General features: G+C 77.0%; 60 protein-coding genes and 1 pseudogene (2 of these 61 running past the window's edge). 25 read left to right on the plus strand and 36 right to left on the minus strand.

What is annotated here, in order from left to right:
• The 3 genes from ABTX81_RS22850 to ABTX81_RS22860 form a co-directional block, all read left to right on the plus strand.
• A protein-coding gene (locus ABTX81_RS22850; RefSeq protein WP_350548580.1) for a baeRF2 domain-containing protein crosses the window boundary here: on the plus strand, nt 1–672 show its 3' portion. The gene continues 486 nt to the left of window position 1, outside the view; only the last 672 of its 1,158 coding nucleotides appear in the window; its start codon lies off the left edge, out of view; its stop codon occupies nt 670–672.
• Between the two features lie 2 nt (nt 673–674).
• A complete protein-coding gene (locus tag ABTX81_RS22855; RefSeq protein WP_350548582.1) occupies nt 675–3,212 on the plus strand; it encodes a SpoIIE family protein phosphatase in 2,538 nt (845 codons plus the stop codon).
• Between the two features lie 134 nt (nt 3,213–3,346).
• On the plus strand, nt 3,347–4,414 hold the full coding sequence (locus ABTX81_RS22860) for an iron-containing redox enzyme family protein (RefSeq protein WP_350548584.1): 1,068 nt from the start codon (nt 3,347–3,349) through the stop codon (nt 4,412–4,414).
• A gap of 30 nt (nt 4,415–4,444) precedes the next feature.
• Here the strand turns inward: ABTX81_RS22860 and ABTX81_RS22865 are convergent, their stop codons facing one another.
• The gene (locus ABTX81_RS22865; RefSeq protein WP_350548586.1) at nt 4,445–4,633 is read right to left on the minus strand and encodes a CDGSH iron-sulfur domain-containing protein; all 189 of its coding nucleotides are present in this window, start codon (nt 4,631–4,633) and stop codon (nt 4,445–4,447) included.
• 79 nt (nt 4,634–4,712) lie between these two features.
• Nucleotides 4,713–5,357, minus strand: a complete 645-nt coding sequence (locus tag ABTX81_RS22870) for a HemK2/MTQ2 family protein methyltransferase (protein WP_350548588.1) — start codon at nt 5,355–5,357, stop codon at nt 4,713–4,715.
• Nucleotides 5,358–5,421: 64 nt separating this feature from the next.
• On the opposite strand from ABTX81_RS22870, the gene ABTX81_RS22875 reads away from it, so the two are divergent.
• Complete coding sequence (locus ABTX81_RS22875) at nt 5,422–6,138, plus strand: GNAT family N-acetyltransferase (protein WP_350548590.1); 717 nt, start codon at nt 5,422–5,424, stop codon at nt 6,136–6,138.
• Between the two features lie 690 nt (nt 6,139–6,828).
• On the opposite strand, the gene ABTX81_RS22880 is transcribed toward ABTX81_RS22875, so the two are convergent.
• Nucleotides 6,829–7,764, minus strand: coding sequence for a Rieske (2Fe-2S) protein (locus tag ABTX81_RS22880; protein ID WP_350548592.1), 936 nt, complete (start codon nt 7,762–7,764; stop codon nt 6,829–6,831).
• A 256-nt stretch (nt 7,765–8,020) separates the two neighbouring features.
• Here ABTX81_RS22880 and ABTX81_RS22885 point away from each other — a divergent pair, with 256 nt between their 5' ends.
• From ABTX81_RS22885 to ABTX81_RS22895, 3 genes are read left to right on the plus strand one after another with little or no spacing between them, the layout of a single operon-like run.
• Nucleotides 8,021–8,749: a GAF and ANTAR domain-containing protein gene (locus ABTX81_RS22885; RefSeq protein WP_350548594.1), complete on the plus strand. Its 729-nt coding sequence runs from the start codon at nt 8,021–8,023 to the stop codon at nt 8,747–8,749.
• A gap of 59 nt (nt 8,750–8,808) precedes the next feature.
• On the plus strand, nt 8,809–9,534 hold the full coding sequence (locus ABTX81_RS22890; protein WP_350548596.1) for a GAF and ANTAR domain-containing protein: 726 nt from the start codon (nt 8,809–8,811) through the stop codon (nt 9,532–9,534).
• A gap of 53 nt (nt 9,535–9,587) precedes the next feature.
• Nucleotides 9,588–10,058 carry an ANTAR domain-containing protein gene (locus tag ABTX81_RS22895; protein WP_350548598.1) on the plus strand — a complete coding sequence of 157 codons (471 nt, stop codon included), beginning with the start codon at nt 9,588–9,590 and terminating at the stop codon, nt 10,056–10,058.
• 46 nt (nt 10,059–10,104) lie between these two features.
• Here the strand turns inward: ABTX81_RS22895 and ABTX81_RS22900 are convergent, their stop codons facing one another.
• Nucleotides 10,105–10,329: a hypothetical protein gene (locus ABTX81_RS22900; protein WP_350548600.1), complete on the minus strand. Its 225-nt coding sequence runs from the start codon at nt 10,327–10,329 to the stop codon at nt 10,105–10,107.
• 184 nt (nt 10,330–10,513) lie between these two features.
• Between ABTX81_RS22900 and ABTX81_RS22905 the strand changes: the two genes are divergently transcribed.
• A complete protein-coding gene (locus tag ABTX81_RS22905; protein ID WP_350548602.1) occupies nt 10,514–10,972 on the plus strand; it encodes an SRPBCC family protein in 459 nt (152 codons plus the stop codon).
• Nucleotides 10,973–11,040: 68 nt separating this feature from the next.
• On the opposite strand, the gene ABTX81_RS22910 is transcribed toward ABTX81_RS22905, so the two are convergent.
• Nucleotides 11,041–11,862 carry a hypothetical protein gene (locus ABTX81_RS22910; protein WP_350548604.1) on the minus strand — a complete coding sequence of 274 codons (822 nt, stop codon included), beginning with the start codon at nt 11,860–11,862 and terminating at the stop codon, nt 11,041–11,043.
• 131 nt (nt 11,863–11,993) lie between these two features.
• On the opposite strand from ABTX81_RS22910, the gene ABTX81_RS22915 reads away from it, so the two are divergent.
• Nucleotides 11,994–12,428, plus strand: coding sequence for a hypothetical protein (locus tag ABTX81_RS22915; RefSeq protein WP_350548606.1), 435 nt, complete (start codon nt 11,994–11,996; stop codon nt 12,426–12,428).
• Nucleotides 12,429–12,444: 16 nt separating this feature from the next.
• Here ABTX81_RS22915 and ABTX81_RS22920 read toward each other — a convergent pair whose 3' ends face one another.
• A complete protein-coding gene (locus ABTX81_RS22920; protein ID WP_350548608.1) occupies nt 12,445–12,624 on the minus strand; it encodes a hypothetical protein in 180 nt (59 codons plus the stop codon).
• A 222-nt stretch (nt 12,625–12,846) separates the two neighbouring features.
• Here ABTX81_RS22920 and ABTX81_RS22925 point away from each other — a divergent pair, with 222 nt between their 5' ends.
• A complete protein-coding gene (locus ABTX81_RS22925; RefSeq protein WP_350548610.1) occupies nt 12,847–13,407 on the plus strand; it encodes a type 1 glutamine amidotransferase domain-containing protein in 561 nt (186 codons plus the stop codon).
• 521 nt (nt 13,408–13,928) lie between these two features.
• On the opposite strand, the gene ABTX81_RS22930 is transcribed toward ABTX81_RS22925, so the two are convergent.
• The 3 genes from ABTX81_RS22930 to ABTX81_RS22940 form a co-directional block, all read right to left on the minus strand.
• Nucleotides 13,929–14,579 (minus strand): HAD-IIIA family hydrolase, encoded by a 651-nt coding sequence (locus tag ABTX81_RS22930; protein WP_350548612.1) that lies wholly within the window; start codon nt 14,577–14,579, stop codon nt 13,929–13,931.
• A 71-nt stretch (nt 14,580–14,650) separates the two neighbouring features.
• Nucleotides 14,651–15,211, minus strand: a complete 561-nt coding sequence (locus tag ABTX81_RS22935) for a hemerythrin domain-containing protein (RefSeq protein ID WP_350548614.1) — start codon at nt 15,209–15,211, stop codon at nt 14,651–14,653.
• Nucleotides 15,212–15,322: 111 nt separating this feature from the next.
• Complete coding sequence (locus tag ABTX81_RS22940) at nt 15,323–15,742, minus strand: DUF6098 family protein (protein WP_350548616.1); 420 nt, start codon at nt 15,740–15,742, stop codon at nt 15,323–15,325.
• A gap of 193 nt (nt 15,743–15,935) precedes the next feature.
• Between ABTX81_RS22940 and ABTX81_RS22945 the strand changes: the two genes are divergently transcribed.
• The 3 genes from ABTX81_RS22945 to ABTX81_RS22955 are packed head-to-tail and all read left to right on the plus strand — an operon-like array spanning nt 15,936 to nt 18,284.
• Entirely contained in the window at nt 15,936–16,475 is a 540-nt protein-coding gene (locus ABTX81_RS22945; RefSeq protein ID WP_350548618.1) for a hemerythrin domain-containing protein, read from the plus strand.
• Between the two features lie 33 nt (nt 16,476–16,508).
• Nucleotides 16,509–17,288: a VOC family protein gene (locus ABTX81_RS22950; protein WP_350548620.1), complete on the plus strand. Its 780-nt coding sequence runs from the start codon at nt 16,509–16,511 to the stop codon at nt 17,286–17,288.
• A gap of 9 nt (nt 17,289–17,297) precedes the next feature.
• The gene (locus ABTX81_RS22955; protein ID WP_350548622.1) at nt 17,298–18,284 is read left to right on the plus strand and encodes an RNA-binding protein; all 987 of its coding nucleotides are present in this window, start codon (nt 17,298–17,300) and stop codon (nt 18,282–18,284) included.
• Nucleotides 18,285–18,492: 208 nt separating this feature from the next.
• Here ABTX81_RS22955 and ABTX81_RS22960 read toward each other — a convergent pair whose 3' ends face one another.
• Entirely contained in the window at nt 18,493–19,863 is a 1,371-nt protein-coding gene (locus tag ABTX81_RS22960) for a cytochrome P450 (protein WP_350548624.1), read from the minus strand.
• A gap of 193 nt (nt 19,864–20,056) precedes the next feature.
• Between ABTX81_RS22960 and thpR the strand changes: the two genes are divergently transcribed.
• Nucleotides 20,057–20,674 carry an RNA 2',3'-cyclic phosphodiesterase gene (thpR, locus tag ABTX81_RS22965; RefSeq protein ID WP_350548626.1) on the plus strand — a complete coding sequence of 206 codons (618 nt, stop codon included), beginning with the start codon at nt 20,057–20,059 and terminating at the stop codon, nt 20,672–20,674.
• Here thpR and ABTX81_RS22970 read toward each other — a convergent pair.
• Both ABTX81_RS22970 and ABTX81_RS22975 read right to left on the minus strand, forming a co-directional pair.
• Nucleotides 20,599–20,961 carry a hypothetical protein gene (locus ABTX81_RS22970; protein ID WP_350548628.1) on the minus strand — a complete coding sequence of 121 codons (363 nt, stop codon included), beginning with the start codon at nt 20,959–20,961 and terminating at the stop codon, nt 20,599–20,601. The genes thpR and ABTX81_RS22970 overlap by 76 nt on opposite strands.
• Nucleotides 20,955–21,122: a hydrophobic protein gene (locus ABTX81_RS22975; protein ID WP_350548630.1), complete on the minus strand. Its 168-nt coding sequence runs from the start codon at nt 21,120–21,122 to the stop codon at nt 20,955–20,957. Before ABTX81_RS22975 ends, ABTX81_RS22970 begins: the two co-directional genes overlap by 7 nt.
• 159 nt (nt 21,123–21,281) lie before the next feature.
• Here ABTX81_RS22975 and ABTX81_RS22980 point away from each other — a divergent pair, with 159 nt between their 5' ends.
• On the plus strand, nt 21,282–21,842 hold the full coding sequence (locus ABTX81_RS22980; RefSeq protein ID WP_350548632.1) for a hemerythrin domain-containing protein: 561 nt from the start codon (nt 21,282–21,284) through the stop codon (nt 21,840–21,842).
• A 21-nt stretch (nt 21,843–21,863) separates the two neighbouring features.
• On the opposite strand, the gene ABTX81_RS22985 is transcribed toward ABTX81_RS22980, so the two are convergent.
• The 12 genes from ABTX81_RS22985 to ABTX81_RS23040 form a co-directional block, all read right to left on the minus strand.
• Nucleotides 21,864–23,720: a complex I subunit 5 family protein gene (locus ABTX81_RS22985; RefSeq protein ID WP_350548634.1), complete on the minus strand. Its 1,857-nt coding sequence runs from the start codon at nt 23,718–23,720 to the stop codon at nt 21,864–21,866.
• A gap of 3 nt (nt 23,721–23,723) precedes the next feature.
• Nucleotides 23,724–24,068: a sodium:proton antiporter gene (locus tag ABTX81_RS22990; protein WP_350548636.1), complete on the minus strand. Its 345-nt coding sequence runs from the start codon at nt 24,066–24,068 to the stop codon at nt 23,724–23,726.
• Nucleotides 24,068–24,814, minus strand: a complete 747-nt coding sequence (locus ABTX81_RS22995) for an MnhB domain-containing protein (RefSeq protein ID WP_350548638.1) — start codon at nt 24,812–24,814, stop codon at nt 24,068–24,070. Before ABTX81_RS22995 ends, ABTX81_RS22990 begins: the two co-directional genes overlap by 1 nt.
• Entirely contained in the window at nt 24,811–25,080 is a 270-nt protein-coding gene (locus ABTX81_RS23000; RefSeq protein WP_350548640.1) for a Na(+)/H(+) antiporter subunit B, read from the minus strand. The genes ABTX81_RS22995 and ABTX81_RS23000 overlap by 4 nt, the downstream gene beginning before the upstream one ends.
• On the minus strand, nt 25,077–25,370 hold the full coding sequence (locus ABTX81_RS23005; RefSeq protein ID WP_350548642.1) for a monovalent cation/H(+) antiporter subunit G: 294 nt from the start codon (nt 25,368–25,370) through the stop codon (nt 25,077–25,079). The genes ABTX81_RS23000 and ABTX81_RS23005 overlap by 4 nt, the downstream gene beginning before the upstream one ends.
• Nucleotides 25,367–25,627, minus strand: a complete 261-nt coding sequence (locus tag ABTX81_RS23010; RefSeq protein ID WP_350548644.1) for a monovalent cation/H+ antiporter complex subunit F — start codon at nt 25,625–25,627, stop codon at nt 25,367–25,369. Before ABTX81_RS23010 ends, ABTX81_RS23005 begins: the two co-directional genes overlap by 4 nt.
• Nucleotides 25,624–26,088 (minus strand): hypothetical protein, encoded by a 465-nt coding sequence (locus ABTX81_RS23015; RefSeq protein ID WP_350548646.1) that lies wholly within the window; start codon nt 26,086–26,088, stop codon nt 25,624–25,626. Before ABTX81_RS23015 ends, ABTX81_RS23010 begins: the two co-directional genes overlap by 4 nt.
• Nucleotides 26,089–26,290: 202 nt before the next feature.
• Complete coding sequence (locus ABTX81_RS23020; RefSeq protein WP_350548648.1) at nt 26,291–26,563, minus strand: hypothetical protein; 273 nt, start codon at nt 26,561–26,563, stop codon at nt 26,291–26,293.
• Between the two features lie 46 nt (nt 26,564–26,609).
• Complete coding sequence (locus ABTX81_RS23025) at nt 26,610–26,783, minus strand: CsbD family protein (RefSeq protein WP_350548650.1); 174 nt, start codon at nt 26,781–26,783, stop codon at nt 26,610–26,612.
• A 77-nt stretch (nt 26,784–26,860) separates the two neighbouring features.
• Nucleotides 26,861–27,994, minus strand: coding sequence for a carboxylate-amine ligase (locus ABTX81_RS23030; RefSeq protein ID WP_350548652.1), 1,134 nt, complete (start codon nt 27,992–27,994; stop codon nt 26,861–26,863).
• On the minus strand, nt 27,991–29,025 hold the full coding sequence (locus ABTX81_RS23035; protein WP_350548654.1) for an SDR family oxidoreductase: 1,035 nt from the start codon (nt 29,023–29,025) through the stop codon (nt 27,991–27,993). The genes ABTX81_RS23030 and ABTX81_RS23035 overlap by 4 nt, the downstream gene beginning before the upstream one ends.
• Before the next feature lie 52 nt (nt 29,026–29,077).
• Nucleotides 29,078–29,605 (minus strand): DUF6328 family protein, encoded by a 528-nt coding sequence (locus tag ABTX81_RS23040; protein ID WP_350548656.1) that lies wholly within the window; start codon nt 29,603–29,605, stop codon nt 29,078–29,080.
• 258 nt (nt 29,606–29,863) lie between these two features.
• On the opposite strand from ABTX81_RS23040, the gene ABTX81_RS23045 reads away from it, so the two are divergent.
• Entirely contained in the window at nt 29,864–30,304 is a 441-nt protein-coding gene (locus ABTX81_RS23045) for an STAS domain-containing protein (RefSeq protein ID WP_350548658.1), read from the plus strand.
• A gap of 10 nt (nt 30,305–30,314) precedes the next feature.
• Complete coding sequence (locus ABTX81_RS23050; RefSeq protein WP_350548660.1) at nt 30,315–30,800, plus strand: ATP-binding protein; 486 nt, start codon at nt 30,315–30,317, stop codon at nt 30,798–30,800.
• Nucleotides 30,801–30,824: 24 nt separating this feature from the next.
• Here the strand turns inward: ABTX81_RS23050 and ABTX81_RS23055 are convergent, their stop codons facing one another.
• On the minus strand, nt 30,825–31,025 hold the full coding sequence (locus tag ABTX81_RS23055; RefSeq protein WP_350548662.1) for a hypothetical protein: 201 nt from the start codon (nt 31,023–31,025) through the stop codon (nt 30,825–30,827).
• A gap of 16 nt (nt 31,026–31,041) precedes the next feature.
• Nucleotides 31,042–31,365, minus strand: a complete 324-nt coding sequence (locus tag ABTX81_RS23060; protein ID WP_350548664.1) for a plasmid stabilization protein — start codon at nt 31,363–31,365, stop codon at nt 31,042–31,044.
• A gap of 214 nt (nt 31,366–31,579) precedes the next feature.
• Between ABTX81_RS23060 and ABTX81_RS23065 the strand changes: the two genes are divergently transcribed.
• From ABTX81_RS23065 to ABTX81_RS23080, 4 genes are all read left to right on the plus strand, one after another.
• Nucleotides 31,580–35,431 (plus strand): HAMP domain-containing protein, encoded by a 3,852-nt coding sequence (locus tag ABTX81_RS23065; protein WP_350548666.1) that lies wholly within the window; start codon nt 31,580–31,582, stop codon nt 35,429–35,431.
• Nucleotides 35,428–37,920 carry a SpoIIE family protein phosphatase gene (locus ABTX81_RS23070; protein ID WP_350548668.1) on the plus strand — a complete coding sequence of 831 codons (2,493 nt, stop codon included), beginning with the start codon at nt 35,428–35,430 and terminating at the stop codon, nt 37,918–37,920. The genes ABTX81_RS23065 and ABTX81_RS23070 overlap by 4 nt, the downstream gene beginning before the upstream one ends.
• 80 nt (nt 37,921–38,000) lie before the next feature.
• On the plus strand, nt 38,001–38,384 hold the full coding sequence (locus tag ABTX81_RS23075) for a hypothetical protein (RefSeq protein ID WP_350548670.1): 384 nt from the start codon (nt 38,001–38,003) through the stop codon (nt 38,382–38,384).
• Between the two features lie 44 nt (nt 38,385–38,428).
• Nucleotides 38,429–38,869, plus strand: coding sequence for an ATP-binding protein (locus ABTX81_RS23080; RefSeq protein ID WP_350548672.1), 441 nt, complete (start codon nt 38,429–38,431; stop codon nt 38,867–38,869).
• A gap of 85 nt (nt 38,870–38,954) precedes the next feature.
• Here the strand turns inward: ABTX81_RS23080 and ABTX81_RS23085 are convergent, their stop codons facing one another.
• The 4 genes from ABTX81_RS23085 to ABTX81_RS23100 all read right to left on the minus strand — a co-directional run bounded on the left by ABTX81_RS23085 (nt 38,955) and on the right by ABTX81_RS23100 (nt 42,778).
• A complete protein-coding gene (locus ABTX81_RS23085; RefSeq protein WP_350548674.1) occupies nt 38,955–39,506 on the minus strand; it encodes a YceI family protein in 552 nt (183 codons plus the stop codon).
• A gap of 28 nt (nt 39,507–39,534) precedes the next feature.
• Nucleotides 39,535–41,313, minus strand: a complete 1,779-nt coding sequence (locus tag ABTX81_RS23090) for a glycoside hydrolase family 15 protein (RefSeq protein WP_350548676.1) — start codon at nt 41,311–41,313, stop codon at nt 39,535–39,537.
• 17 nt (nt 41,314–41,330) lie between these two features.
• Nucleotides 41,331–42,284 (minus strand): TIGR03557 family F420-dependent LLM class oxidoreductase, encoded by a 954-nt coding sequence (locus ABTX81_RS23095; protein WP_350548678.1) that lies wholly within the window; start codon nt 42,282–42,284, stop codon nt 41,331–41,333.
• Between the two features lie 86 nt (nt 42,285–42,370).
• Nucleotides 42,371–42,778, minus strand: coding sequence for a YybH family protein (locus ABTX81_RS23100; protein WP_350548680.1), 408 nt, complete (start codon nt 42,776–42,778; stop codon nt 42,371–42,373).
• A 194-nt stretch (nt 42,779–42,972) separates the two neighbouring features.
• Here ABTX81_RS23100 and ABTX81_RS23105 point away from each other — a divergent pair, with 194 nt between their 5' ends.
• Nucleotides 42,973–43,662 carry a GNAT family N-acetyltransferase gene (locus ABTX81_RS23105; protein ID WP_350548682.1) on the plus strand — a complete coding sequence of 230 codons (690 nt, stop codon included), beginning with the start codon at nt 42,973–42,975 and terminating at the stop codon, nt 43,660–43,662.
• Nucleotides 43,663–43,728: 66 nt separating this feature from the next.
• On the opposite strand, the gene ABTX81_RS39695 is transcribed toward ABTX81_RS23105, so the two are convergent.
• From ABTX81_RS39695 to ABTX81_RS23115, 3 genes are all read right to left on the minus strand, one after another.
• The gene (locus ABTX81_RS39695) at nt 43,729–43,803 is read right to left on the minus strand and encodes a hypothetical protein (RefSeq protein ID WP_502884254.1); all 75 of its coding nucleotides are present in this window, start codon (nt 43,801–43,803) and stop codon (nt 43,729–43,731) included.
• A 95-nt stretch (nt 43,804–43,898) separates the two neighbouring features.
• Nucleotides 43,899–45,299 carry a carbohydrate-binding protein gene (locus ABTX81_RS23110; RefSeq protein WP_350548684.1) on the minus strand — a complete coding sequence of 467 codons (1,401 nt, stop codon included), beginning with the start codon at nt 45,297–45,299 and terminating at the stop codon, nt 43,899–43,901.
• 172 nt (nt 45,300–45,471) lie between these two features.
• Nucleotides 45,472–48,321 (minus strand): AfsR/SARP family transcriptional regulator, encoded by a 2,850-nt coding sequence (locus ABTX81_RS23115; protein ID WP_350548686.1) that lies wholly within the window; start codon nt 48,319–48,321, stop codon nt 45,472–45,474.
• 172 nt (nt 48,322–48,493) lie between these two features.
• Here ABTX81_RS23115 and ABTX81_RS23120 point away from each other — a divergent pair, with 172 nt between their 5' ends.
• The gene (locus ABTX81_RS23120; RefSeq protein ID WP_350548688.1) at nt 48,494–49,039 is read left to right on the plus strand and encodes a hypothetical protein; all 546 of its coding nucleotides are present in this window, start codon (nt 48,494–48,496) and stop codon (nt 49,037–49,039) included.
• A gap of 53 nt (nt 49,040–49,092) precedes the next feature.
• On the opposite strand, the gene ABTX81_RS23125 is transcribed toward ABTX81_RS23120, so the two are convergent.
• Nucleotides 49,093–49,530, minus strand: a complete 438-nt coding sequence (locus ABTX81_RS23125; RefSeq protein ID WP_350548690.1) for a hypothetical protein — start codon at nt 49,528–49,530, stop codon at nt 49,093–49,095.
• A gap of 169 nt (nt 49,531–49,699) precedes the next feature.
• On the opposite strand from ABTX81_RS23125, the gene ABTX81_RS23130 reads away from it, so the two are divergent.
• Together ABTX81_RS23130 and ABTX81_RS39700 are read left to right on the plus strand one after the other, a co-directional pair.
• Nucleotides 49,700–50,521 carry an alpha/beta fold hydrolase gene (locus tag ABTX81_RS23130; RefSeq protein ID WP_350548692.1) on the plus strand — a complete coding sequence of 274 codons (822 nt, stop codon included), beginning with the start codon at nt 49,700–49,702 and terminating at the stop codon, nt 50,519–50,521.
• Between the two features lie 120 nt (nt 50,522–50,641).
• Nucleotides 50,642–50,749, plus strand: a pseudogene (locus tag ABTX81_RS39700) (aminoglycoside phosphotransferase family protein); the annotation flags it as partial.
• On the opposite strand, the gene ABTX81_RS23135 reads toward ABTX81_RS39700, so the two are convergent.
• Both ABTX81_RS23135 and ABTX81_RS23140 read right to left on the minus strand, forming a co-directional pair.
• Nucleotides 50,746–51,423, minus strand: a complete 678-nt coding sequence (locus tag ABTX81_RS23135; protein ID WP_350548694.1) for a dihydrofolate reductase family protein — start codon at nt 51,421–51,423, stop codon at nt 50,746–50,748. The pseudogene ABTX81_RS39700 and the gene ABTX81_RS23135 sit on opposite strands and share 4 nt — an antisense overlap.
• Before the next feature lie 69 nt (nt 51,424–51,492).
• A protein-coding gene (locus tag ABTX81_RS23140) for a cytochrome P450 (RefSeq protein WP_350548696.1) crosses the window boundary here: on the minus strand, nt 51,493–52,875 show its 3' portion. Its footprint extends 129 nt past the window's final position; only the last 1,383 of its 1,512 coding nucleotides appear in the window; its start codon lies off the right edge, out of view; it ends in the stop codon at nt 51,493–51,495.

Below are 52,875 nucleotides of genomic sequence, written 5' to 3' on the forward strand. Positions count from 1 at the left end.
CGCTACGAATGGCACTACCGGCACCGCCGCGAGGACGCCTGGGAGCGCACCGCCGGCATCATCGCCGACCACCTCGCCCGGATCTGGCCGGAGAGCGGCGCGCGGCTGCTCGTCCTCACCGGCGACGCCCGCGAGCGCCGCGCCGTCCACCGGCGGCTGCCGCAGCAGCTGCGGGGCGACACCGTGGAGGTCGACGGCGGCGGACGGGCCGGCGGCACCTCCCGGGCGGCCTTCGACCGCCGGCTCGCCGAAGCCTGGGACGCCCACCGGGAACGCCTCCTGGACAGCGCGCTGGACGCCTTCCGCACCGGCGTCGGCCGGCCGGGCGAGCACGCCGGGACGGCCGGGGGCGTCGAGACCGCGCCCGGCGCCGCCGCCCAGGGCGTGCCCGCCGTCGTCGACGCCGCCCGGCGCCACCGGCTCGCCACCCTGCTCGTCCAGGAGGGCGGCCACGACCAGGACCGGCCGGTGTGGGCCGGCCCCGAACCCGACCAGGTCGGCGTCCGCCGCAGCGACGTGCGCGCCATGGGCGTCCCCCGTCCGTGGCAGGCCCCCGCCGGCGACGCGCTGCTGCGCTGCGCCGTCGCCGCCGGGGCCGAGGCCCTGGCCGTGCCCGCGGCCGTGCCCGGCCCGGCCGGCGGCCTCGGCGCCGTGCTGCGCTGGCAGGAGTGACCATGCCCGGTCCGCCCTCCGCCGCGGGGCACGACCCGCCGCGCCCGGACCCGCCCGGCCCCGGGGCGCCGTCGGGCGCCGAGGAGGCCGCCGTGCTGCGCGAGGCCGTGGACCGGCTGCGCGGCGAGGCCGAGGGGCTGCGCCGGGCGATGCGCAGCCGGGGCGTCATCGAGCAGGCCAAGGGGATGCTCACCGAACGGCTCGGCTGCACCCCTGACGAGGCCTTCGAGTACCTGGCGCGCCTCTCCCAGGACACCAACCGCAAGGTGGCGGACCTCGCCGCGGGCCTGGTGGGCGTCGCCGCACCGCCGCCCGGGGACGCCGGAGAAGCCGGGGAAGCCGGGGAAGCAGGGGAGACCGAGCACGCCCGGGACGCTCCGGCCGGCCCGCCGCTGCCGGAGGGCGAGGAGCCGACCAGTGCCTTCCACGACGAGCCGCAGCCTCCCCGGCCCCGGCCGCATCCGCCGGGAACGCCCGGCCCGGCCCCGGCTCCCGACCTCGCGGCGCTCTTCCACCTCGCCTCCTCGGCACTGGCGAGCACCGACACCCCGGAGGACCTCGCCCGCTCGCTGCACGAGGTGGCCCTCGCCCCCGTCGGCGTGATCGCCGTCGTGCTCGGCCTGCTGGAGCCCGACGGCGCCCTCGCCCTGGTGGCCGGCCACGGCGTGCCCGCCCAGCGGCTCAGCCAGTGGCGCCGCATCCCGCCGGAGACCGGCGTGCCGCTGGTCTCCGCCGCGCACGGCGGCGGCATGGTCTGGGAGTTCGACCCGCCGGAGACGGACGCCGGGCAGCCGGTCACCGGCCGGATCGTCCCCGGCCGCAGCGCCTGCGCCGTCCCGCTGCACCACGGCGGGCGGATCATCGGCGCGATGAGCCTCGGCTGGGCCGGCCCGGCCGAACGGGCCCGCGCCGCCACCCGGTACGTCAACGCGCTGGCCGGCCCCGTCGGCCGGCACCTGCTGCGGGTGGCCGCCGACGACGGCGGCGAGCCGGCGCTCGCCGTGGCCGGCGGCGAGGAGTGGCTGCGCGGCGTCCTGGACGCCACCTTCTCCCCGGTGCTGGCGCTCGCCGCGGTGCGGCCCGGCGGGCGCGGCGGTCCGGTCACCGACCTGCGCGTCGCCTACGCCAACCGGGCCGCGGGCGGCGCCGGCCCGGCCGCCCAGGGCCGGCGCCTCAGCGAACTGCACCCGGGACTGGTGGCCACCGGGGCGTTCGCCCGGATCCTGCGGGCCGCCCTGGACGCCGTCCCCTACGAGGGCCCGGCCGAGGGCTTCAACCCCGGCACCGGCGGCCCGGAGCGCGTCGTGACGATCCGGGCGACGCCCTTCCTGGACGGCCTGCTGCTCACCTGGCGCCCCCGCAGCGGCCCGGTCGAACGGGCCGCCCACCTGGCCGAGGCCCAGCGGCTCGCCGGCGTCGGCAGCTTCCGCTGGTCGACCGGCGACCCCGGGCCGGACTGCTCACGGGAGGCGCTGCGGCTGCTCGGCCTGGGCGGCGGACAGCCGGCCGTGGTCCCGCTCGCCGGCCTGCTGCACCGGGTGTGCCCCGAGGACCGGCCCGCCGCCGGCATGCTCGTCCGCCGGCTGCTGGCCGGCCAGCACCTGACCACCCTGGAGTTCGGCGTGGCCGGCGCGCACGGCGGCGCCCCGCGGATCCTGCGGGTCGTCGCCGAGTCGCTCGCCGACCCGGCGAGCGGCACGGCCCGCACCGTGCACGGGATCGTCGAGGACGTCACCGGGCGCCACCACGCCGAGGAGCAGCTGACGGCGGTCCGCTCCCGGCTCGCCGAGCAGCGCCGCCGGGCCGCCGCCGAGCACCGGGCCGCCCGGGCCCTGCGGACCGCGCTGACGGCGGCCTCGGCCGCCGCCGAGCCCGCGGCCGGTGGGCCGGAGAGCGCCGTGCGCCCCCTGCGGGGCGCCGAGAACCCCCGGTCGGCCGGCGACCTCTGCGACCTCCTGCGGCTGCCCGGCGGCCGGTACCTGCTCACGGTCGGCGGCGTCGGCCGGCGCGGTCCGGCCGCCGCCGTCCGGGCGGGCGAGGTCCGCAACGGCCTGCGCGCCCTCGCCCACACCGGGGCCGGCCCGGCCGAGCTGCTCGACGTGCTCAACGCCATGCTCTGCGAGCACAACGGCCACCGGACGGTCGGCGCCGTCTGCGCCCTCTACGACCCGCGCGTCCCCGGCCTGCTGTGGAGCGCCGCCGACGAACTGCCCCCGCTCCTGCTGCGGGCCGGCACGGCCGACTTCGTCCCCGGTCCGGTCGGCCCTGCCCTCGGCGCCCGCCCCGGCGCCCGCTACGACGAGTCCGATCTGGGCCTCCGGCCCGGTGACGTCCTCCTGCTCGCCACCCTCGGCCCTCCGGAACGCACCCCCACGGCCAGCCGCGCGAGCCGCCTGCTGGCCGCCACTCCCGCGCTCGCCCCGCACACGGCCCTCCCCGCCCACCTCGACCGCCTCGCCGCCCACCTGACCGCCGGCGCCTCCCCGGTCGACCACGGCCTCCTGCTCGCCCTCCGCGTCCCGGAGCCGCCCGCGCAGTGAGGCCCGCGCAGTGAGGCCCGCGCCGCGATGACCCTGCGGTGGCCGCCGAACCCGCCGCCCGCGGGTTCGGCGGGCCCGTTCCGGGGAAGCCGCCCGGCCGGAGCCCGACCCCGGACGCGGAGGAGGCGGACGGTATGGACCCACGGACAGAAGAGGCCCGCCCCATCGACGGCGCCCCCGGGCCGGCGGCGGCCCGGCGGGCACCGGCACCCCGGGGGCCGCTCTCCGCGGCCGTCCTCGCCCTGGTGACCGCAGGACCGCCCGGCGATGCGACGGCCGGGCCGGACGACGGCGGGTGGGCGGACGCGGTCCGGCGCGGTGACCCCTGGGGTGAGGACCACCAGCTCGCGCTGCACCTCTGCTACGAACTGCACGACCGCGGCCTGCCCGGCGTCCACCCCGGCTGGGAGTGGGACCCCGGGCTGCTCGCGCTCCGGCGCACCCTGGAACGCCCGTTCCTCGCCGCCGTCCGGGAGGCGGCCCGGCCCGTGCGGCCGCTCGCCGAGGCCGTCGAGCGCCTGCTGACCGCCGCCGGCGACGGTGGCCCGTCCGCGTACCTGGAGGCGGAGGGCGAGCGCTGGCAGGCCCGCGAGTACCTGGTGCACCGCTCGGTCTACCACCTCAAGGAGGCCGACCCGCAGCTGTGGCTGCTGCCCAGGATCCACGGCCCGGCCCAGGCGGTGCTGATGACCGTCACCTTCGACGAGTACGGCGCCGGGCGGCCGGAGAACGCCCACGCGCTGCTGTTCGCCCGGATGATGGCCGATCTCGGCCTGGAGCCGGCCTACGGCCACTACCTCGACGCGGTGCCCGCGCCGGCGCTGGCGGTGGTCAACCTGATGACGCTGTTCGGGCTGCACCGGGAGCTGCGCGGCGCGGCCGTCGGCCAGTTCGCCGCCATCGAGATCACCTCCTCGCCGGGCGCGGCTCGGCTGGCCGCCGCCCTGGAGCGTCTGGGGGCAGGGCCGGACGGCACCCTGTTCTACCGCGAGCACGTCGAGGCCGACGCGGTGCACGAGCAACTGGTCCGACGCGGGGTGATCGACGAACTGACGGCTACCGATCCCGAGTCGGCCGAGGACATCGCCTTCGGCCTGGCGGCGGCGGAGGCCGTCGACGACCGGTTCGCCGCCCACCTGCTGGACCACTGGCGGGCCGGCCGCAGCTCGCTGCGCTCACCCCTGCCCGACGGCCCCGGCTGAGGCGAAGCCGCGCCTGCGTCATCGGCGCCATCACCCGGGTCGAGGCACCGCCCGGTGCCGGCGGTGACTGGTGTCGCAGAACGGGCGGTGCCGGCTGCGCCGGCAGGCGCAGAGCGCGACCACCGGGCGCTCGCAGAGCCGGACCACGCCGTCCGGGCCGATCACCTCGACCGGGCCCTCCACCAGGATCGGCCCCTCGGCCAGGACCGTCACCCGCACCGGCGGACGACCGCCGCTCCTCGGCTCGCCTCCGGGCGCGCCGAGCCCGACGGGTCGGGTCCTCGGCTCACCGCCACCGTCACCGGACACCGCGCACCACCACCAACTCCTCCTCGCGCACCCCCACCGCGATCAGGCCCAGCCGTTCGAACAGCCCGGCCCGCTCCGTCATCACCGGTCCGAACGCCTGCCGGCGCCGGGCCGCCACGGTCGCCCGCAGCCCCGCGCCGCGCAGCGCGGCCAGCGTCCGCGGCACGTCCGCCAGCGAGGACTGCACCAGCAGCAGCACGCCGCCGGTGGTGAGCAGTCGTGGCACCTCGCGGCAGATCCGGTCGAGGACCAGGCGCCCGTCCGGCCCGGCGTCCCAGGCGAGTGCCGGGCCCGTCGGGCGGCCGGGCTCCTCGACCGGCACGTAGGGCGGGTTGGCGGCGACCAGGTCGAAGCGCCGCCCGTGGACGGGGTCGGTCAGATCGCCGCGGCACAGCTCGACGCGGCTGCGGCGCAGCCGGGTGTTCACCCAGGCCGCGAGCACGGCGCGGGCCGAGAGGTCCACCGCCGTCACCCGCGCCCCGGTCCGCGCGGCCGCGAGCGCGACCACCCCCGTCCCGGTCCCGAGGTCCAGCACCCGGCTGGCCCCGTCGAGGCGCTCGCGGCGCAGGCAGGAGACCAGGAGTTCGGTGTCGCCCTGGGGCCGGTAGACCCCGGGCGGTCTGATCAGCAGCATGCCGAGCGGCTGCCCCACCGCGCCCGCCCCACACCCCGGACGGGCCGCCTGGCAGGATCGGGCCGTGGAGAAGGATCCGTTACTGGTGAGGGCCCGGGGGCTGTGGCGGGAACTGGCGTCGGCGCCGGTCGTGTTCGGCGCGGAGGACGAGGTCGACGTGGTGGCCGCGCCCGGGTCGAGGTTCGGCCCGCCCGGCTGGGTGGGCGTCGTGGTCCTCGGCGGGGCGGCGGTCGTGACCGCGCCGACCGGGGACGCCGCCGACCGGGTTCGCGAGGCCCTGGCCGGGGTGCCGGCCAGCGCGCTGACCGACCCCGGGGCGCTCGCGAAGGCGTTACCGACCGGCCGGCTGCTCGGGCCGGCCGCGCTCGCCTACGTCGCGGACGCCGGCTTCCGTCCGCTCGCCGCCGCAGGCGTGGAGCAACTGCCGGCCGGGCATCCGGAGCTGGCCGGTCTCGAACGGGCCGCCGGCGCGGCGGACGCCGACGAGGCGGGCCTCGACGAGATCACCTCGCCCGCGTTCGCCGTCCGGGTGGACGGCCGGGTCGCCGCCGCGGCCGGCTACCGCCGCTGGCCGGCCCGCACGGCGCACCTGGCCGTACTGACCGCGCCCGGCCTGCGGGGCCGGGGCCTCGCGCGGGCGGCCGGCTCCGCCGCCGTGCGGCACGCGCTCGCGCAGGGCCTGCTGCCGCAATGGCGGGCCAGGGTCCCGGCGTCGCGGAGGGTGGCGGCCGCGCTCGGATTCGCCGAACTCGGCTTCCAGCTCAGCGTCGAGCCGGCCTGAGCGCGCCGGCCGGCGAAGTGCGGCGGCGTCCGGCTCGCAGTGCGTCTGCACCCGCCCGGGGCGGCCGCCGGAGCTGTGCGGGAGCGCGGCGAACTCCGGGCCCGGGAGGTGGCGGGCTACGGCGGGCAAGGGGTCGGGTATCTACCCGGGAGCGGCCTGCGATCTCGGCGGCCGCGCGTTGTCGGCGGGTCGGGGGCCACCGCTGAAGGAGCGGCCCGTGCGGCCGGCATCAGGGCGGCGCGGGGAGCGGTTCGGCGTCCGGCTCGTAGTGCGTCTGCACCCGCCCGGGGTAGGCGCCGGAGCTGTTCGGTAGCCCGGTGAGGTCGGGGCCCGGGAGGTGGTGGGACCACCGGTCGGTGTGGGGCTACGGCGGGCGCCAGGCCTCTACCCCGGCGCGGCCGGTCGGGGGGCGGCGCCGGATCGCGGGCCGACCCGGCCGGACCGCACCGGGCGGGTCCGCGCCGGGGTGAGCGCTCTCCGCCGGTCGGCGGCCGGGGCGAGGGCGGCGAGGCAGGCCGTCCGGGCCAGGGATGGCGGGCGGCCACCGGCCCCGTCGGCCGCACAGGTCGCCGTGTGGGCGGTCGGTACGGCCGGGCGGCGGACGTGACCGTGGACGTGGTCGGATGGAACCGCCCGAGGACGGGAGGGCGGGCACGGTTCCCCGGTCCGCCCGGGTCCGGTCCGGCCGGGTCAGCCCGCGCCCGGGAGGCGGATCTCCAGGTGCCCGGAGAGCGCCCGCGCCTGGAGGACCGGCTGCGGGGCGGTGGCCGGGCCGCGGACGACCTCGCCGTCGCGCAGGCGGAACTCGCTCCCGTGCCACGGGCAGCGCAGGCACCCGTCCACCACGGTGCCCTCGGCCAGCGGGCCGGACAGGTGGGCGCAGCGCTCGGCGAGGACGTGCCAGCGGTCCTCCGTGTCGTGCACCACGACCACCGCCAGCCCGTCGACCGTGCGCCGGACCGGTTCGCCCGGCGGGAAGTCCTCGACCGGCCCCACCCCGATCCAGTCCGGGGGCGCCAGCCGGTGCACGGCCGCCGCCCGGTTGGGGCCGGCCGCCTGCCGGTAGGAGAGCTGGCCGCCGAGCACGCCGCCGACCGACACGGCGGTCAGACCGGCCAGGCCGAGCAGCCGGCCCCGCAGCGGCCGGTGGCGGCAGCGGGCCAGCAGCGAGGCGGCGAACAGCAGGACACCGGTGGTGTTGGCGGCGGCGTGCACCAGGCCGGTGCGCCGCCGCGGCGGGTCCAGAGAGGCCCAGTCCGCCCAGCCCGCCACGGCGGCGGGCCCGGCCGTCGCCAGCCCGGCGGCGACCAGGACGCCCGCCGCCCGGCGGTTGCCGGGCAGGCTGTCCAGGAGTTCCGCCGAGATCCAGCAGCCGATCGGCAGCTGGACCAGCGCCGGGTGCAGCGGGTGGCCGAGCCAGACGCCGTGCAGCAGATCGCGCGAGCGGCCGAGCGGCAGCCCGTTCAGCGCGTCGGCGAGCGGTGCGGCGAGGCGGTCCAGGAAACGCCAGTCGGCCGGTGCGTCCAGGGCGTCGCGCAGCCGCCGGGAGCACGGCCCGCCCTGGGGGGAGTCATGGAAGGCCCGGGAGGCAAGGGAGCCATCGGAGTCATGGGAGGAAGTGTCCATACCCGGCGGCTAGCCGACCGGCGCACGGCCAAACCCGTCGGACCGTGATCCGCCGCCCGCCCCGGACCGGTGTGCCCCGGCCGATCCGGGGTAGGCGCTGTGCCGTCGCGGAGGACCGGTCGCCCGGGGGCGGCCGTCCTATACTGCGGTGATCACGGTGGCCCCCGTGATCACCGGACGCGGCCGGCCGCCGCGCCCCGCCGGTCCGGCGGCGGAGACCCGCCCCGGCGGGAGACGACGAAGAACGAGGCAGGAGATGGCCGATCTGACGCGCATCGCTCAGATCATGGCCGAGGCCGTCAACGGTCCGGGCCGGCCCGCGCTGCCCGAACGGCTCTGCGGCGCCTGCGTCGAGGCGCTGGCCATGGACGCCGCCGCGATCACCCTGATGGCCGACACCGGCCACCGCGCCGGCGTCTGGGCGAGCGACGAGAACGCCCGGCGGCTGGAGGAGCGCCAGTTCGCGCTCGGCGAGGGCCCGGGCGTGGACGCCTTCCGGCTGCGCCGCCCGGTGCTCGTCCCCGACCTGTTCGCCCCCGAGGAGGAACGCTGGCCGGTGCTGGCCACGACGCTCGGCGCCCAGGGCGCCGAGGCCCGCGGGCTGCGCCGGGTGCACGCCTTCCCGCTGCACCTGGGCGCCTCCTGCATCGGCGTGCTCAGCCTCCACCGGGCCGCTCCCGGGATGCCGGAGCTGTCGGAGATCGCCGACATCCAGGTCGCCGCCACCACCGTCACCCTCGCCCTCGTCGGCTCCTTCGTCGCGGCGCCGGACAGTGCGACGGCGCGGCCGTGGCTGGACGACACCCCGCTCAACGGCGTGGAGGTGGACCAGGCGGTCGGCATGATCATGGTGCAGCTGGGCGTACGGGCCGGCGAGGCCCTCGACCGGCTGCGTGCCCACGCCTTCGCGCGCGACGAGGAGATCGACGAGATCGCGCGCCAGGTGGTGCGGCGCGAGCTGCGCTTCACGGAGGAGGACCGATGACTGATGACCTCGGACACCACGCGGGCGTAGCCTGGCCCATGGGGGAAAGGAAGGCGGTCATGACGCGCGAGGCCCGGGCGGCCGAGGCGTTCGCGGGCCTCACCGGCACGCTGGTCGGGCCCGACTACGACACGGTCGAGTTCCTGCACCGGCTCACCGAGGTGTGCATGACCCTCAGCGGTGTGGCGGGCGCCGGGCTGGTCGTCGCCGACCGTGCCGGCGAACTGCGCGACATCGCCTACTCCAGCGAGCGGGTCCGCCGGCTGGAGACCCTGCAGATCGCCATCGGCGAAGGCCCCTGCCTGGACTGCCACCGCATCGGCGACGAGGTCGTCGTCCCGGACCTGCGCGAGGCCGGCGGGCGCTGGCCGAGGTTCGCCCCGGCGGCGCTGGAGGCCGGCTTCCGCGCGGTGCGGGCGGTGCCGCTGCGCCTGGACGGCCGGACCGTCGGCGCGCTCAACCTCTTCGACGGCCGGGCGACCGCCGAGCCGGGCGGGGACGTCCCGGAACTCGTCCAGGCGCTCGCCGACCTCGCGGTGATCGCTCTGCTGCACCGCCGGCACGGCCGTCGGATGACCGCCGCCGAGGAGATCACCGCCGCGCTGGCCGACCGGACCACGATCGAACAGGCGAAGGGCATCCTCGCCGAGGCGGGCGGCCTCGACATGGACGTCGCCTTCCAGGTGCTCCGCAGCCACGCCCGGCGCAGCGGCACCGGCGTCGCGGACGCCGCCCGGTCGCTGGTCGAGGGCCGGGTGACGCCGGCCGTCCTGCTCGTGGGCTGAACCGGCTCCCCGCACCCGGCGGCGCCCGGGCTCCCGCGTACAACCTGATCCCCGTGTACAGCCCGGTTCCCGCTATCCGCGTCCAGGGGGAGGGCCAGGTCGTGGTGCGGATCGAAGCCGGACGCCCGGGGCGGTTCACCGGCCGCGCCCGCCGCTGCGGTATCCGCACCGTGGTCGCGGCGCACCTGCGGACCCACGGGTGCACGGGCTTCAGTGCCTGTCTGCTCTCCCCGGAGGAGCCCGGGGCGCCGGTGCTGCGGCTGGTCGCGGCGCTCGCGCTCCGGTCGTCGATCGCCCTGGACCGCTCCGCGCCGGCCCGGACGGTGGCCGACCTGCTGGACCGGCGGCACGCCACGGGCCGGGCGATGGGCGTGGGGATGGAGCGCTACGGGGTGGCCCCGCACACCGCGCTGATGCTGCTCGCCCGGGCGGCCCAGCGGCTGGACACCGACCTCGGCACGGTCGCCCGCCACCTGACCGACCGTGACCGCCCGCCCGTCCGTACGGCCCCGGACCAGCGCTGACCCGCGGCAGGGGGCGCGCGCCGAGCGGCGCACGCCCCGTCGTGCGTCAGCGGGCGGCCGCCGCCATCGTCTCGCGCACCGAGACCAGGCACGGATCGCAGTAGCGGTCCGGCACCCCGGCCGGCCCCTCAATGCCGTTCGGGACGACGCGGCGGGACAGCTCCAGCAGCTGCCCGCAGAGCGCCGTCGACGCGTCGTCCTTCGACACCACGTGCCACACCAGGCCCGACGGCTCCACCGCCGGATCGGACTCGGCCCACATCTCGTACACGACTGCCTCCCGGAGCAGGGGATCGGGGATTCCCATGCAATCCCGGGCGGCGCCGGTCGGCCACCGGGTGGCACCCACTGGGACGGTTCTTCGCCGACCGGGGTGGTTACCGGCGCGGGACCGGGGCAGGCGCGCGGTCGAGGCCGGGAAGGGCCCGGCCGCACCCAGCAGCGGGAGGCACCGGATGAGCATGGTCAAGGAGTCGGTCGACGTCGACGTGCCGCTGCACGCCGCGTACGACCAGTGGACGCTGTTCGAGGAGTTCCCCCGGTTCATGGAGGGCGTCGACGCGGTGACCCAGCTGGACGACCGCCACAACCACTGGCGGACCAGCATCGGCGGGGTCACCCGCGAGTTCGACACCGAGATCGTCGACCAGCTGCCGGACGAGCGGATCGCCTGGCGGACCGTCGACGGCGACGTGGACCAGAAGGGCGTCGTCAGCTTCCAGCGGATCGACGCCGCGCACACCCGGGTCAGCCTGGCCATCGACTTCCGGCCCGAGGGGATGGCCGAGAAGGCCGGTGCCGCCCTGGGCATGGTCGACCGGCGGGTCAAGGGCGACCTGCGGCGGTTCAAGGACTTCATCGAGGAACGGGGCCGGGCGGAAGGAGGCTGGCGGGGCCGGATCAGCCCGGGCTGATCCCCTCGCGCGGCCAGCGGCCCCGGACCCCGTCGAACGACGGGGTCCGGGGCCGTTCCGTGCCGGGCTCAGCCGATTCCGGGGACGTCGCCCTCGGCGTCCTCCGGTCCCTCGGCACCCTCGACCTCCTCCGGGGTCTCGATGCCCGGCCATTCGGTGCGGTCCTCGGCGCCGCGCCCCGCCGTTTCGTCACCCTCCGTGCCGATGCGCCGAATCCGCACCGACTCCTCCTCGGCCGACAGCCCGGCCGTGTCGCCCGGCGCGGCGGCGCGCAGGTCGCTGCGCGGGTCCAGCGGGTCGAGCCGCCCGGCGGCGGGTTCCGGGGAACCGGCCAGCTGGTCCGCCTCGGGCTCCTCCTGCGCCAGCCGGGCGTCCAGCGACTCGCCGGCCGCCTGCTCGGCCCCGGTGGTGCCGAAGGACTCGGCGGCCACCGGCGCGTCCACCGGAACGGCCTGCACCTGAGGGTCGTTCGACCACTGCTGCGACGGCGAGCCGTCCTGGAGGTCCGGGACGCCCTCGTCCTCCGGCTCGGCGGCGGGGTCGTGGCTGCGCGGCCCGGTCTCCGGCTCCCACACCGGGGCCTCTCCGGGCGTCTCGTAGCCCGGCCCGTCCCGGGGCGGCGGGTCGACGGCCGACGGGGCCCGGTGCTCGGCGCGGGCGTGGTCCTCGCCGGGCACGACGCCCGGTGCGGGGCCCTCGGCGATCTCCGGCTGCTGCTCGTCGCTGCCGGCCACGTTCGGCGTGCCGCCCTTGCCGATCGGCGCCGGCCGCCGTTCCGTCTCCCTGCCGGCCTCCGTTCCGGGGCGGGGCCGGCGCGTGCCGGCGGTGTCGGCCGGCCCGGTCGCGCCGCCCATGTCGTGCAGCGGCCGTTCCCGCGCTGACTCGGTCATGGTGTCCTCCCGGTCTCGGACTTCGGCGGTCGTGGGCCGGCGCCGACGCCGGCCCACCGCGCGCCTACCCCGGCCCCGCCCGTCGATACCGGGAGACGGTTGCCCCGGCGTCCGCCGGGTAGGCGCCGGACGTGGAGCACTACGAACCCCCGGCGGACAGCGGGCCCGGCGCGCACGACGCGGCCGAGTACGACCTGTGCGACCACTGCGGCCAGGCGGTCCTCGACGTGGACCTGCTCGGCGCGCTCGTCCCGGACTCCTCCGCCGTCCACGTCTCCGACCCCGGACTCGACGGCAGGCGGGTCGTCACCGCCTGCTCGCCCGAGCACCTCGCCGCGCTGATCGACGTCTACCGCAACCGCCCGTTCGTCCACGAGGAGCAGTGGGCCGCCAAGGTCTGCCGCACCCTCGCCGAGTACGACGAGCCGGTACCGCTCACAATGGTCGCCGCGCTCAGCGGACTCTCCGAGCACCAGGCGCAGCGCGGGGTGGACTGGCACAACGCCCGCGCCCGCGAATGGCGCGCCCGCTACGGGAACACCGGCGCCGACGGCGCGGGGGACTGAGCGGACGGCTGCGCCGTCACGGCGCCGCCCGGTCGGCGGCGGGCGGTTCGGCACCGTCGTCCGTCTCGTCCCCCGCCGGGACCGGCTCCGGTTCCTCCTCCGGGTCCGCGCCCTCGCGTCGCGGATCGGGCTCCCCGTCCGGCCGCCCGGCCGCCTGGTTCACACTGACGGCCCACGAGCGTCGTCTGGCACTCACCACTGCCTCCCTCGACTCCGGACGGGCCCCGTGCCCGCCGGTGGCCTGCGGCTCCCCGGCGCCGCGGCCGGCCACACCCGTAGTCCACCGCGATCCGCCGTCCCGAGCCACTCGGCCGGCTGTGCATACCGGGCGCCGTCCCGGGTACCCGCCCGCGTCCGGGGGCCATCGAGCCCTGCCCACCGCCTCCCGCCCCGGGAGCCCGCCGACCAGGAGGAGAGCATGACCCGCGAGAGCAAGGCCCTGGTGATCGTCACCAACTACGGCGTCGAGCAGGACGAACTCCTCGTCCCGCTGCGCCACCTGCGCGACGACGGCGTCCGGGTCGACATCGCCGCCGTCTCGGAGGACGACATCCAGACCCTCGTCGGGGACAAGGACCCCGGTGAGACGGTCCGCCCCACCCACACCCTCGGCCAGGTCGACGCCGCCGACTACGACCTGCTGCTGATCCCCGGCGGCACCGTCAACGCCGACACCCTCCGGCTCCAGGAGGAGGCCGTCGGCCTGGTGCGCGCCTTCGCCGGCACCGGCCGGGCCGTCGCCGCCATCTGCCACGGCCCCTGGCTGCTCGCCGAGGCCGGTGTCGCCGACGGCAAGCGGCTGACCTCGTACGCGTCGCTGCGCACCGACCTCACCAACGCGGGCGCCGAGTGGACGGACGAGCCGCTGGTGGAGGACGACACCGGCGGCTGGCCCCTGGTCACCTCCCGCAACCCGGGCGACCTCGGCCCGTTCACCCAGGGCATCGACGCCGCCCTCCGCCGCCCCGTTCCCAGCTGACGGCCCACCACCCGTCCCCGGCCGACGGCACCGAAGAGGCCGTCGGCCGGGGGCGGACGCCGTCCGGACCACGAGCGGCGCGGGCGGCGGCGGTGGGCGGTCACCCGCGTGGTGCGAGCGCGCGGCCAACGAGCCGGACGGCGAACAGCCTGACCGTGATGGCCACCGGCCTGGGCAATGTCGGTGCCCTCGCCGCCCTCGCCCACCGGAGGGGCGGGCGCTGCCCCGGTCCGGCGCCGTGCATCGGCTCTCCCGGCTGGTCGCAAAGGACCCGGGTGCCGGCCCGCTACGGCTGCCGTTCACCCGATGCGGCCTCGGATCGGCTGCTCGACACGGGCCCCGGCGGCGGGCCGGTGGCCCCGTCGACGGTGCCCCCTCCGCCCGACGGCCTGCACGGGTCGGCCGGAGGCCGGATGCTGTCGCTGTCCGGGGCACGAGCGGTGCGGGCGGCGGTAGCCGGGGGTGCCTCGGTCGGCGGGTTGCTGCGGGTCCCCGGGCCGGCCGGCGGTGCTGTCGGGGTGTCAGCCGTGCAGCAGGAGGTCGGCGGCGTGTTCGGGGCCGGTGGCGGTGCGGCAGACGGCGGGGACGCACGGTGGGCACGGGTCGGCCGGGGGGCGGGCGCTGTCCGGGACGCGGACGGCGCGGGCGCCGGCGGTCAGGGCGGCCTCGATCAGCGGGTCGCCATGGGCCACCACCGTGACGAGGGACGGCGGCAGGGCGAGCGCGCGCCAGGCGGCGGTCACCAGGCCGGTCGTCGGCGGGCGGCAGTCGCAGCCGTCGTGCGGTCCGTGCGGGCAGACCGCCCACACGTCGACCGGCCCGAGCAGCAGCTCGGTACGGGCCTGCACCGCCTCGACCTGCTCGCGCCGCAGCACGCAGCGGGCGACGCCGGGCTGCGTGCTCAGCACGCCGACCGCGAAGCCGGCCGCCCGCAGGGCGGCGAGCGCGGCCCGGACGCCGGCCAGTGGATGGACCGCGCCGGGGTCGCCGTTGCAGGAGACGTCCTGGATCAGCGTGCCGTCCCGGCCGAACAGGACGGCGCCGGTCCGCGCGCCCTCCGCCGCCGCGCGGTGCGGCTCGCGGAGGAACAGCCAGGCACCGGGCCGTGTCGCGGATCCACCCGCCGGGCGGGGGCCCGGGACGGTCGTCACGGTGCTGTCGAAGTACGCCATACCCCTGCGGGTTGCCGCCGGGCGCCGGTCGAAACGGATCTGACGTGCCGTCCACCGGGTGTCGCCGCCGGTCACGGCGAGTGCGGCCGGTCGGCGCTGTCGTGCCCGGTGAACCGGTCGCGCACGGAGGCGATCGCCCCAGTGCCGGGCGGCAGCCCCCACACGGGGGAGCCCGGACCGCTCCGCCGGGCCTCGGCCAGGCGGTCGGCGCAGCGCCGCAGCTCCGCCGCCGGGACGGCCGCGCGGACCAGCGGGAAGAGGCGCTCGTTCTCGCCGTCCAGGTGGGCGCGCAGGACGACCAGCAGGGAGCCGGTGCAGTGGGTGCGGTCGGCGGCCGGCAGCCGTTCGTCCATCGCCCGCGCCAGCAGCCGCCGCACCGTGGTGTGGGTGTGGGCGGCGGCGTCCGCGAGCGCCTGCCCGGCCGGCAGGTGGTGGCGGACCAGGGGGTAGAAGTAGGTCTCCTCGGCGGTCAGGTGCTCGTCGAGGAGACGGCTGAGCTCGGCCAGCAGCCGGCGCCCGTCCGTGACGGCGTGCTCACCCCGCGCGTGCACGGCGTCGAGCCGGCGCAGCAGGGCCTCCGTCGCGCGGTGGGCGGTGGACAGTTCACACAGGAGGCCTTCCGGGCCGTTCATGGTGCCTCCGTGCGGGCGGGTGCGGGAGGTCGGGCGACTCCCGCCGGATGTCGGGCGACCCCGGCGTCTGCCCGCTGCGGCCCGCTTCAACCGCGCCGTGGCGGCCGAGCTCTACGAGGAGCGGTCCGCGGAGTCGCGGCCGGGCGCGAAGCGCTCCCGGTAGCGCTCGGCGGCCTGGGCGAGCAGCCTCGGGCCCAGCCAGGCGAGCGGCAGCGGGTCCGCGATCAGCGGCTCGTGGTCCGGGCCGGTGCCGGCCACCCGGCCGGTGAGGATCCACGGCCGCCGGTCGGAGCGCTTCTCCGCGAGGTGCGCGTAGCTGAACACCCGGCGGGCCACCCAGTCGGCGGCCGGCCGCGGCCACCAGGGCTCCGGCCGCAGCGGGGTGACGGACAGACCGGGCAGCGGCACGTCGGCCTCGTGGTCCAGGCTGCCCGCGGCGTCCGCCCCGGGGCCCCGCGAGTAGCGCAGGTAGACGTCGAGGTCGCCGGTGGCGACGGCGGTCAGCAGCTCCAGGTCGTCGATCAGCTCCATGGGGACCCCGCAGGCGTTTCCCCCCGTCCGACTGGCCGTCCCGGCGCTCGTTCCGGAGCCGGGACGTGCCGGGCGCCTGCCCGCGGTGCGCCGCCCCAACCGCCCGTGCGGCCGCCGTGCGGCGTTTGCCGCCGGGCGGCCCGGGGACACGCCGTGCTGCCGGGAGGGCCGGTCGAGACGGAGGAGCGCGGCCATGTCGAACGATGCGATCGTCCTGCTGCGGGAGGACCACAAGGAAGTGCGGCGGCTCTTCCGGGCGTACCGGGGCCTGCCGGACCGGTCGGACGGGTCGGACGGGTCGGGCGGGGACGGTTCCGGCGGGGAGACGGCCCGGCGCGAGGCGGTCGAGCGGATCGTCGAGGCGCTGACCGTGCACACCTACCTGGAGGACGAACTCCTCTACCCGAGGGTGCGGGAGGCCGTCCCCGAACTCGCCGGCGAGATGCGGCGCGCCCACGAGGAGCACCACGTCGCCGGCCTGCTCTGCGAGGAGCTCAGCCGGATGGGGCCGACGGACGAGGAGTTCGACGCCAAGACGGAGGTGCTGATGGACGCCGTCGAGCGGCACATCCAGGAGGAGGAGGGCACCTGGTTCCCCCGGGTGCGGGCCGCCCTCGGCCGCAAGGAACTGCAGCTCATGGGCGAGCGGATGCGGGCGGTGCGCGAGACGGCGCCGCGCCGCCCGTCCGGTGCCGGTGTCCTCCACCGCGTGGCGGACGCCCTGGAGGGCTGAGCCGTGCTCCGGAACGGCACCGAGCGTGCCGCCGTGGCCGAGCCGCCGTGCTGCGTGCCGGCCGTGCCCTGCTGGGTGAGCCTGCTCAGCCGGGACCTGGCGGCCGCCACCGCCTTCTACGGGCCCCTGCTCGGCTGGACCTTCCGCCCGGTGCCCAGCTCCTGGGGGCCGTACCTGCACGGCACCGCCGACGGCACGGTGGTGGCGGGTCTCGCCGGGACGGCCGCCGGCCGGCAGCTGCCGGCGGGGTGGACCACCTACTTCGGCACCGAGGACGCGGACGCCGCCGCCGAGCGGATCCGCTCCGGCGGTGGCACCGTGGCGGTCGGCCCGCTCGCCGTCGACGGCGGCCGGATGCTGCTGGGCGCCGACTCCCAGAACGCCGCCTTCGGCCTCTGGCAGGGCCGGGCCCGCCCGCCGGGGCGGCCGTGCGGACCGGGCGCACCGGTCTGGACCGAGCTGCGCACCCGCGACGCGTTCGCCGCCGCCCTCTTCTACGCCCGGGTCTTCGACTGGGCCGACCGCGACCGGGACCGGTACGAGGTGCGCTACGAGCACGACCGGGTGGTGCTGCGGGTCGACGGCCGTGCCGCCGCCGCCCTGCGCGACGGCGGCGCGGAGGGCCCCGCCGAGCCGCTTCCGCCGCCCGGCTGGCACGTCCACTTCGAGGTCCCGGACGTCGACGGAGCGACGGCCCGCGCCGTGCGGCTGGGCGGCGCCGTCGTCCGGCCGCCCGCCGCCACCCCCTACGGCCGGGTGGCCGCCCTCCACGACACGGAGGGCGGCCTGTTCCACCTGGTCGAGCCACCGTAGGGTGTTCCGGTGCCCGAGATCGGAGTCCACCGCGTCACCAAGTACGACCCCGCCGACCGCGACGGGGACGGCTGCTACGTGGGGCCACTGGACTCCGACTGCGACGAGGGGCCGGTCGAGGCCGCGTACTTGGCGACCGTTGCCGCCTTCGCGCGGGCGGCCGGGGTGGAGCGGCTGACCGTCCGTGACCCGGAGCTCTCCGGCAGCGGTCACTTCGACGCCGGCCCGGATCCGGCCGCCCACGACCTCGTCGGCCTGTTCGCCGAACCGGCCGACTTCCACGACGGCGCCGAGGTGGACCTCGCCACCGCGGTCGAACTGGTCCGGGCGATGCTGCGGGGCGACGGCGCGTGGTGCCTGCTGGAGGCGGCGGACCGCTTCTTCGTGCACGTCGGCTGGGACCAGTACATGTACATCGGCACCGCCGGGCCGACCGGCCCCGGAGTGGACCGCGCGCGGGAGCTGGGGCTGTTCCCGGAACCGCTCGCCGCCTCCCCGTACGCGCCCGAACCCGACGGAAGCGCACCGGAACCGCCGGCCGACGAGGCGTACTGGGCACGGCTGCGGCGCGCGGTCGCGGCGGGGCAGGCCCACCTGTTGGAGGAACGCTTCGCCGCCAACACCGCGCGCTGGCACTGGCTCACCCCCGGCACCGTGGACGCCGTGCGCGGCCGCCTCGCGCCGCGCTCCCGGCTGGACGTCCGGCCGGACCCCTTCACGGCGGACCCGGACGCCGTCCTCGGCGCGCTCGACCCGGCCGGCAGCCACTACGTCCTGCGCGAGCACGCCGACGGCCGGCTCGCCGCCTGCTGGATCGACCCGGAGGACGCGGAGGACACGGCCGCCGCCCTCGCCGGTGTCCGCCGGCTGGCCGTCCTCTCCGACGACGCCCGCATCCTGCCCACCGCCGTCCTCCCCGACCCCGACGGCATCGTCCGCGTCCGCGGACGCGGCTGCCCCTCCACCGGAACCGCCCGGCCCGGACCGCCGGGGTGAGGCCGGAGATCCCCGACAGGCCGTCGACGAGCGTCCGCCGCCGCCCCTGGTCGACGCTGCGCCGGGTGACGGCCAGGACGTCCACGTCACTGGCCGGGGCGAGGCCCCCGAGCACGGCCCGGCAGCTCCGGTCCCACGACCTCGCGGACGAGTTCCACGGTCCGCCGGAGCCGGTCCGTCGGAGCCTCGTCCGTCGCCCCGGCGCCGCTCACGGCCGCTCCCCGGTCTCCCGGTCGCCGTCGCGCGGGGTCACCAGCATGCGGATGTCGTCGGCGGCCCACAGGACGAACCGCTCCACCGGCACCACCCGGTGGCCCGGCTCGGGCCGGAAGCGGAAGCGCTTGAGCAGGACGGCCAGCAGCAGTCCGGCCTCCACCATGGCCAGGCTCGCCCCCTCACAGGCGCGGGAACCGAACCCGAACGGGATCCAGGCCAGCCGAGGGCGCCCGGCGGACTCCTCCGGGGAGAACCGCTCGGGGCGGAAGCGCTCCGGCTCGGGCCAGTGGGCGGGGTTCAGGTGGACGGCCCAGAACGGGTAGAAGACCACCGTCCCGGCCGGGAGCCGGTACCCGCCGACGGTCAGCGGCCGGGTGGCCAGCCGGGCGCCGTACGGGCCCGGCGGACAGCGGCGCAGCGACTCGCGCAGGACCATGTCCAGGTACCGCAGCCGGTGCAGGTCGGCGTAGTCGGGTGCCGCGCGGTCGCCGAGGACGCGGTCGAGTTCGCCGGTGACGCGTGCGGTCGCCCCGGGGTGGCCGGCCAGCAGGTGCAGGGCCCAGGAGACGGCCACCCCCGTGGTGTGGTGGGCGGCCAGCATGGTTGCGAGGACGGTGTCGCGGATCCTCGCGGGGGGCGTGCCGGCCGCGACGAGGGCGCCGATCAGGTCGCTGCGGTCACCGTGGCCGGCACGGCCGTCACGTTCGCCGTCCCCGGCCGGGCCGTGGGCGGCGATCACCCGGTCGACCGTCGCCCGCAGGCGGGCGAGCGCCCGGGCGGTGCGTTCGGCGCGCTCCTCCGGCGTCCGGTCGGAGGGCAACCGGTAGAGGCGTTCCAGCCGGTCGCCGAGGACCGTCCCGAAGGCCTCGACCACGTCCTCGGGATCCTTGAGGTCACCGCCCAGGGCGTAGCCGCAGATCATCCGCAGGGAGAGTCCGGTCAGGTCCCGCTGGAGCGCGACGGGCCCGCCGGCGGGCAGGGCGGCCCACCGGTCGGCGAGTTCGGTCGCCAGCGCCGTGAAGCGGCCGAAGTGCCGTTCGTGGGAGGGCCGTCCGGCCAGGACTCCGAGCAGCAGGCGGCGCCACGGGGCGTGCTCGTCGGCCGGGAGCACCTGGAGGTTGCCCGCCTCGAACAGCGGGTCCAGGAAGGAGAACAGCGGCCCGGGCCGCTCGTCCAGCTGGACCGTGGCCTCCAGCAGCACCGGATCGGCGATTGACACGGCCGTCCCGGCCCCGGGCAGCTGGAACCGTACGACGGGACCGTACTCCTCGTGCAGCCGCAGCTGGTAGAGGTGCAGTCCGCCCGCCCGGGCGATGGCGGCCTCCCCGCCGTCAGGGCGGGGCTCGGGACCGGGGATGCTCATCGGACCTCCTCGTGACGGAACATGACGAAACGTAGCGGAGCACGGCGTTGCGTCGCGGTACCCGGTGCGACGTGACACATCCCGACGATCGCGGGCGCGCGCCCGCGTGACCGGGCACGCCGGGCGGGCCGCCCCGGGCGTCACCGGGACGGGCGGGCTCCGGACGGGCGGACCGGGGTGCTAGAAATCTCTGGTGGACGATCACCCCGGACCCCCGACCCTGCGCGTCTTCGTGGCGCTGGCCCCGCCCGACGACGCCAAGGACGAGCTGGCCCGGGCCTTGGAGCCCGCCTACGCCGCGTATCCGCGCCTGCGGTGGAACCGGATCGAGGACTGGCACATCACGCTGGCCTTCCTCGGCGAGCTGCCCGCCACCGCCGTGCCGCCGCTGCGGACGGTGCTGGCCGGGCGGGCGGCCTCGCACCCCGCCCTGCGGCTGGCCCTGCGCGGGGGCGGCCACTTCGACGAGCGACTGCTGTGGAGCGGGATCGGCGGGGACCTCGAAGGACTGCACGTGCTCGCCGCCGATGTCCGGGCACTGGTCCGGTCCTGCGGGATCGAGTTCGCCGAGCGCCCGCTGCGCCCCCACCTGACGCTGGCGCGGGCCCGCCGGGACGACACCGTCAGCGTCCCGCCGGCGGCGGCGGGGCTCGCCGGGTTCGCCGGCCGGCCGTGGCGGGCCGAGCGGCTCCACCTGGTCGGCAGCAACACCGGGCGCGGGCCCGGGCCGATCCGCTACCGGGACATCGAGGCGTGGCCGTTCGGCACCGCGGTCCGGGCCGGCGGCGACAGCGCTCCCGCCACGACGTAGCCCACCGCCGTCCAGCCGCACACCGCCGAACCGCACACCCCCGAGCCGGGAGAAGCCCCGCCATGACGCCCGCCGCCGCGCCCCGTCCCCCCGACGACGTCGCGGTGGTGCTGTCGGGCTACGGCCCGGGGCAGCGCCCGCCCGCTCCGGTGGGCGAGCGCTGCGAGGGCGCCGACGCCGCCCAGGTAGGCGGCCATCACGGTCAGGTAGCCGCCGACCGGCCGTTCGCCGTCCGGCTCATGGGCCGCGCGCTCGCGCTCCAGGGCCGTCCGCGGGCGGGTCACCATCGGTACCACCGGCTTCCGCCGGCGCGGCCGCCGGCCCGGAACACGAAGCCGAGCAGCCGCAGGACGAGGACGAGCAGCGCGAGCCACCACAGGGCGTGGACGGCGAAGCCCACGCCGCCGAGGACCAGCGCCAGCAGCAGGACGAGAGCGAGGACGAGCACGGGGTACCGCCTTCCGTGGTCGGAGCATGGTCGGTTCTTCGGCCGGACCGGGCGTGTGCCCGGCCCGGCGCGGTCCATGCGTGCCGGCGTCCGGCCCGGGTAGCCGCCCGTGCGGGCCACCGGAGCGGCCGGCCGGGCCCGTCGTGGAAGGAGGCCGTCATGCACCATGACGCAGACCTGCTGGAGGAGCTCACCGCCGACCACCGGGCGGTGCTCACCCACTTCAGCGAGATGAAGGGCATGCCGCTCGGCGACCCGGCCCGTGGCGAGCTGGCCGCCGTGCTCGTCGACCAGCTGGTCCGGCACACCGTCGCCGAGGAGCAGCACCTCTACCCGCTGGCCCGCGAGCGGCTGGCCGACGGCCCCGAGGTGGTGGCGGAGGAACTCGCCGACCACCGGGCCGTGGAGGCGCTGCTGGAGGAGCTGCGGCTGACCGATCCCGGCTCCAACGGCTTCGACCGCCTGATGGCCCGGGTGACCGAGGAGGTGACCCGGCACGCGGGGGAGGAGGAGGCCCGCCTGTTCCCCGCCCTGCGCGCCGTCGCCACCCCGGAGGAACTGCGCGCGCTGGGCGACCGCGCCCGTGCCACCAAGGCCCGCTCCACCGGCCGCCCCCGCCACCAGCTCCCGACCGCCCGTCCGGCCGACCACCTGCCCCCGCCGGAACGCTCCCTCGGCGAACGCCTGCGGGCCTTCCTGACCCCGGGCGGCCCCGGATAGGACAGGCGCCCGGGCGCCCGGTCACAGTCGGGCGGCGAGGGCCACGACCAGGGCCGCCAGGCCGAAGGTCAGCCAGGCCACGTAGTCGCCCAGCAGACCGGAGTGCAGGCGGCGCAGCGGCAGGACGGTGGCCCGGTGGAGGCGGCCGGGGCCGCGGTGGGGGTGGCGGCGGACGGCGGCGGTGGCGAGGGCGACGGCGAGGAGGGCGGAGAGCAGGCCGAGCAGGACACCGGCCGTCGTCCAGGCCGCCTCGGGCACGGGGCCGGGAGCGGCGGGGGCGGGGCCGGTCCGGAGGGTGTCGGCGAGGTAGCCGGGGCGGTCGGTGAAGGCGGTGGCCGCCTCGGCGAGGGCCCGGGCCACGCCCGGGACGGCGCCGACCGCCAGGCAGCCGAGCAGCAGCAGGGCGGGGACGGCGATCATCGGGGCGGGCAGCCGCCGGCCGGGCCCGCGGATCTCGGGCTCCTCGCCCTCGCCGCTGGTGTCGGCCTCCTCGGGATGCTCCGACGGCCGGGCGCCGACGCCGCCGAACACCCGCAGCGCGGCCCGCAGCACCGCGCCGCCGGTGACCGCCGAGACCAGCACGAACACCACCGGCAGCCAGCCCGCCCGCTCCCCGGCGGCCTCCTCGGCGAGCGCCTTGCCGAGCCCGGTGCCGAACGGCGGCAGGCCCGCCAGGGCGAGCGCGCCGGCGCCGAACAGCAGCCCGGGCAGGCGCAGTTCGCGGGCCCGGCCGTGCAGCCCGTGCTCGTCCACCGAGCCGTAGCGGTCGAGCAGCACACCGGTGAGGCCGAACAGCGCGGCCTTGGCCCCGGCGTGCCCGGCCAGGTACACCGCCGAGCCGGTCAGCCCGGCCGGCGTCAGCAGTGCCGCGCCGACCAGGAACAGGCCGACGTGCCCGACCGTGGAGAACGCCAGCAGCCGTTTGAGGTGGCGCTGCTGCCAGCACATCACCGCGCCGACCAGCGCGGTCACCACCCCGACGGCGAGCAGGGTGTCCCGCACGGCGTCGTCGGGCAGCCCGCCCGGTCCGGCGAACACCACCCGGTGGATCCGGGCCACCCCGTAGACGCCGAGCTCCACCATCACCCCGGAGAGCAGCATGCAGACCGGGCTCGGTGCGACCGCGTGGGCGTCCGGCAGCCAGAAGTGGAACGGCGCGGTCGCCGCCTTGACCAGGGGCCCCGCCAGCACCAGCACGAACGCGCCGAGCAGCAGCGCGTCCGGCCCGCCGCCCCCGGCGGCCGCCCGCCGGTCCAGCGCCTCGCCGAGCTGGGCCAGGCCGAGCTCCCCGGTGCGGGCGTACAGCAGGCCGATCCCGAGCAGCGAGCAGTACGCCGCCAGCGAGTTGACCACGCCGAAGGCGATCGCCCCCTGCAGCGGGCGCGGGTCCTCGATCCGGTAGCCGGTCAGCGCGTACGCGACGGCGCCCATCAGCTCGAAGAAGACGAAGGCGTCGAACAGGTCGCCGGTGAGCGCGAAGCCGCACATCCCGGCCTCGAAGAGCAGCAGCAGCGCCGGGAACACCCCGCGGTGCCGGCCCGCCGGCTCCTCGAAGTACCGCCAGGCGTAGCAGAGCACGGCGAGCACCAGGACGGCGGCGAGCAGTGCGAGCCCGCCGCCGAGCCGGTCGGCGACCAGCACGACGCCGACGCTGTGCCCGCCGTCGGGTGTCCAGCCGCCGAGCCAGGACACCACCCGGCCCTCGGGCGGGGTGCGCGCCCAGAGCGCGGCCAGGACGAGCACGTCGGCGGCGGCGCAGGAGGTGGCCAGCGCGTCCAGGGCGGTGCGCGGCAGCCACCGGCCGGCGACCGCCAGCACGGCGGCGCCGAGCAGCGGGACGGCGACGGCGAGCGGTGGCAGGTCGGCGGTGGCGGGCACCGGCTACCCCCGCAGCCCGGTGAGCGCCGCCGGGTCCACCGTGCCGTGCCGCTTGCGCAGTTGGACCACCAGGGCGAGCAGCAGCGCGGTGACGGTGGCGCCGACCACGATGTCGGTCAGCGCCAGGGCCTGGACCACCGGGTCCACCACCGGGGAGCCGGGCGGCAGGTCGGCGAAGACCGGCGCGGTGGCGCCGTGCCGGTAGCCGACCGCGAGCAGCAGCACATAGGTGGACGACTGGGCGACGGCCAGGCAGCCGACCGCCTGCACCAGGTCGCGGCTGGTGACCAGGCCGTAGAGGCCGGCCAGCAGGATCCACCCGGCCACCAGGTAGGGCAGCACGCCCATCAGTCCCGCCCTCCGGCGTGGTCCGGCACGACCTCCACCGCCTGGTCGAGGAAGTGCGCCAGCACGACGATCACGCCCGAGGCGACCTCCACCCCGACCACGGCGTTGACGACCGGCACGAGTCCGCCCGAGGACAGCTGGTTGAAGGTGCCGAGCGGCAGGGTGTTGGCCAGGTATCCGGCGCCGGCGGCGAGCCCGACCAGGCCGAGCGCGGCGAACGCGCCGGCCGCCAGCGCGTCGGCGACGTCCAGCACGGCCAGCGGGCGGATCCGGCGCAGTGCCCGGTAGTCGGCGGCGACGTACGCCAGGTGCAGCGCGGTGGCCAGCACCACGCCGCCCTGGAAGCCGCCGCCGGGGCTCAACTGGCCGTGCGCGACGAGGTATCCGCCGAACACCAGGGCGACCGGGAGCAGCCCGGCGCCGAACAGCCGGGTGGTGGGCAGCACGGACTCGGCGGCGGGCCGGCCGCGGTGCTCGTCGCGGGCGAGGCGCAGCAGCATGGCGGCCCCGAGCACCGAGGCGAACAGGATGGACTCCTCGCCGAGGGTGTCGAAGGCCCGCTGGTCGAAGTTGACGGAGGAGACGATGTTCGCGGTCCGGCGGGCGAGTCCGGCCGCCACCGCCCGGTCCCCGTAGGGGTGGTCGGGCCCGCCGAAGGCCGGCAGGCCGGTCGCGGCGGCGATCAGCGCGGCGGCCAGGACGGCCGCGCCGAAGAGGAACAGCCGCAGCCGGGCGGCCGCGCTCACCCCCGGCCGTCCGGGTCGTCCTCGGAGTGCGCCCGGCGCCGGATCCGGCGCACGGTGAGCAGGATCAGCAGCGGGGTGACGGCGCTGCCCACACCGAGCTGGGAGAGCGCCACGTCGGGTGCCTGGAGGACGGTGAACAGCAGGGTGAGGGAGAGCCCGAGCAGGGCGAGCACGACGGCCTGCCGGGCCGGGTCGCGGGTGAGCGCGGCGGCGGTGGCGGTGACGGCGGTGAGCAGCAGCGCGACCACGATCAGGGTGTTGGTCACCGGCCGGCCTCCTGGGCCGCCCGGCGGGTCGCCCGGCCGACCGCCATCGTGGTGACGGTGCCGCCGGCGGCCAGCAGCAGACCGGTGAACAGGAGTTTCGCGGCGGCCCGGCCGGGTCCGGTCTCCACCGCGAGGGCGAGGGCGACCAGCGGCGCGCCGAGCGTCCCGGCGGGGGAGAGGGCGTGCAGCCGCAGGTAGGGGCCGGGCAGCACGGCGAGGCCGACGGCGGCCAGCAGCAGCGCGGCGGCGCCGGCGCACAGCAGCACCAGAGCGAGGGTGTGACGGGTCATCGGGGCTCCCTGCCGGCCAGCAGACGGGTGAAGACGAGGGTCCCGGCCGGGGCGAGGACGGCGAGGTCCACGGCGAGGTCGGTGTAGGAGGTACGGGAGAAGCCCTGGGCGAGCAGCAGCAGGACGGCCGAGGCGATGGTCCCGGCGAGGTCGAGGGCGGCGACCCGCTGTTCCGGCGAGCCGCGCAGGCCGACCGGCAGACAGGGGCCGAGGCCGCCCACCGCCAGCACGGCGGCCGCCAGCAGCCAGGCGTTCACCGGGGGCCGCCGGTCAGCGCCCGCTGCAGCGCGGGGACGGAGCCGTCCAGCGTGTGCACGGTGAGCACGCCGTCGCGGGCCTCGACGACGTAGCCGCCGGGGGTGGCGGAGAGCAGCGCACCGGCCCAGGCGGCGCCGGTGCCGGGGGCGAGGCGGACGGTGCGGAAGCCGCCGCCCTCCGGAGGCCGGCGGGGGCCGCGCAGTGTGCGCAGGACGAGGACGGCCAGCCGGCCGGTGTCGGCGAGCAGGGTGACGGGGAACGCCCACAGCGCCCGGGCCCAGCCGGCCGCTCCGCCGAGCGCGGCGCCCGAGGCCCGGCGGGCGGCGACGGCGCCGAGCGCCCCGATGGCGGCGATGCCGCCGCCGACGGCGACCTCCAGGACGCTCACCGAGCTGATCAGCACCATGGAGAGCAGGAGCAACAGGCCCCACCAGAGCAGGAGTTCCACGGCCGTGCGCATCGGCTCACCCCCCGGGTCGTCGGGCCGCCGCGCGCGGACCGGCGCGGTGCGGCCCCAGGTGTACCGCCGGGCGGGCGGCCCCGTCCCGCGCGCAACGCCGTCGGGGGCGCGAACACCGGGGCGGGACCACCCGTTCGCCGCAGGCCGGTCGGGAAGCTGTGATCATCCCACCGGCCTGCGGCGAACGGTGTGCGGGAGCGGGTCAGTCCGGCGGTTCGTACGGCGGCGGCCCGCCGGCGGGCCGGTCGGGCGGCTCGTACGGCCCCGGCTCCCCGGCGGTTCGGTCGGGCGGGGGCTCGCGCCCCGGCTCGCCGTCCTCCGGTGCGGTCACCGCGTACTCCGGGCCGTCCGCCGGGCCCTTGTCCTCCTCGTGCGACGGCGGCGGACCGCCCTCGCCGGTCATCCGTGACTCGGGCGTCTCGCGCCGCACGGGCGGGTCCCGGGGCTCGCGCGTGCCGTCGTCCGGGTCGGTCATCGCCACCACCCACTTCCGGTGCGTCGTTGCGGCCCTGTGGGCCGGGTCAGTCCTTGCCCGCGTCCTTGAGCTTCTCCGCGGCCTGTTTGACGTCGCTCTTCATCTGGGTGCCGCGCCCCTTGGCCTCCATCGTCCGGTCTCCGGTGGCCCGGCCGGCGGCCTCCTTGGCCTTGCCGCGGGCCTTCTCGGCCATGTTGCGCACCTTGTCGTCGGTCGCCATGGTGTTCGCCTCCGTTCGCCACGGGCGGGCCGGTGCCCGCCCGTGAGGCGTCTGCCCCGGACCGGGCACGCCATGCGTCAGCCGGGCGGCGAGACGGCGGCGGTCAGCCGGGCCAGTCCGTCGATCACGTCGTACGCGCGCCCGTGCGCCCGGAAGTCCCGGCGCTGGCGCTCGGCGCCGCTGCCCAGCCGGCGCAGGCGGTCCAGCCCGGCCTCGACGGCGGCCAGGTCGCCGGCGGCGGACAGCCCCGGCGCGGCCCGCTCCAGCAGCCGGTCCACCAGGTCGGGCATCGGCACCGGCCACCCGGTGAACGGGTCGATCCCCTCACCCACCGGGCCGGTCTGCGCGGCCCGCCGGTGGGCCGCCGCCAGCCGGCCGTGCGGTACCGCGGGCGGGGGCAGCCCGGCCCGGGCCTCGTCGAGCAGGACGGCGCCCAGGCCGCGCAGCAGCCCGGCCATCAGCAGCACGGTGCCCAGCTCGGCGTTGACGTCGGCGACCCGCACCTCCAGCGTCGGCACGTGCTCGGACGGGCGGGTGTACCAGTAGATCATCCGGCGGTCGAGCAGCGTCCCGCGCGCGACCAGGGCGTCCGCGCGCCGCTCGTAGCCGCGCTCGTCCACCAGCGGCGCCGCGCCGACGGTGGGCCAGCGCGACCAGCGCACGTCCCGCCAGCTGGCGAAGCCGCTGTCGCGGCCCGCGTCGAACGGCGAGTTGACGGTGAGCGCCTGCAGCACCGGCAGCCAGGGCCGCAGCCGGTTGCCGAGCGCCAGCGCCGACCCGCGTTCGAGGGTGCCCAGGTGCACGTGACAGCCGCACAGCGCCCCGCGGTTGTCGGCGGCCGCGGTCGGGTAGCGGGCCGCCATCAGCCGGTAGCGCGGGTTGTCGGTGAGCAGCGCCGGCTCCGGCCCGACCAGCACCGGCGTCCCGCTGGCGACCAGCAGGCAGTCCGCCTCGGCGGCCGCCGCCACCAGGCCGGCGCGCATCCGGGCGAGGTCGTCGGCCAGCTCCTTGAGCCGCAGCGCGGGCCGGCTGGTGGTCTCCACCTGCACCTGGAAGATCTCCGGCTGCACCTGGTCGCCCAGGACCCGGGCGGCGGCCGCCAGCACCTGCGAGGCGCGGGCGACGGGCAGCCGGGTGCGGCGGTCGACCAGCAGGAACTCCTCTTCCACCCCGACGGTCGGCACCGTCCTGGGGCGCGGGTAGGTGGTCACGGCCGGCTCCGCCGCGGCCCGCGGACCACCGCGGCGCCGGCGGCCGCGCCCAGCAGGCCGGAGGAGGCCGCCGCCAGCAGGCCGTGGTGCTGGGACGCCCACAGCTGCGGGCTGCGCCCGTGGGCCTCGTCGTCGAAGCGGCCGCGCGCGCCGTGGTCGAGGACGTCGTCGGCCGGCTCCCACAGGTTGCCGGGGCCGTCGGCGGGCTGCGGCCGGTCCTCCTGCTGCGCCGACCGGCCGGTGCGGGCCAGGTAGCGGTCGAACAGGCCGGGGGCGACGGCGTTGGCCAGCAGGGTGGCCGCCGTGCTCGCGCCGACCCAGTACTCGCGCCGGCCGGGGTGGTCGGCGGCGTAGCGGACGGCGCGGGCGGCGAGCTCCGGCTGGTACACCGGCGCGACCGGTCGGGCGCGACCGGGCAGCCGGTTGAGCACCCAGTCGAACTGCGGGGTGTTGACGGCCGGAAGCTGCACCATGGTGATCCGCACGCCCGAGCGGGCGGCGAGCAGCTCGCAGCGCAGCGCCTCGTGCCAGCCCTGGAGGGCGTGCTTGGCGCCGCTGTACGCGCTCTGCATCGGGATGCCCCGGTAGGCGATGGCGGATCCGACCTGGACGACGGTGCCGCGATCGCGGGGGAGCATCCGGTGCAGCGCGGCTCGGGTGCCGTTCACATATCCAAGGTAGGTGACCTCGGTGACCCGGCGAAACTCGGCGGCGGTGATGTCCGCGAAGGGCGCGAACACCCCGGCGAAGGCGTCGTTCACCCAGACGTCGATCGGCCCGAACTCCTCCTCGGCACGGGCCGCGACGCCCTCGCAGGCCTCGGGGTCGGCGACATCGGCCGGGACGACCAGCGCCGGTGCGCCGGCCGACCCGGCCTCGGCGGCCGCCGCGTGCAGGCCGGCCCGGCCGCGGCCGGTGAGCACCAGGCGGTCGCCGCGGGCGGCGAACTCCCGGACGCAGGCACGGCCGACGCCGGCCCCGGCCCCCGTGACGACGACGGTGCGTGGCGGCGGATGGCGGTGAGTCCTCATGGCGGGCGTGTTGCCGCCCCGGCGTGGGCGAAACGTCCCGCGCCGCCGCTCCTCAGCCCTTCGGGCGCCGGCAGCGGCCGTTGTGCCGGCGCAGGTGGACCATCGGCAGGAGCAGCCAGCAGGCGGCGAAGTAGGCCATCACCGCCCCCGCGATCCAGGCCGCCGCGGCGCCGTCGGTGGCCTCCCTCAGCAGCAGGAGCAGCGCCGAGCCGATGGTGAGCGCCAGCAGCACCAGACCGATCGCGACCAGCCGCGCGGCGGCCGTGACCAGCTGCGGCTTGAGCCGCCGGCCCGCGAAGAGCCGGTGGTAGGAGACCGGCGCGGCGAGCGAACCGGTGGCGAGCGCGCCCAGGACCACGGTGACGACGTAGAGATTGCGGTCGAATTGCTCCAACTGGGCGAAGCGCGGCATGAAGACGACGCTCAGCAGGAAGCCGAACAGGACCTGGGAGCCGGTCTGCGCGACCCGGACCTCCTGGAGCAGATCGCTCCAGCGGCGGTCCGCGCGCTCCTCCGGGGACTCCTGCCGCCCGGTCCGGTCCCCGGCGGGGCCGTCCCGCCCGGTCGCTCCCGCTGCCATCCGGCCCGCCTCCGTCCTGTCCGTCGGGTCCCGTCCGCATCCCCGTCCCGATCATCCTCCGGCCGTGCCCGCCCCGGCGTGTAGCCGGGCCGCGGGCTGGGCAAACGCGGGCCGTGGAGAAGGCCGTCCGGAGACCGCCGGACCCGCCGTGCCCGACCGCGGACCGGCGGGCCCCCCGCCGTCCGCGCGGCGGGCCGCGCCGCGCGGCATCATGGTCTCGACGGCACGAGGCCGTTGCGACCGGACCGGGAGCCAGCCATGCATCTGTCCGCCGGGGGCGCCGGGGGTGCCGGGGACACGGGGGACGGCCCGGGCGGTGCGCGGCGCGAGTCCCCGCAGCCCTACCGGCCGGGGGAGCTGCGGGTCGTGGTGCGCCGGGACGGGCCGGTGCGGATCGTCACCCTCGACGGAGAACTCGACCACGACTCGGCGGACGGGCTGCGCACCGCGCTGGCCGGGCTGTCGGAGGAGGGCCTCGCCCGGATCCTGGTCGACCTCGCGGACCTGCGGTTCTGCGACTCCACGGGCCTGAACATCCTGCTGCGCGCGCGTCAGGACGCCGAACTGGCCGGCGTCAGGCTGGAGGTCTCCGGACCGCGCCCGGCCGTCGTCCGGTTGTTCGCGGTCACCGGGGCGGACACCGTGCTGCGCGTCCACCCCAGCGTCGCCGTCGCGCTCGGTCCCGACGCCGGCGCGTGAGGGGCCCGCGATGACCCTTCCCGATCCCGCCACGGCCGCGGACCCGGACCGGGACGACGAGACCCGGAGGCTGGCCCTGAGCGGCACCCGGGGCCCGGTCCAGCGGTCACGGGACTTCAGCCGCCAGGCCCTGCTCGACTGGCACTGGCTGGCGGCGGACGGCGAGCAATGGCCCGAGGACGAGCGGGTGGCCGTCTTCGAGGACGTCCTGCTGATGGTCTCCGAACTCGTCACCAACGCGTGCCTGCACGCACCCGGCGGCCCGCGCGAGCTGCGGCTGCGCTGGGACACCCTGCGGCTGCGGGTGGAGGTCAGCGACGCCAGCCCGGAACCGCCGCGGCTGCGCCCGTCCGCCGACCCGGCCCGGCCGGGCGGCCACGGGCTGCGCGTGGTGGACCGGCTCGCCCGCGCCTGGGGATCGCGGCCCGAGGGCGCGGGCAAGTCGGTCTGGCTGGAGGTGCCGTCGCCGCTGGACCACCGCGGACCGCCGGGCTGACCCGCCGCCCGCGCGCGCCCGCTCTCAGAGCGGCCGGGGCTGGGTCGGCGGGCCCGGATCGGGCTCCGGCGGCGGGAACGGCGGCACCGGCGGCGGCGCCGGATCGGGTTCCGGATGCGGCGCCGGGTTGGGGTGCGGATGCGGGAACGGCTCGGTGTCCGGATGGCCCGGCGGCGGCACGGTCGGGACGGTCATGGCGGTGACGCTCCTGCCGGTGACGGTCATGGCGCGCCTCCCGGACTCACCGGCCGAGCGCGTGGGACAGCTCGCGCTTGTTCATCTTCGAACGCCCCTTGATGCCGCGCTGCCTGGCCTCGTTGTACAGCTGGTCGTAGGTGGGCCCGCCGGCGCCCCGGTGCGAGCGCTGCCCGCCACGCCGGCCGGAGGACATGTCGTGGGTGGAACTGCGGCTCGCGGTCCGCGACTCGCCGTGCCGGGCGCGTTCCTTGTTCACCGTCCGGGCGGCGATCTCCTCGGCCCGCTTCTCGCTCTCGCCGCGATCCAGCGCGCTCTCCTTGATGTGTTCGTACTGGCGCTCCCGCTTGGGGCTCGATCCTCGGGGCATGGCCGTGCTCCTCTCGGTTCCCCGGTCGTTACGGCCGGGCGTCTACCCGGCCGGGCGCCCGCAAACGCGCGACGCGCCACCACCGGCGGAGGCGCTCGCGTGTCACGTCCCGCGTGACGGTGGCACAGTGGGAGGCGGGGCGGCGCCGCCGCTCCCCGCGGCCGGGCCCGCCCTCGGGCGATCCGGCCGTGCGGTCGATCCGGGCGGTGGACGGATGGACGAGCACCAGGTGCCGGGCCGCGCGCCGGCCGCCGGAGCGGGCCGCGCGGACCCTCCCGACCAGGTCCTGCGGCAGCTGCTCGCCGGGCTGACGGCGGTGCGCGACGGCGACTTCCGGACCCGGCTGGGGACCGACCTGCCCGGCGTACCGGGCGAGATCGCCTCCGTGTTCAACGGCATGGTGGAGCAGCTCGCCCGGGTGACCTCCGAGGTGACCCGGGTGGCCCGGGAGGTGGGCTCCGAAGGGCGCCTCGGCGGCCAGGCCCACGTCCCCGGCGCGTCCGGGACGTGGCTGGACCTCACCGACGCCGTCAACGCGATGGCCGGCGACCTCACCCGGCAGCTGCGCAACATCGCCCAGGTGACCACGGCGGTGGCGCGCGGCGACCTCACCCAGAAGATCGAGGTCGACGCGCGCGGCGAGCTGCTGGAGCTCAAGAACACCGTCAACACGATGGTCGGCCAGCTGTCCGCGTTCGCCGACGAGGTGACCCGGGTGGCCCGGGAGGTCGGCAGCGAGGGGCGGCTCGGCGGCCAGGCCGACGTCCGCGACGTCTCGGGCACCTGGAAGGACCTCACCGAGTCGGTGAACGTGATGGCGGACAACCTCACCGCCCAGGTGCGCGCCATCGCCGAGGTCACCACCGCCGTCGCCGAGGGCGACCTCACCCAGAAGATCCGGGTGGACGCGCGCGGCGAGATCCTGCTGCTCAAGGAGACCATCAACACGATGGTCGACCAGCTCTCGGCGTTCGCCGACGAGGTGACCCGGGTCGCCCGGGAGGTCGGCACCGAGGGCAACCTCGGCGGCCAGGCCACCGTCCGGGGCGTCTCCGGCACCTGGAAGGGCCTCACCGACAACGTCAACGTGATGGCCTCCAACCTCACCGGGCAGGTCCGCTCGATGTCCGAGGTGGCCAACGCCGTCGCCCGGGGCGACCTGTCCCGGAAGATCACCGTGGAGGCCAAGGGCGAGATGGCGGCGCTCGCCGGCGCGATCAACACCATGGTGGACACCCTCTCGGTGTTCGCCGACGAGGTGACCCGGGTGGCCCGGGAGGTCGGCACCGAGGGCACCCTCGGCGGCCAGGCACGCGTCCCCAACGTCGCCGGGACCTGGAAGGCCCTCACCGACAACGTCAACTTCATGGCGCACAACCTCACCAGCCAGGTGCGCAACATCGCCCAGGTGACCACGGCGGTCGCCGAGGGCGACCTCACCCGCAAGATCGACGTGGACGCGCGCGGCGAGATCCTGGAGCTCAAGACCACCGTCAACACCATGGTCGACCAGCTCGGCTCGTTCGCCGACGAGGTCACCCGGGTCGCCCGGGAGGTCGGCACCGAGGGCCGGCTCGGCGGGCAGGCGGAGGTCGAGGGCGTCTCCGGCACCTGGAAGCGGCTCACCGAGAACGTCAACGAACTCGCCGGCAACCTCACCCGGCAGGTGCGCGCCATCGCCGGGGTGACCAGCGCCGTCGCCGCCGGCGACCTCACCCGCTCGATCACCGTGGACGCCTCCGGCGAGGTCGCCGACCTCAAGGACAACGTCAACTTCATGGTGGAGTCGCTGCGCGAGACCACCCGCGCCAACCAGGAACAGGACTGGCTGAAGACCAACCTCGCCCGCTTCACCGCCGCCATGCAGGGCAAACGCGACATCCGTGCCGTCGCCGAGCTGATCACCGACGACCTGACCCCGCTGGTCGACGCCCAGTACGGCGCCTTCTACCTGGCCGAGGAGGACGGCGCGTCCACCGCGCTGGCCCGGATCAGCGCCTACGGCCTGCCGTCCGGCGGGGGCGGCCCCCAACGGGTCCGGCTCGGCGAGTCGCTGGTCGGCCAGGCCGCCCGCACCCGGCGCACCGTCACCGTCGACGACCTGCCGGCCGACTACGCCACCATCACCTCCGGAGCCGGCGCCACCCACGCCCGCTCGGTGGTGATCCTGCCGATCGCCCTGGAGGAATGGCTGCTCGGCGTCATGGAGTTCGCCTCCGTCCACCCGTTCAGCGCCGTCCACCGCGACTTCCTGGAACAGTTCGCCGAGGCTTGCGGCGTCAACATCGGCACCCTGCTCGCCAACGCCCGCACCGACGAACTGCTCGGCGAGTCCCAGCGTCTCACCGCCGAACTCCAGGCCCGCTCCGAGGAGTTGCAGGACGGCCAGGAGGAGCTGCGGCGCTCCAACGCCGAACTCGCCGAGAAGGCCGGACAGCTCGCCGACCGCAACCGCGACATCGAGGCCAAGAACCTGGAGATCGAACAGGCCCGCCAGGAACTGGAGGAGCGGGCCCGGCAGTTGAGCCTCACCTCGATGTACAAGTCGGAGTTCCTGGCCAATATGAGCCATGAACTGCGCACCCCGCTCAACAGCCTGCTGATCCTCGCCCAGCTGCTCGCCCAGAACGCGGCCGGCAACCTCACGCCCAAACAGGTCGAGTACGCGGGCGTCATCCACTCGGCCGGCTCCGACCTGCTCCAGCTCATCAACGACATCCTCGACCTCTCCAAGGTCGAGGCCGGGAAGATGGAGATCACCCCCGAACCCTTCGCCGTCCAGGACCTGCTGGCCTACGTCGAATCCGCCTTCAAGCCGCTCGCCGACCAGAAGGACCTGGCCTTCCGGATCACCGTCGAGGACGGCGTGCCGCCCGAACTCGTCACCGACCAGGCCCGGTTGCGCCAGGTGCTGCGCAACCTCCTGTCCAACGCCATCAAGTTCACCGACGCGGGCCGGGTCGACCTGCGCATCGAACGCGCCGACGCCGCCGCCCTGCCCGCCGAACTCGGCCAGGCCGAGGCCGCGGTGGCCTTCCACGTCGACGACACCGGCATCGGCATCGACCCCGCCCACCTCGACAGCATCTTCGGCGCCTTCCAGCAGGCCGACGGCACCACCGGCCGCCGCTACGGCGGCACCGGGCTCGGCCTGTCCATCAGCCGCGAACTCGCCCGCCTGCTCGGCGGCGCCCTCACCGTCCGCTCCACCGCCGGCCGGGGCAGCTGCTTCAGCTTCTACCTCCCGCTCGCCCGCCATGACCGGCCCGCCGCCGCCCCGCCCGCCGAGACCCGCGTCCTGGTCGTCGAGGCCGACCCGCCCGCCCTGCTCACCCTGCTCACCCGCACCGCCGCCGAGGCGCACGGCGAGGACCCCCCGACCGGCATCCGCAGCACCGGCGACGAGGCCGGGCTGCGCGCCGCCGTCGCCGACGGCCCCTACCGCTGCGCCGTCGTCGACCTCGCCCACGCCGCCGCCCTCGCCCCCGTGCTGCTCACCGCCCTCCCGGAGAGCACCCCCGTCCTCGGCTACCACGGCGACGGCGGACCCGCCGCGAGCGTCGGCACGGCCGTCGACCGCCTCGAACTCCTCTCCGGCCTGGACGAGTTGCGCGAACGCCTGATCGCCCTGCTGGGCGGCCGCCAGGTGGCGGCGGTCGGCCCGCCCGGCTCCCGCGCCGACGAACCGCTCGCCGGCCGCACCGTGCTGATCGTCGACGACGACATCCGCAACGTCTTCGCGCTCGCCGCCGCCCTCGAACAGCACGGCCTGACCGTCCTGCACGCCGCCGACGGCCGCGCCGGGCTCGACCTGCTGCGCCGCCACCCCGAGACCGACCTGGTGCTGATGGACGTGATGATGCCCGGGCTCGACGGCTACGCCACCATCGCCGCCATCCGGGCCGACGAGCGCTTCGCCCGCCTGCCGGTCGTCGCCGTCACCGCCAAGGCCATGGCGGGCGACCGGGCCAAGAGCCTGGACGCCGGCGCCGACGACCACGTCACCAAGCCCGTGGACACCGCCGTGCTGGTGGAGCGGATGCGGCACTGGCTGGACGCGTCATGACCGCCGGCCCGCCGCCCGGCACCCCGCGCGAACCCGGCCCGCCGCCCGGCACCCCGCGCGAACCCGGCCCGCCGGCCGCCGGGCCGCCCGGCGCCGCCAGGTCCGCCGGACCGCCCGCCGGACCGCCCGCCTCCGGACTGCCCGAGAGCGGCGGATCCGACGGGGACGCCGTCGCGCGGCAGCTCGCGACCGCCGTCCGGCGGCTGCAGCACGCCGCCGAACGGATGCGCGCCGAGGAGGGCACCCGCGCGCTGGTCGACCTCGCCACCGGGATGCTCGCCGAGCGGCTGACCGTCCCGCCCGCCGAGGCCGCCGCCCGGCTGGCCCGGCTCGCCCGGGAGGCGGGCGTACCGGTCGTCACCCTGGCCGCCGACATCGTCGGCCGGTCCGCGGAGCCCGGCCGCCGCGACTCCGCCCCACCGCCCGACGGCGCCGGCGCGTCCGGGCCACCGGAGGCGTCCGAGTCCTTCGCATGGCTCCCGCCCGCCCCCGGCCGGGCCCTCGCCGCCGTGCCCGACCTGGCCGGCGCCGTCGAGGCCGTCCTGCGCCAGGGCGCCGCCCCGCTCGGCGCCCACGCCGTCCTGGTCTGGCAGCGGCTGCCCGCCGGCGCCCTCGCGCTCGCCGCCCAGGCCGGGCTGACCGCCGACGAGGCCGAGGCCTGGAGCCGGGTGCCGCCCGGCGTTCCCGGCCCAGCCCGGCAGGCCCTCGCCACCGGCGAGGAACACTGGCCCGACGGCCCGGCACCGCCCGCCCCCTGCGTCGGCGGCCCCGACACCCCCAGGGCCGTCCTCCCCCTGCTCGACGAGGGCCGCCGCCGGGGCGCACTCGAAGTGCTCTGGCCCGGCCCCGCCCCCGCCCTCGGCCCCCCGCAGCGCCGCCAGCTGCGGGCCCTCGCCGACCTCTGCGCCACCGTCCTCGGCCACCCCGAGCCCGCCGTCCCGCCGGACCGCCAGGCCGACCTCCTCGACGGCCTGCTCACCCCCGCCCTGCTGCTCGCCCCCGTCCTGCGCGACGGACACGCCGTCGACTTCACCATCCTGCGCACCAACCGGGCGTTCCGGGACCCGCTCGGCCGCCCCCGCAGCGGCCTGGACGGCACCTCCCTGCTGGAGGCCTACCCGGTGGCCTGCGCCACCGGCCTGCTCGAACCGCTGCTGCGGGCCCAGGAGACCGGCGAGACCCGCACCGACGACCGCCTCCACCTGGTCTTCCAGGGCGGCGGCATCACCCAGCCCACCACCCTGCGGATCGCCGTCGCCCCGCTCGACGGACGGCTGCTGCTCAGCTGGCAGCGGGACGACGAGGAGTCCGGCGAGTCCGACCAGACCGCGCTGCTGCGCCAGGCCCAGCGCCTCGCCCGGGTGGCCGGCTTCGAGGAGCAGCCCGGGACCGGCCGGGTGCTGTGGAACGCCGGCCTGCCCGAGCTGTTCGGCCTGCCGGCCGGCGCCCCGGCCGTCCCGCTGGCCCACCTCGCCCGGTACGTCCACCCGGACGACGAGCCCGCCGTGCGACGGCTGCTCGACACCGTCCAGCACCGGCTGCGCACCGCCTCCGCGGTGTTCCGGCTGGTCCGCCCGGACGGCACGCAGCGCTACACCCGGGTGGTGGCCGAACCGGTCCTGGACGCCGACGGCGCGCTGAGCGCGGTGCGCGGCGCCTACCACGACGTGTCGGCCCAGCACTGGACGGAGGTCGCGCTCGGCGCCACCCGGGAGCGGCTGGCCGACAGCGAGCAGGTGTCGGCGGAGCGGGAACAGCTGGCGCTGCGGCTCCAGCAGGCGATCCTGCCCGCCGCCCCGCCGCCGCTCGGCGCCACCGGGCTGCACGCCGCCGTCCGCTACCGGCCGGCGGCCAAGCGCGAGCGGGTCGGCGGCGACTGGTACGACGTGCTGGTGCTGCCCGACCGGCAGGTGCTGCTCGCCGTCGGGGACGTGGCCGGCCACGGGGTCGGCGCGGCCACCGGCATGGTCGCGCTGCGGCACGCGCTGCGCGGGCTCGCCGTCACCGGCGCGGGCCCGGGCCGGCTGCTGGAGTGGGCCAACACGGTGGCCCTGCGCGAGCCCGGACAGGTGACCGCCACCGCCGTCTGCGTGCTGCTCGGCCCGGACGACGGCACGCTGCGCTGGGCCCGGGCCGGCCACCTGCCGCCGATCAGGCTCGGCCCGGACGGCGCCGAGGTGCTGCCGCTGCCGCACGGGGTGCTGCTCGGCGCGCTGGCGGACGCCGAGTACGAGGAGTACTCGGCCCGGCTGGCACCGGGCGACGTGCTGCTGCTCTACACCGACGGCCTGGTCGAACGCCGGGACCGGCCGGTCGAGGAGTCCGTCGACCACCTCATCCGGGCCGCCGGGCCGCCAGGGCCCGATCTGGAGCGCTATCTGGACCTGCTGCTGGAGCTGAGCCCGGCCGACACCGACGACGACACCTGCCTGGTGGCCGTCCGCGTCGAGCAGGACGGTCCGCCCGGCCGTCGCGGCGCCCCGCGTTAGGCCGGGGCCCGCCCGGGTAGGCGCGACCCGACGGAGGGGATCGGGGACACCGAGGGGGCACGGACCGAAGGGACACCGCCATGCTGTTGTTCGGACTCCTCCTGGTCGCCGCGACCGCGGCCTTCACCGGGCTGCTGATCGCCGACAACCTGTCCGGCGGGCCGGAGTACCAGGTGACCATCCTGGGCCAGGACCTGGTGAAGCTCAGCAGCCTGGGCATCTTCCTCGCCGGGCTGGCGCTGGCGCTGCTGTTCTGCCTCGGCCTCGCGCTGGCGGGCGCGGCCCGCAGGGCGCGAACCAGGCCGCTGCGCCGGACGACCCGGCGTGAGCGCCGGGCAGCCGTCGGGACGCGGGCACCGCGCACCGCCGAACGGCCGGCCGAAGAACCGCCGGCCGACGAGCCGGTCGCCGAGGAGCGGGTCACCGGGGAGCCGGTCGCCGACCGCCGACAACCCGACCGCTGACCGCTGAGCGCCGACCACGGCGCCGAGGAAGGAGGAGCGACCGCATGCCCAGGGCCACGCTGCCCGCCACCGACTTCCACGGAGCCCTGACGGTCCTCCACTTCCCGCTGTCGGCCCGCCCCGGCGTCAGCGCCGAGGCCCGGGCCCGCACCGCGGACTGGCTCGACGACATCACCGAGCGCGCCGTCGTCGCGGACGTCCTGCTGCTGGTCTCCGAACTGGTGGCCAACGCCGTCCGGTACGCGGCCGAGCCCGGGGCCCTGCTGCTCGTCCGCGACGCGCGCCTGCTGCGGATCGAGGTGACCGACAGCAGCCCCCGCCCGCCCCGCCCCCGCCCGCCCCGCCGCCCGGAGGACGTCGGCGGCCTCGGGCTCTTCCTCCTCGGCCGCCTCGCCCGCCGCTGGGGCTGGCACCCCCACGGCCCGGGCAAGGCCGTCTGGTGCGAGGTCGCCCTCCCCCCGCCCCGCCCCCTGCCGGCCTGCTAACGGGCCACCACGAAGACGTCACCCCGGCGCAGGACCGGACCGGCCGGTGTTCCCGGCCGGTCCGCGGTGCCTGCGGGCCTGGCTGCTAGCCCTGCTTGATCGCGGAGATGTCGAACTCCAGGACGATCTTGTCGCCGACCAGGACGCCGCCGCCCTCCAGGGCGGCGTTCCAGGTGACGCCGAACTCCTTGCGGCTGATCGTCACCGAGCCCTCCAGGCCGACCCGCAGGTTGCCGTAGGGGTCGACGGCGTTGCCGGTGTACTCGAAGTCGATGGTGACCGGGCGGGTGACGTCCTTGATGGTCAGGTCGCCGGTCACCCGGTAGTCGCTGTCGGAGCGCGGCTCGACCGAGGTGGTGCGGAAGGAGATGTCGGGGTAGGCGGGGGCGTCGAGGAAGTCGTTGGTGCGCAGGTGCTGGTCGCGCTGCTCCACGCCGGTGTCGATGCTCTGGGCCTTGATCGTCACCTGGCCGGCCGACTTGGCCGGGTCGCCGCCGTCCAGGTGGGCGGTGCCCTCGAACTGCCCGAACGAGCCCCGGACCTTGGTCACCATGGCGTGGCGGGCGACGAAGCCGATCCGGGTGTGGGCGGGGTCGAGCACGTAGTCGCCGGTGAGCTCGGCGAGTGAAGCGGTCATGCGGTGCCTCCGTGGTGGTGTCGTTCCGTCAGGACGGCGGCGCGGCCAGCCGGGCCGCGCACTCCAGCATCATCGCGTGCACGAAGGCCTGTGGCAGGTTGCCCCGCAGCTGGCGCTGGGCGATGTCGTACTCCTCGGCGAACAGCCCGGCCGAGCCGCAGCAGCCGCGGGCGGCCTCGAACCAGCGGGCGGCCTCGACGGCCTCGCCCTGCTGGTGCAGGGCGAGGGCCATCATGAACCCGCACAGCACGAAGGCGCCCTCCGCCTCGGCGAGCGGGCGGTCGTCGTGGCGGAAGCGGTAGGCGTAGTGGCCGTCCGTCAGCTCCGCGCGGCAGGCGCGCAGCGTCGCCACGGTGCGCGGGTCGTCGGCGGCCGGCGCCCCGCGCACCGGGGGCAGCAGCAGGGCGACATCGGGCCCCGGGTCCTCGGGGGACCGCTGCCAGTGGCCGGCGGGGTGCAGGGCGCGCCGGGAGGCGTCGGCGAGCAGGGTGTCGGCGAGCGCGGCCCAGCGGGCGGCCAGCCCGTCCGGGACGCCGGCCGCCGGCGCCGTGTCGGGCCGGGCGACGGCGCGCAGTCCGGCCGCGCAGATCAGCCGGCTGTGCGTCCAGGCGTGGGCGTCCAGCTCCCAGATGCCGGCCTCGGCCTCCCGGTGGCGCCGGGCGACGGCCTCGGCGGCGATCCGCACCGCCCGGCGTCCGTCCGGGTCCAGCCGGCCGTGCCGGGCGGCCGCCGCGAACAGCAGCAGCGCCTCGCCGAAGGCGTCCAGCTGGAACTGCCGGGACACCCGGTTGCCGGCCCGGTCGTGACCGCCCGGGTAGCCGGGCAGGTCGACCGGCCGCAGGTCGGGCACCGGGCCGCCGGTCACGGTGTAGGCGGGGGACAGCCGGGGGCCGTCCTCGACCACCCGCGCCGTGGTGAACCGCACCGCCTCGTCCAGCAGGGGGTACGGCCCGAAGGCGGCCACCGCCTGGCCGGCCAGGCACTGGTCGCGGATCCACACGTAGCGGTAGTCGTAGTTGCGGCCCGCCTCGGCGCGCTCGGGCAGGCTGGTGGTGGCGGCGGCCACCATGCCGCCGGTGCGGGGTGAGGTCAGGCCGCGCAGCACCGCGTAGGAGAACCGGGCGTCGCGCGCGTCCGGGTTGCCCTCCAGCCGCGGCACCGCCTCCCGCCAGGCCCGCTCGGTGGCCCGCCAGCAGGCGTCGATCCGCGGCGGCGGGCCGTCCAGCCGCCGGTCGGAGACCTCCAGCGCGAGGTCCAGCGACTCTCCCGCGGCGAGCACCACCTCGGCGCGCAGGACGCCGCCCACCGGCCGCGCCCGGGCCGCGCCCGGCCCCGACCAGCGCAGCCGCAGCCGCCCGGCCCTGATCCGCCAGCCGCCGTCCCCGGTCCGGCGCGTCCGGTGGGCGCCCGTGGGGGCGTCCGGGGCGGCGAAGCCGGAACCGGCCGCCAGCAGCAGCCGCAGCCGGGCCGGGGCGTGCCGGGCGGTGATCCGGCGCAGCAGCACCGCCCGGTGCGGGTCGGCGGGCAGCGCCAGCGCCTCCCGGCACTCCACCTCGCCCTCCTCGGTGACCCAGCGGCTGCGCCGGACGAGTGAGCCGTCCTCGTAGTAGCCGCCCGGTACGAAGCGGCCGACGGGCGTCACGGCGTGGACGCCGCCGCCCCCGATGAGTCCGGCGAAGACCGGGTCGCTGTCCCAGCGCGGGGCGCAGAGCCAGGCCACCTCGCCGTCCGGGCCGATCAGCGCGCCGCGCTCGCCGTCGGCGAGCAGCGCGTAGTCGCCCAGGACACGGGGCGGGTAGCCGGTCACGGCGGGTTCCGGCCCGTTCACCCCAGCTGCGGCAGGACCCGCTCGCGGTAGAAGTCGAAGAAGCCCTCCTGCTCGTCGCCGATCTGGCCCACGTACACCTCGTCGAAGCCGGCCCGCTGGTACCCGCGCAGCCGTTCGGCGTGCTCGCCGGGATCGTCGCCGCAGGTCACGGCCTGCGCGACCAGCTCCTCGGTGACCAGCTCGGTCGCCTGCTCGAAGTGCGCCGGGGTGGGCAGGACCTGGGCCAGCTCGCCGGGCAGCAACTCGCTGGGCCAGAGCCGGTGGACGGTCTTCACGGCCCGCGCCCGGTCGGTGGACCAGCAGACCTTGACCCCGCCGAGCACCGGTCCGCCGCCCCCGGCGGCGCGGTAGCGCCCGATCAGCTCGGTGTCCGGGCTCATCGTGACCAGTCCGTCGGCGAAGCCCGCCGCCCGTTCGGCCGCCTTGGTGCCGAACGCCGAGACGTAGACGGGCACCCGGCCGGCCGCCGGCGCCGTGTAGAGGCGGGCGTTCTCGACCGTGTAGTGCGTTCCCCGGTGCGACACCTGCGCGCCGGTGAAGAGCTCGCGCATCACCGCGACGGCCTCCTCCAGCATCTCGGCGCGCTGCTCGAACGGCGGCCAGCGGTCGCCGAGCACATGCTCGTTGAGCGCCTCGCCGGTGCCCACCCCGAGCCGCAGCCCGCCGGAGAGCTGGACGTCGGCGGTCGCCGCCGCCTGCGCCGTCACCGCCGGGTGCAGCCGGACCGTCGGGCAGGTGACCAGCGTGGTCACCGGCAGCCCGGTCACCTGCGACAGCGCCCCGATCACGCCCCAGACGAACGGGCTGCTGCCCTGCTCGTCGTTCCACGGGTGGAAGTGGTCGGAGATCGCCAGCCGGGTGAAGCCGGCCCGCTCCGCCCACCGCGCCTGGTCGACGAGCTGGGCGGGGGTGAACTCCTCACAGGACAGGAAGTAGCCGAAAGCGGTCATGGCGGCCTCGCTTCGTCGGTCGGAACGTGCCACCGACGCGGCTAACCGCCCGCGTACGGCCGAAACCCCCGGCTACCTCTCCGCGGCTACTCCGCCGCGGTGACCTCCGGGAAGGAGTGGTGCTCGTGCGCGACCACCCAGCGGCCGTCCTGGCGGCGCAGCCCGAGGGTGAGCCGCAGCCGCTGCGCGGGGCGCTCGGCGAGGTCCTGCGGCGTCCCGCAGCGCAGCAGCGCGTGCGCGAAGGCGACGTCGGTGCCGGCCGTGACGTCCAGCGACTCGATCGTGAACGCGGCGCCGCGCGCCTGCCATTCGAAGAACGGTGGCCAGACCGCCCGGTAGGCGTCGATGCCCCGGACGCCCTCGTAGGGCGGCGGCACGTCGAACATGACGATGTCCGCCGCGTGGTCCGCCAGCACGCCCGCCAGGTCGCCCCGGTGGACCGCCGCCGCCCACGCCTCGATCAGGGCCCGGATCTGTTCCTCGTCGGTCGTCATGCCCAGGATGCTGCGCCCACCGCGCCGCGCCCGCAAGGCGTGACGGGACCGGTCGCGGCGGTCAGGCGGTCGCGGCGGGCCCGGGCGGCGGGTGGACGGTCATCACCTCCGCCCCGCCCGCCGAGGAGGTCGCCGTGCACCCCCTGGACCCGTCCCGCCCCAGTGCCGCCCAGCCCGGGTAAGATGTGAAGTCCATGAGTGACTCTTACAGGGGGTGGCGGGTGGACGAGCCCACCGTCAACGAGCTGGTGCGGGCCTGGGTCGGGGGCTGGATCGTGTCGCGGGGTGCGGCCGATCCGGTGGACGAGCCCTGGGGATGGAGCGTCGACGTCGGGCAGCCGCGGCAGGTGGCCCGGCACGTGCTGCCGCAACCCGCCGAGGCCGACGTCCGGAAGCTGGTCGCGGCCACCACCGCGCCGGGCACCTGGCTGAAGCTCTTCGCCGACGACGACACTGTCCGCCCCTGGCTCGGCCCCGGCTGGCGGTACGACGTCCCCGGCTATCTGATGACCGTCCCGCTCGCCGCCGCGAGCCCGGTGGTGCCCGCCGGATACACCCTCACCAGCTGGTGGCGCGGCGGCGTGGTGCGGGTCCTGGTGCGCACCGGTGACGGCCGGTTCGCCGCGCGCGGCCAGCTCGCCGTCACCGGGGCGACCGCCGTCGCCGACCAGATCGAGACCGACCCCGGACACCGCCGCCGGGGCCTGGGCTCCGTGGTGATGCGCGCCCTCCAGGACGCCGGGCACCGCGCCGGCGCCGGCACCGGGATCCTGGTCGCCACGCCCGACGGGCGGGCGCTGTACTCCGCGCTCGGCTGGAGCGTGCGCGCGCCGATGGCGAGTCTCTTCTACGCGCCGCAGGACGGGGATCCCGCCGACGCGTGAACGCCGCGCCGGTCCGGACGGGGAGTCCGGACCGGCGCGGCGTCGCGACACCGGCTCAGTGCTGGTTCAGCACTGCGGCCGCTTGCCGTGGTTGGCGCCTTTGCGGCGGGCCCTCTTCTTGCGGCGACGCTTCGAGGACATCGGGCCTCCTTGGTGGTTCGCCCCCGTCCAAGGTCTCACACCGCCGGCCCGCCGTCGCGCTGTCCTGCTGCGGGCGGGGTGCCCCGCCCGGGGCCCTACGCGGCCTGCCAGAGCGCCGGCGCGTTCGGCGGCTCCCAGCCGGCCTGCGCCTGGTGGCCCTGGAGGCAGCGGTAGGAGGTGCTGCCGTAGGTCACCGTGTCACCGGCCTGGTAGACGGTGCCGGCCGCCCAGGTGCCACCGGGGTTGCCCGGACCCGGGCCGGGGCCGGGGCCCGAGGAGTTCGTCTTCAGCGTCAGCCCGTAGCCCTGCAGGATCGGGTTGACGGGCTGGTAGTAGGTGGTGCCGCCCTGCGAGCAGTTGCCGGTGCCGCCGGAGGTCACCCCCTGCGCCTGCGTCCCGGAGATGAACGAGCCGCCGGAGTCGCCGGGTTCGGCGCACACCGTGGTGCGGGTCACCCCGGAGACGGTGCCCTCCTGGTAGGTGACGCTGGTGCCGTGCTGCTGGATGGTGCCGCAGTGCCAGCCGGTGGTGGAGCCGGAGCGGCAGACCGAGGCGCCGACCTGCTGCTGCACCGAGCCGCTCACCGCGCCGGACGCGCTGTTCACGTACGGGGTCGCCGTCCAGCTGCTGTTGGCCGCGACCCAGGACATGTCGTTGCCCGGGAAGACCGAGGCCTGGAAGCTGCCCTGGGCCGCGCGGTTGGCGCCGGTCGTGCTGGAGCCGGCGCGGCCGCAGTGGCCCGCGCTGACGAAGCCCTGGGTGGTGCCCCGGGTGATCGGGAAGCCGATCGAACAGCGCGAACTGCCGTCGATGTAGTAGGCGTCGCCGCCGCGCAGGTCGTAGAGCGGACGCGGGGCCTCGGCCAGCGTCTCCACCCGCACCGCCGCCCGGTCCACCCCGGCGGCGGCGACCAGCCGCTCGGCCGCGGCCGGGTCGGTGGCCTGCACCACCACGGTGTTGTCGCGCACGTCGACGAAGCGCACCGGCGCCGCCAGCGCGTCCGCCCGGCCCGCGGCGTCGTGCCCGGCGGCCCGGTCGAGCGCGGCCAGCGCGCCCTCCAGCGCCGCCAGCGGGCGGGCGACGAGCACCGGCCGGGCGCCCGCCGCGCGGATCGTCGCGGCGTCGGCGGCCAGGGTGGTGGCGACCGCCAGCCCGGCCGCGTCGGCGCCCTCCAGCCAGGAGCCGGCCCAACTGCCGCCCAGGCCCTGGGCGAGTGCGCCGGCCCTGGCGCCGGCCCGGGCCTCGTTGGTGATCCGGGCCCGCGCCTGGCCGGCCGTCAGGCCGAGGTCGCGCTGCAGCGCGTCGAGCACCTCGGGCGTGGCGGCGGCCACGCCGAGCGTGTCCGGCGCGGCCGAGGCGGCCGCGGCGGCGGCCCGGACCGCCGCGGTGGAACCGGGGTCCGGGGCGGCCGCGCCGGCGGTGCCCTGGAGTGCCGTCAAAGCGAGGGCGGCGGTGGCCAGGACGGCGCACGCGGCCCTGGCGGGTCGTCGGAGCATGGGGGTCTCCCGCGGTCAGGGTGTGGGGGTTGCGGGAAACCGTAGGAGCCCCGTCCGCCGGCGGGGGAGATGTCACCCGGGGGTACGGCTCCGGGCTATACCCCCACCGGGGCGGCGCGGCGGCCGGCGGGTCGGCTCCGTGGTACAGAACACCTTTTCCTTGGCTTCTTCGTCAAGACCGTCCGCCGGTCCGGTCGGGCCGCTCCGGCCTGCCGGACCGCTCGGGATGCTCGGTCCGCTCGGTCCGCTTGGGCCCCTCGGGCCGCTCGCCCAGGGCGGCGAGCGCGGCCAGCACCTCGGCGCGCAGCCGCGGGTGGCCGGTCGTCCCGTCGATCACCGCGAGCGCCTGGCGCAGCCGCTCGGCCGCCTGCTCCGGGTGGTCCAGCCGGCGGTGGTGGTCGCCCAGGTGGTAGAGCGTGATGCCCTCCAACACCGGGTCCCCGGTGGAGCGGTGGCGGTCCAGAGCCCGGTGCAGGTACTCCTCCGCCTCCCGGCCGCGGCCCGCCAGCATCGCGGTGACACCGATGTTGGTCTCGCACACCCGGATCGCCCAGTCGTCCCGGCGCTCCTCCGGCTGCGCCCGGAGCAGCGCGAGCGCCCCCTGGTAGTACAGCCGCGCCTGGCCGTAGGCGCCGGTGCCGAGACAGTGGTCGCCCAGGTGGCCGATCACATCCGCCTCGCCCTCGCGGTCCCCGATCGACGCGAACAGGGCGCGGGCCAGCCGGAGTTCGGCAAGCGCCTCGTCGTGCCGGCCGAGCGCGCCGAGCGCCGTGGCGAGGTCGTCGCGGGCGTGGCCCTCGCCGTAGCGGTCGCCGGCCCGCCCGGCCGCCGCCACCGCCAGCCGGGCCGCCTCCTCCCGGTCGTCCAGGTGCGGACTGGTGAAGTAGTAGCTCCACAGGACCACCGCCAGCCGCCAGGCCAGGTCGTCCGGGCCGTGCCCGGCGGCCGCCCGCACCACCCCCAGCAGCTGGGGGTGCTCGCTCTCGCACCAGCGCTGCGCCTCGGCGGCGGTGCGGAACGCCGGCGGCTCGTACCAGGGACCGGGCGGGTCGAGCGGGATCCGCCGGCGGTGCGGGGTGAGCAGCCGGGCGGCGGCGTCGGCGTGGTGCAGGTACCAGGTGCCGAGCCGTTCCCGGGCGGCGGTGCGCACGGCCAGGCCGGTCTCGGCGGCGGCGCGTTCGGCGGCGTACAGGTGCAGCAGGTCGTGCAGCCGGTAGCGCTCCCCGCCCTCGTGGGTGAGCAGGTGGGCAGTGGTCAGCTGCTCCAGGACGGGGCGCACGACGGCGGCGCGTTCGCCACAGAGCGCGGCGGCCGCCGCCGCGGACAGGCCGGGGCCGGGGGCGAGCGAGAGCAGCCGGAAGAGGGTACGGGCGGTCGCGGGCAGCGCGCGGTAGGAGAGGTCGAGGGCGGCCCGCACGGCCGAGGTGGCGTCGCCGTCGATCGCCAGCGCGGTCAGCCGGTCCCCGGTGTCGCGCAGTTCGGCGACGTGGTCGGCGACGGTCCGGCCGGGGCGCTCGGCGAGGCGGCTGGCGGCGATGGCCAGGGCGAGCGGCAACCGGCCGCAGACGGCGGCCAGTTCGGTGACGGCGGCCGGCTCGGAGCGGGCGCGCCGGCCGCCGATGACGCGATCGAGCAGCGCGACGGCGTCCCGCGCGGGCATCAGGTCCAGGGCCAGCGGGCGGGCGCCGTCCCGGGCGGTGAGCCCGGCCAGGCCGGAGCGGCTGGTGACCACGGTCAGGCACTCCGGCGCGCCGGGGAGCAGCGGGCGGACCTGCTCGGCGCTGCGCGCGTTGTCCAGCACCACCAGCACCCGTTGGCCGGCCAGCAGCGAGCGGTAGAGCGCGGCGGCCTCCTCGGGGACGCTCGGCACCTGGTCGCCGGGTACTCCGAGGGCGCGCAGGAAGCGGGCCAGCACGGCGTGCGGGGGCAGCGGCGGTTCGGCGGAGAAGCCGTGCAGGTCGGCGTAGAGCTGGCCGCCGGGGAAGTGCTCGCGGCGGCGGTGCGCCCACTGGACGACCAGGGTGCTCTTGCCGATCCCGGCGCTGCCGGAGACGGCGCAGATCCGGGCGGCGGGAGCGGTCGTCGCGGTGGCGTCGGCCGTTGCCGAAGTGTCGGTCGCGGCCTCGGCGAAGGCGTCCAGGGCGGCGAGTTCCGCGCCTCGCCCGGTGAAGGTGGCCAGCGGGGGCGGCAGTTGGGCGGGACGGGGTGGCGTGGCGCGGGGCGCGTGGCGCGGCTCGTCCGGGTCCCGCGCGCCGCGCGGACCGTCCTCCTGGAGCGTCTCGGTGCTGAGCAGCTCCAGGTGCAGCCGCCGCAGTTCGGGGCTCGGGTCGAGGCCCAGCTCCTCGGCGAGCCGGCCGGTGAACCGCCGGTGCACCGCCAGGGCGTCGGCGGTGCGCCCGGAGGCGTGCAGCGCCCGCATCAGCTGCCCGGTGAACCGCTCCCGCAGCGGATGGTCGGCGACCAGCGCGGTGAGTTCGGGGATGCTCGCCCGGTGCCGGCCGAGCGCGGCCTCCAGATCGAGGCAGTCCTCCCAGGCGGTGAGCCGCAGTTCGTCCAGCGGTACGGCGCCCGCCGCGATCGACCGCCCCGTCAGTCCGTCGAGCACGGGCCCGCGCCAGAGTGCGAGGGCCTCCCGCAACTCCGTCGCCGCCTCGGCCGGCTGCCCGGCGGCGGCCGTCCGGCGGGAGCGGGCGAGGGTGTCGGCGAAGCTCCTGGCGTCCAGCCGGTGGCCGTCGAGCAGGATCCGGTAGCCGCGTCCGTCGGTCTCCAGCGCGGGCGGCCCGGCCGGGTCGGCCTTACGGAAGCCACGGCGCAACAGCCCCGCCAGGTTGCGGACCTGGCGGTCGGCGGTGGCCGGCGGACGGTCGTCCCAGACGGCGTCCACCAGCCGGGCCACCGGGACGGCGCCGCCCGCGTTGAGCAGCAGGACCGCCAGCAGCCGTTCCTGGCGCACGCCCCCCAACCGGACCCTGTCACCCCCGTCGGTCCGGACTTCCAGCGGTCCCAGAATCGCGAACTCCATGCGTTCCCCTCCCCAGGGCCTGCGCACCGCTGTCGGACAGTCGCGTTTGGTGACGATCCGATGAGCAGATCATGCCAGAATCGTGCGCGTCGTTGAGAGGGTCTGTGTGTGCCGGCCCCGCAGGGGAGCGGCGCCGTGATCACCCCCCGGAGTTCCCTGGAGGAACGGACCCATGAACCGCATCAAGCGCTTCGCCGCCGTCGCTGCCGCCACCGCCGTCGCCGCCCTCGCCCCGCTGACCGCCGCCCCGGCCGCGCAGGCCACCACGACGGCCAACCACCTCGGGATGACCTGGGAGGTCCTCAACTACGGGGTGGGCGGGACCGTCCAGGTCGGCGGCCCCGGCGGCACCGCCAGCAACGCGTACGACGGTGACACCCCGGCCTGGAACGCGCTGCCGGTGCTCTGCCTCAACCAGGACAACCGCCCCGCGCCGGCCGGGCTCTCGCTCGGCTTCTACAATGGCTGGGCGCTGGGCGCCGTGGAGATCAGCCGCCCCGTGAAGGGCACCGAGCTGACCAGCCCGGAGGCCGCCAACACCGTCTGCCGCACGCAGTTCGGGCGCACCTGGCGGCAGGCCGAGTTCCACGACGGCCACTACGGCGACTACTACCAGTGGACCGGTGGCTGGACCTTCTGGGCCAGCGGCAACCTGCCGAAGGGCGTGCGCTTCTGGACGTACATCAACGACCAGAACGCCAACCCCTGGAACGGCTGACCCGGATCCTCGCCGTGGCCGGCCCGCCCACCAGGGCCGGGCCGGCCCCCGTCCTACCAGGCCTGACCGGCCGCCAGCCAGCGGGCCCGGGCCTCGTGCTCGGCGTCCAGGTGGCCGTCGAGGCGCCAGCGCGCCACGTCGTAGTCCGGCAGGTGGCTCCACGCCTCGGCGGCCGTCAGCAGGTACCGCCAGAGCGTGCTGAGCCGGACCATCAACTCCTCCACCCCGTCGTCGGGGCGCCGGCCCTCCTCCTCCGGGGCGGCGGCCGCCGCCCGCTCGGCGAGCGCGCCGAGCACCTCCCGCGCGCTGTCGGTGAGGGCCGCCACCGTCTGCGACAGCGCGTCCCCGACCCGCTCCTCCTCGCTCCCCGCCGCGCCGGCCCCCTCCCTCAGCAGCACCAGCCGCCGGCCGATGAACCCCGCCAGGCCGTCGATGTCCTCCGCGGTGATGTCGGCGGTGTACCGCAGCGCGGACCGGTGGATGTCTGTCATCCGGGTGTCCCCTCCCTCGACCGCCCGATCCGGCCGACCGCCGGATCCGGCTTGCAGCCTCGGATATCGCACCCCGGCGGGAGCGGTAAACCTCACCCGACCCTCCCGGCCGGGGCGCACCCGGGCGGGCCGGGGGCGCACCGGTCGCGCCCGCGGTGATCGTTCATGGGTGGCGCATGCGCCCGCCACCTGCGAGCATCTGCGGATGCTCACCCTCACCGACGATCTCGGCCACCTCTCCTACGTCGTCACCGGCGACGGCCCGCCCGTAGTCCTGGTGCACGCCGGCATCGCCGACCACCGCATGTGGGACGCCGTCGTCCCGGCGCTCGCGCAGCGGCACACCGTCATCCGCTACGACCTGCGCGGCTTCGGCGAGTCCGCGCCGCCGACCGGACCGTTCCGCGAGACCGACGACCTGCGCCGCCTGCTGGACCACCTCGGCCACGACCGCGTCCGCCTGGTCGGCGCCTCCTGGGGCGGCCGGGTGGCCGTGGACTTCACCCTCACCCACCCGGAGCGGGTGCACGCGCTGGCCCTGCTCGCCGCGCCGTGGCCGGGCTACCACTGGTCCGCCGACATGATCGCCTACGACGAGGCCGAGACGGCGGCGCTGGCCGCGGGCGACCTCGACACCGCCGTCCAGGTGAACCTGGACATGTGGGTGCGCGGCCCGGCCCGCCGCTGGGAGGACGTGGCCCCCGGCACGGCCGACCGCCTCCGCGGCCCGCTGCGCACCTCCCTGGCGAACCAGGCCGCCGTCGGCGAGCACTCCCAGGGCGTCACCACCGGCGACCTCGCCACCATCACCGCCCCCACCCTGGTGGCCACCGGCAGCCTCGACGTCGCCGACTTCCAGGACATCGGCCGCCGCTACGCCGCCGGGATCCCCGCCGCCCAGCTGATCGAGTTCCCCACCGCCGCCCACCTCATCCCCGTCGACGCCCCCACCGAACTCACCACCGCCCTGCTCCCGTTCCTCGAACGTTAGGGGTGACCGGGCGGGCGGCCGCCACCGGCGGCGGGGAACGGCTCGCCGGCGCCGATCGGCTGTACGGCGGATGGACGTCGCAGATGCGGCGGCCGGCCGTCGAGGACCCGGCCGGGCCGCGCGGAGAAGGCCGCCGTCCCGTGGCGTGAGCTCGGCCGCACCGACCTGACACCGCCGCTGCCGGCCGCCCGCCCGGAGGACTGCCTTCAGGCGCTGTCCGACCGCTACGACGACGCGGTGCCGGTCCGACGGTCGGCCGGGGGCCGGGTGAAGGTCATGTGGGTGACGCCGCTGGGGGTGGTGACGGACTCGACGTCGTAGCGGTCCTCCAGGGCTTCGAGGCTGTCCCAGAGGCGTTCGCCGCGGCCGAGGAGGATCGGGACCACGGCTACGTGGAGGTGGTCGACCAGGTCGGCGGCGAGGAAGGCGCGGACGGTGCTGGGGCCGCCGCCGATCCGGACGTCGAGGTCGCCGGCGGCCTCGCGGGCGCGGGCGAGGGCCTCCTGGGGGGAGCCGTCGACGAAGTGGAAGACGGTGCCGCCCGCCATCTCCACGCTGGGCCTGGGGTGGTGGGTCATGATGAACACCGGGGTGTGGAACGGCGGGTTCGGCCCCCACCAGCCGTTCCAGTCGTGGTCCTGCCACGGGCCGCGCTGCGGGCCGAACTTGTTCCGCCCCATGATCTCCGCGCCGATGCCGTCGCCCCAGGTGCGCGCCACGGCGTCGTCGACGCCGGTCTCGCCGCCCTCCTCGCCGAGCATGGCGCGGAAGGTCCGGGTACGGAAGAACCAGCGGTGCAGCCGGTCGCCCGCGTGGCCGAACGGTGCTTCCAGGGTCTGCCCCTCGCCGGTGCCGTAGCCGTCGAGCGAGACGGAGAAGTTGTGGACGCGTACCAGGGACACGAGGTCACCCTCCGGTGGTCGGAGCTGGGGCTTCGGGCCGACTCTAGCCCCGGCGCCCCGGTCCGGCGGTCAGTGTCGCAGCCAGCCGGCGAACGTGTCCCACCACCCGCGCCGCGGCCCGGGCGGCGGCGGCGCCTCGGGCTCCACCGGCTCCACGTACTCCACCGGCACCGGTTCGGCCGGCGCCGGGGCCGCGGCCCCCGCGCTCGCCGCGGCCGCCACCGCCTCCGGCAGGTGCTCGCGCGGGGTGAACTCCACCGGCAGCTCCACCAGGTGGCGCGACAGCCAGGCCGAGGTCCAGGTCAGCTCCGACTCCGGGACGGCGAGCCGCAGGTCCGGCAGCAGGGTGAGCAGGCAGTCGATCCCGGTCTCCGCGATGGCCCGGCCGATGTCCTGGCCCGGGCACTCGTGCGGGCCGCTGCCGAAGGACAGGTGGGAGCGGTTGCCGTGCAGCGGCTTCGCCAGGTCCGGCCGCACCACCGGGTCGACGTTCCCGGCGGCCAGGCCCAGCAGCAGCATGTCGCCGGCCCTGATCCGGCGGCCGCCGAGCGCGGTGTCGCCGGTCGCCCACCGCCCGGCCACCAGCGACATCGGCGGGGCGTCCCACAGCACCTGGTCCAGCGCGTCCGGCACGGTCATATGACCGCCCGACAGATGGGCGCGGAACCGCTCGTCGGTGAGGATCATCTTCAGTGTGTCGGCGATCAGGTTGACGGTGGTCTCGTTCGCCGCCAGCAGCACCACCCGCAGGTGCTCCAGCACCTCCTCGTCGGTGAGCCCGGCCTCGTGCTGCATCAGCCGGGTGCACAGGTCGGGGCCGGGGTCGCTGCGCTTGCGCTCGACGGTGCGCCGCAGCGAGGCCACCACGTGGTCGTTGCTGGCGATGGCCGTCTCGGTGCCCTTCATCAGGTCGCGCGCCGCCTCGACCAGCCGCGGCCCGTACTCCTCGGGCATGCCGACCAGCTGGGTCATCACCAGCATCGGAAGGTGCTCGGCGAACCGGCTCACCAGCTCGGCCCGGCCGTCTCCGCCGAACTCCTCGACCAGCTCGGCCGTGTAGCGGGTGACGAAGCGGCGGACCCCGCGCCGGTCGGTGCCGTTCAGGCCGTCGGTGACGGCGCCGCGCAGCCGGCGGTGCTCCGCGCCGTCCGCGAACACGCAGAGCGGCTGCCAGGCGATGACCGGCATCAGCGGGGAGTCCGCCGCGACCCGGCCCTGCCGGAACGCCGTCCAGCGGCGCGAGTCCCGGGAGAAGCGCGAGGGCGTGCGCAGCACGGTGAGGTTCGCGGTGTGGCCGAGGACCAGCCAGGCCGGGAGGTCGCCGTGCAGCAGCACGGGCGCGACCTCGCCGTACTCGGCGCGCAGCTGCTCGTAGAGGGCCGACGGGTCGGCCTCGGCCGCGGGCCCGTAGAGCCGGCGCAGCCCCGCGACGGGCAGCTCGTCGAGGCCGGG

Source organism: Kitasatospora sp. NPDC097605 (assembly GCF_040302725.1).
In the GTDB taxonomy this organism is placed as follows: Bacteria; Actinomycetota; Actinomycetes; order Streptomycetales; family Streptomycetaceae; genus Kitasatospora.

Coding starts and splice junctions, on each gene's coding strand:
- ABTX81_RS22855 (WP_350548582.1), top strand. CDS start 675: ATGCCCGGTCCGCCCTCCGCCGCGGGGCACGACCCGCCGCGCCCGGAC.
- ABTX81_RS22860 (WP_350548584.1), top strand. CDS start 3,347: ATGGACCCACGGACAGAAGAGGCCCGCCCCATCGACGGCGCCCCCGGG.
- ABTX81_RS22870 (WP_350548588.1), bottom strand. CDS start 5,357: ATGCTGCTGATCAGACCGCCCGGGGTCTACCGGCCCCAGGGCGACACC.
- ABTX81_RS22880 (WP_350548592.1), bottom strand. CDS start 7,764: ATGGACACTTCCTCCCATGACTCCGATGGCTCCCTTGCCTCCCGGGCC.
- ABTX81_RS22885 (WP_350548594.1), top strand. CDS start 8,021: ATGGCCGATCTGACGCGCATCGCTCAGATCATGGCCGAGGCCGTCAAC.
- ABTX81_RS22890 (WP_350548596.1), top strand. CDS start 8,809: ATGACGCGCGAGGCCCGGGCGGCCGAGGCGTTCGCGGGCCTCACCGGC.
- ABTX81_RS22905 (WP_350548602.1), top strand. CDS start 10,514: ATGAGCATGGTCAAGGAGTCGGTCGACGTCGACGTGCCGCTGCACGCC.
- ABTX81_RS22910 (WP_350548604.1), bottom strand. CDS start 11,862: ATGACCGAGTCAGCGCGGGAACGGCCGCTGCACGACATGGGCGGCGCG.
- ABTX81_RS22925 (WP_350548610.1), top strand. CDS start 12,847: ATGACCCGCGAGAGCAAGGCCCTGGTGATCGTCACCAACTACGGCGTC.
- ABTX81_RS22930 (WP_350548612.1), bottom strand. CDS start 14,579: ATGGCGTACTTCGACAGCACCGTGACGACCGTCCCGGGCCCCCGCCCG.
- ABTX81_RS22935 (WP_350548614.1), bottom strand. CDS start 15,211: ATGAACGGCCCGGAAGGCCTCCTGTGTGAACTGTCCACCGCCCACCGC.
- ABTX81_RS22940 (WP_350548616.1), bottom strand. CDS start 15,742: ATGGAGCTGATCGACGACCTGGAGCTGCTGACCGCCGTCGCCACCGGC.
- ABTX81_RS22945 (WP_350548618.1), top strand. CDS start 15,936: ATGTCGAACGATGCGATCGTCCTGCTGCGGGAGGACCACAAGGAAGTG.
- ABTX81_RS22960 (WP_350548624.1), bottom strand. CDS start 19,863: ATGAGCATCCCCGGTCCCGAGCCCCGCCCTGACGGCGGGGAGGCCGCC.
- ABTX81_RS22970 (WP_350548628.1), bottom strand. CDS start 20,961: ATGGTGACCCGCCCGCGGACGGCCCTGGAGCGCGAGCGCGCGGCCCAT.
- ABTX81_RS22980 (WP_350548632.1), top strand. CDS start 21,282: ATGCACCATGACGCAGACCTGCTGGAGGAGCTCACCGCCGACCACCGG.
- ABTX81_RS22990 (WP_350548636.1), bottom strand. CDS start 24,068: ATGGGCGTGCTGCCCTACCTGGTGGCCGGGTGGATCCTGCTGGCCGGC.
- ABTX81_RS23005 (WP_350548642.1), bottom strand. CDS start 25,370: ATGACCCGTCACACCCTCGCTCTGGTGCTGCTGTGCGCCGGCGCCGCC.
- ABTX81_RS23015 (WP_350548646.1), bottom strand. CDS start 26,088: ATGCGCACGGCCGTGGAACTCCTGCTCTGGTGGGGCCTGTTGCTCCTG.
- ABTX81_RS23020 (WP_350548648.1), bottom strand. CDS start 26,563: ATGACCGACCCGGACGACGGCACGCGCGAGCCCCGGGACCCGCCCGTG.
- ABTX81_RS23025 (WP_350548650.1), bottom strand. CDS start 26,783: ATGGCGACCGACGACAAGGTGCGCAACATGGCCGAGAAGGCCCGCGGC.
- ABTX81_RS23035 (WP_350548654.1), bottom strand. CDS start 29,025: ATGAGGACTCACCGCCATCCGCCGCCACGCACCGTCGTCGTCACGGGG.
- ABTX81_RS23040 (WP_350548656.1), bottom strand. CDS start 29,605: ATGGCAGCGGGAGCGACCGGGCGGGACGGCCCCGCCGGGGACCGGACC.
- ABTX81_RS23045 (WP_350548658.1), top strand. CDS start 29,864: ATGCATCTGTCCGCCGGGGGCGCCGGGGGTGCCGGGGACACGGGGGAC.
- ABTX81_RS23050 (WP_350548660.1), top strand. CDS start 30,315: ATGACCCTTCCCGATCCCGCCACGGCCGCGGACCCGGACCGGGACGAC.
- ABTX81_RS23055 (WP_350548662.1), bottom strand. CDS start 31,025: ATGACCGTCACCGGCAGGAGCGTCACCGCCATGACCGTCCCGACCGTG.
- ABTX81_RS23060 (WP_350548664.1), bottom strand. CDS start 31,365: ATGCCCCGAGGATCGAGCCCCAAGCGGGAGCGCCAGTACGAACACATC.
- ABTX81_RS23065 (WP_350548666.1), top strand. CDS start 31,580: ATGGACGAGCACCAGGTGCCGGGCCGCGCGCCGGCCGCCGGAGCGGGC.
- ABTX81_RS23070 (WP_350548668.1), top strand. CDS start 35,428: ATGACCGCCGGCCCGCCGCCCGGCACCCCGCGCGAACCCGGCCCGCCG.
- ABTX81_RS23075 (WP_350548670.1), top strand. CDS start 38,001: ATGCTGTTGTTCGGACTCCTCCTGGTCGCCGCGACCGCGGCCTTCACC.
- ABTX81_RS23080 (WP_350548672.1), top strand. CDS start 38,429: ATGCCCAGGGCCACGCTGCCCGCCACCGACTTCCACGGAGCCCTGACG.
- ABTX81_RS23085 (WP_350548674.1), bottom strand. CDS start 39,506: ATGACCGCTTCACTCGCCGAGCTCACCGGCGACTACGTGCTCGACCCC.
- ABTX81_RS23095 (WP_350548678.1), bottom strand. CDS start 42,284: ATGACCGCTTTCGGCTACTTCCTGTCCTGTGAGGAGTTCACCCCCGCC.
- ABTX81_RS23100 (WP_350548680.1), bottom strand. CDS start 42,778: ATGACGACCGACGAGGAACAGATCCGGGCCCTGATCGAGGCGTGGGCG.
- ABTX81_RS23105 (WP_350548682.1), top strand. CDS start 42,973: ATGAGTGACTCTTACAGGGGGTGGCGGGTGGACGAGCCCACCGTCAAC.
- ABTX81_RS23110 (WP_350548684.1), bottom strand. CDS start 45,299: ATGCTCCGACGACCCGCCAGGGCCGCGTGCGCCGTCCTGGCCACCGCC.
- ABTX81_RS23115 (WP_350548686.1), bottom strand. CDS start 48,321: ATGGAGTTCGCGATTCTGGGACCGCTGGAAGTCCGGACCGACGGGGGT.
- ABTX81_RS23120 (WP_350548688.1), top strand. CDS start 48,494: ATGAACCGCATCAAGCGCTTCGCCGCCGTCGCTGCCGCCACCGCCGTC.
- ABTX81_RS23125 (WP_350548690.1), bottom strand. CDS start 49,530: ATGACAGACATCCACCGGTCCGCGCTGCGGTACACCGCCGACATCACC.